63 protein-coding genes (2 of these 63 only partly in view) are annotated in these 56,023 nt (G+C 63.3%); 19 read left to right on the top strand and 44 right to left on the bottom strand.

Features of this window, described 5'->3' with window-relative positions; genetic code table 11:
- Window positions 1-73, bottom strand: partial view of a 2-succinyl-5-enolpyruvyl-6-hydroxy-3-cyclohexene-1-carboxylic-acid synthase gene (gene menD / locus M0639_RS08435; protein WP_058038142.1) — the 5' portion only. The gene continues 1,541 nt to the left of window position 1, outside the view; the window shows 73 of its 1,614 coding nt (coding positions 1-73); it begins with the start codon at window positions 71-73; the stop codon falls past the left edge of the window.
- A gap of 68 nt (window positions 74-141) precedes the next feature.
- On the opposite strand from menD, the gene M0639_RS08430 reads away from it, so the two are divergent.
- Both M0639_RS08430 and M0639_RS08425 read left to right on the top strand, forming a co-directional pair.
- Window positions 142-744 (top strand): flavin reductase family protein, encoded by a 603-nt coding sequence (locus M0639_RS08430; protein WP_039972961.1) that lies wholly within the window; start codon window positions 142-144, stop codon window positions 742-744.
- A 58-nt stretch (window positions 745-802) separates the two neighbouring features.
- Window positions 803-1,630 carry a siderophore-interacting protein gene (locus M0639_RS08425; protein ID WP_064074187.1) on the top strand — a complete coding sequence of 276 codons (828 nt, stop codon included), beginning with the start codon at window positions 803-805 and terminating at the stop codon, window positions 1,628-1,630.
- Window positions 1,631-1,696: 66 nt separating this feature from the next.
- On the opposite strand, the gene M0639_RS08420 is transcribed toward M0639_RS08425, so the two are convergent.
- The 3 genes from M0639_RS08420 to M0639_RS08410 are packed head-to-tail and all read right to left on the bottom strand — an operon-like array spanning window position 1,697 to window position 3,833.
- Window positions 1,697-2,143, bottom strand: coding sequence for a DUF6918 family protein (locus tag M0639_RS08420; protein WP_003941973.1), 447 nt, complete (start codon window positions 2,141-2,143; stop codon window positions 1,697-1,699).
- A gap of 48 nt (window positions 2,144-2,191) precedes the next feature.
- Window positions 2,192-3,187, bottom strand: a complete 996-nt coding sequence (locus tag M0639_RS08415) for an o-succinylbenzoate synthase (protein WP_063314757.1) — start codon at window positions 3,185-3,187, stop codon at window positions 2,192-2,194.
- Window position 3,188: 1 nt separating this feature from the next.
- Window positions 3,189-3,833, bottom strand: a complete 645-nt coding sequence (locus M0639_RS08410) for a PaaI family thioesterase (RefSeq protein WP_037129937.1) — start codon at window positions 3,831-3,833, stop codon at window positions 3,189-3,191.
- 83 nt (window positions 3,834-3,916) lie between these two features.
- Here M0639_RS08410 and M0639_RS08405 point away from each other — a divergent pair, with 83 nt between their 5' ends.
- Together M0639_RS08405 and M0639_RS08400 are read left to right on the top strand one after the other, a co-directional pair.
- A complete protein-coding gene (locus M0639_RS08405; RefSeq protein WP_024487301.1) occupies window positions 3,917-4,810 on the top strand; it encodes a 1,4-dihydroxy-2-naphthoyl-CoA synthase in 894 nt (297 codons plus the stop codon).
- Between the two features lie 28 nt (window positions 4,811-4,838).
- Complete coding sequence (locus tag M0639_RS08400; protein ID WP_003941917.1) at window positions 4,839-5,228, top strand: VOC family protein; 390 nt, start codon at window positions 4,839-4,841, stop codon at window positions 5,226-5,228.
- Window positions 5,229-5,325: 97 nt separating this feature from the next.
- On the opposite strand, the gene M0639_RS08395 is transcribed toward M0639_RS08400, so the two are convergent.
- From M0639_RS08395 to M0639_RS08375, 5 genes are read right to left on the bottom strand one after another with little or no spacing between them, the layout of a single operon-like run.
- A complete protein-coding gene (locus M0639_RS08395; protein ID WP_003942018.1) occupies window positions 5,326-5,685 on the bottom strand; it encodes a hypothetical protein in 360 nt (119 codons plus the stop codon).
- 2 nt (window positions 5,686-5,687) lie between these two features.
- Complete coding sequence (locus M0639_RS08390; protein ID WP_003941866.1) at window positions 5,688-6,446, bottom strand: ABC transporter ATP-binding protein; 759 nt, start codon at window positions 6,444-6,446, stop codon at window positions 5,688-5,690.
- Complete coding sequence (locus M0639_RS08385; protein ID WP_003942056.1) at window positions 6,443-7,186, bottom strand: ABC transporter ATP-binding protein; 744 nt, start codon at window positions 7,184-7,186, stop codon at window positions 6,443-6,445. Before M0639_RS08385 ends, M0639_RS08390 begins: the two co-directional genes overlap by 4 nt.
- Window positions 7,179-9,437, bottom strand: a complete 2,259-nt coding sequence (locus M0639_RS08380; protein WP_064074188.1) for an ABC transporter permease — start codon at window positions 9,435-9,437, stop codon at window positions 7,179-7,181. Before M0639_RS08380 ends, M0639_RS08385 begins: the two co-directional genes overlap by 8 nt.
- 60 nt (window positions 9,438-9,497) lie before the next feature.
- A complete protein-coding gene (locus tag M0639_RS08375) occupies window positions 9,498-10,922 on the bottom strand; it encodes an ABC transporter substrate-binding protein (RefSeq protein ID WP_063314760.1) in 1,425 nt (474 codons plus the stop codon).
- A 284-nt stretch (window positions 10,923-11,206) separates the two neighbouring features.
- On the opposite strand from M0639_RS08375, the gene M0639_RS08370 reads away from it, so the two are divergent.
- Genes M0639_RS08370 through menE form a run of 5 tightly spaced genes read left to right on the top strand, consistent with a single transcriptional unit; the run spans window position 11,207 to window position 14,518 of the window.
- Window positions 11,207-12,406, top strand: a complete 1,200-nt coding sequence (locus M0639_RS08370) for an inorganic phosphate transporter (protein WP_063314761.1) — start codon at window positions 11,207-11,209, stop codon at window positions 12,404-12,406.
- Window positions 12,407-12,421: 15 nt separating this feature from the next.
- A complete protein-coding gene (locus M0639_RS08365) occupies window positions 12,422-12,685 on the top strand; it encodes a hypothetical protein (protein ID WP_003942079.1) in 264 nt (87 codons plus the stop codon).
- Window positions 12,686-12,739: 54 nt separating this feature from the next.
- A complete protein-coding gene (locus M0639_RS08360) occupies window positions 12,740-13,075 on the top strand; it encodes a DUF3349 domain-containing protein (RefSeq protein ID WP_003941853.1) in 336 nt (111 codons plus the stop codon).
- A 4-nt stretch (window positions 13,076-13,079) separates the two neighbouring features.
- Window positions 13,080-13,382, top strand: a complete 303-nt coding sequence (locus M0639_RS08355) for a DUF3349 domain-containing protein (protein WP_003941976.1) — start codon at window positions 13,080-13,082, stop codon at window positions 13,380-13,382.
- Window positions 13,379-14,518, top strand: coding sequence for an o-succinylbenzoate--CoA ligase (gene menE, locus M0639_RS08350; protein ID WP_064074227.1), 1,140 nt, complete (start codon window positions 13,379-13,381; stop codon window positions 14,516-14,518). The genes M0639_RS08355 and menE overlap by 4 nt, the downstream gene beginning before the upstream one ends.
- Before the next feature lie 54 nt (window positions 14,519-14,572).
- Here the strand turns inward: menE and M0639_RS08345 are convergent, their stop codons facing one another.
- Window positions 14,573-15,466 (bottom strand): type IV toxin-antitoxin system AbiEi family antitoxin domain-containing protein, encoded by an 894-nt coding sequence (locus M0639_RS08345; protein ID WP_050768582.1) that lies wholly within the window; start codon window positions 15,464-15,466, stop codon window positions 14,573-14,575.
- Between the two features lie 154 nt (window positions 15,467-15,620).
- Here M0639_RS08345 and M0639_RS08340 point away from each other — a divergent pair, with 154 nt between their 5' ends.
- Window positions 15,621-16,628, top strand: coding sequence for a daunorubicin resistance protein DrrA family ABC transporter ATP-binding protein (locus tag M0639_RS08340; RefSeq protein WP_003941960.1), 1,008 nt, complete (start codon window positions 15,621-15,623; stop codon window positions 16,626-16,628).
- Entirely contained in the window at window positions 16,625-17,452 is an 828-nt protein-coding gene (locus tag M0639_RS08335; RefSeq protein WP_064074189.1) for an ABC transporter permease, read from the top strand. The genes M0639_RS08340 and M0639_RS08335 overlap by 4 nt, the downstream gene beginning before the upstream one ends.
- Window positions 17,453-17,473: 21 nt before the next feature.
- Here M0639_RS08335 and M0639_RS08330 read toward each other — a convergent pair whose 3' ends face one another.
- Window positions 17,474-20,722: an AfsR/SARP family transcriptional regulator gene (locus M0639_RS08330; protein WP_064074190.1), complete on the bottom strand. Its 3,249-nt coding sequence runs from the start codon at window positions 20,720-20,722 to the stop codon at window positions 17,474-17,476.
- Window positions 20,723-20,771: 49 nt separating this feature from the next.
- Between M0639_RS08330 and M0639_RS08325 the strand changes: the two genes are divergently transcribed.
- Window positions 20,772-21,641 carry a 1,4-dihydroxy-2-naphthoate polyprenyltransferase gene (locus M0639_RS08325; protein ID WP_007728497.1) on the top strand — a complete coding sequence of 290 codons (870 nt, stop codon included), beginning with the start codon at window positions 20,772-20,774 and terminating at the stop codon, window positions 21,639-21,641.
- A 12-nt stretch (window positions 21,642-21,653) separates the two neighbouring features.
- Here M0639_RS08325 and M0639_RS08320 read toward each other — a convergent pair whose 3' ends face one another.
- The 4 genes from M0639_RS08320 to M0639_RS08305 are packed head-to-tail and all read right to left on the bottom strand — an operon-like array spanning window position 21,654 to window position 23,696.
- Entirely contained in the window at window positions 21,654-22,034 is a 381-nt protein-coding gene (locus M0639_RS08320) for a phage holin family protein (protein ID WP_003941998.1), read from the bottom strand.
- A 49-nt stretch (window positions 22,035-22,083) separates the two neighbouring features.
- Window positions 22,084-22,647, bottom strand: a complete 564-nt coding sequence (locus M0639_RS08315; RefSeq protein WP_007728500.1) for a Clp protease N-terminal domain-containing protein — start codon at window positions 22,645-22,647, stop codon at window positions 22,084-22,086.
- 5 nt (window positions 22,648-22,652) lie between these two features.
- Window positions 22,653-22,904: a helix-turn-helix domain-containing protein gene (locus M0639_RS08310; protein WP_003941869.1), complete on the bottom strand. Its 252-nt coding sequence runs from the start codon at window positions 22,902-22,904 to the stop codon at window positions 22,653-22,655.
- Window positions 22,905-22,958: 54 nt separating this feature from the next.
- Window positions 22,959-23,696, bottom strand: a complete 738-nt coding sequence (locus M0639_RS08305) for a 1-acyl-sn-glycerol-3-phosphate acyltransferase (protein WP_064074191.1) — start codon at window positions 23,694-23,696, stop codon at window positions 22,959-22,961.
- Window positions 23,697-23,818: 122 nt separating this feature from the next.
- On the opposite strand from M0639_RS08305, the gene M0639_RS08300 reads away from it, so the two are divergent.
- A complete protein-coding gene (locus tag M0639_RS08300) occupies window positions 23,819-24,442 on the top strand; it encodes a GNAT family N-acetyltransferase (RefSeq protein ID WP_063314764.1) in 624 nt (207 codons plus the stop codon).
- Here M0639_RS08300 and cds1 read toward each other — a convergent pair.
- The gene (gene cds1, locus M0639_RS08295) at window positions 24,340-25,443 is read right to left on the bottom strand and encodes an L-cysteine desulfhydrase Cds1 (RefSeq protein ID WP_063314765.1); all 1,104 of its coding nucleotides are present in this window, start codon (window positions 25,441-25,443) and stop codon (window positions 24,340-24,342) included. The two genes, M0639_RS08300 and cds1, sit on opposite strands and share 103 nt — an antisense overlap.
- Window positions 25,440-25,826: a DUF4229 domain-containing protein gene (locus M0639_RS08290; protein ID WP_030535490.1), complete on the bottom strand. Its 387-nt coding sequence runs from the start codon at window positions 25,824-25,826 to the stop codon at window positions 25,440-25,442. The genes cds1 and M0639_RS08290 overlap by 4 nt, the downstream gene beginning before the upstream one ends.
- A 291-nt stretch (window positions 25,827-26,117) precedes the next feature.
- On the opposite strand from M0639_RS08290, the gene M0639_RS08285 reads away from it, so the two are divergent.
- Complete coding sequence (locus M0639_RS08285) at window positions 26,118-26,330, top strand: BldC family transcriptional regulator (protein ID WP_003942029.1); 213 nt, start codon at window positions 26,118-26,120, stop codon at window positions 26,328-26,330.
- Between the two features lie 165 nt (window positions 26,331-26,495).
- On the top strand, window positions 26,496-26,702 hold the full coding sequence (locus M0639_RS08280) for a hypothetical protein (RefSeq protein WP_003941996.1): 207 nt from the start codon (window positions 26,496-26,498) through the stop codon (window positions 26,700-26,702).
- A gap of 25 nt (window positions 26,703-26,727) precedes the next feature.
- Here M0639_RS08280 and M0639_RS08275 read toward each other — a convergent pair whose 3' ends face one another.
- The 7 genes from M0639_RS08275 to hemL form a co-directional block, all read right to left on the bottom strand.
- Window positions 26,728-28,368 (bottom strand): MinD/ParA family ATP-binding protein, encoded by a 1,641-nt coding sequence (locus tag M0639_RS08275; RefSeq protein ID WP_082893157.1) that lies wholly within the window; start codon window positions 28,366-28,368, stop codon window positions 26,728-26,730.
- 143 nt (window positions 28,369-28,511) lie between these two features.
- A complete protein-coding gene (gene ccsB, locus M0639_RS08270) occupies window positions 28,512-29,474 on the bottom strand; it encodes a c-type cytochrome biogenesis protein CcsB (RefSeq protein ID WP_003941951.1) in 963 nt (320 codons plus the stop codon).
- Complete coding sequence (resB, locus tag M0639_RS08265) at window positions 29,471-31,135, bottom strand: cytochrome c biogenesis protein ResB (RefSeq protein WP_003942064.1); 1,665 nt, start codon at window positions 31,133-31,135, stop codon at window positions 29,471-29,473. Before resB ends, ccsB begins: the two co-directional genes overlap by 4 nt.
- Window positions 31,132-31,980, bottom strand: coding sequence for a cytochrome c biogenesis CcdA family protein (locus tag M0639_RS08260; RefSeq protein ID WP_007735278.1), 849 nt, complete (start codon window positions 31,978-31,980; stop codon window positions 31,132-31,134). Before M0639_RS08260 ends, resB begins: the two co-directional genes overlap by 4 nt.
- Before the next feature lie 2 nt (window positions 31,981-31,982).
- Entirely contained in the window at window positions 31,983-32,588 is a 606-nt protein-coding gene (locus M0639_RS08255) for a TlpA disulfide reductase family protein (protein ID WP_007735280.1), read from the bottom strand.
- The gene (locus M0639_RS08250; RefSeq protein WP_003941868.1) at window positions 32,585-33,244 is read right to left on the bottom strand and encodes a histidine phosphatase family protein; all 660 of its coding nucleotides are present in this window, start codon (window positions 33,242-33,244) and stop codon (window positions 32,585-32,587) included. Before M0639_RS08250 ends, M0639_RS08255 begins: the two co-directional genes overlap by 4 nt.
- 66 nt (window positions 33,245-33,310) lie before the next feature.
- Window positions 33,311-34,636, bottom strand: a complete 1,326-nt coding sequence (gene hemL / locus M0639_RS08245) for a glutamate-1-semialdehyde 2,1-aminomutase (RefSeq protein ID WP_064074192.1) — start codon at window positions 34,634-34,636, stop codon at window positions 33,311-33,313.
- Between the two features lie 110 nt (window positions 34,637-34,746).
- On the opposite strand from hemL, the gene M0639_RS08240 reads away from it, so the two are divergent.
- Window positions 34,747-35,094 carry a hypothetical protein gene (locus M0639_RS08240; RefSeq protein ID WP_007735283.1) on the top strand — a complete coding sequence of 116 codons (348 nt, stop codon included), beginning with the start codon at window positions 34,747-34,749 and terminating at the stop codon, window positions 35,092-35,094.
- 59 nt (window positions 35,095-35,153) lie between these two features.
- The gene (locus tag M0639_RS08235) at window positions 35,154-37,085 is read left to right on the top strand and encodes an acyl-CoA dehydrogenase family protein (RefSeq protein ID WP_024487810.1); all 1,932 of its coding nucleotides are present in this window, start codon (window positions 35,154-35,156) and stop codon (window positions 37,083-37,085) included.
- A gap of 40 nt (window positions 37,086-37,125) precedes the next feature.
- Here M0639_RS08235 and M0639_RS08230 read toward each other — a convergent pair whose 3' ends face one another.
- Entirely contained in the window at window positions 37,126-38,142 is a 1,017-nt protein-coding gene (locus M0639_RS08230) for an ABC transporter permease (RefSeq protein ID WP_007735285.1), read from the bottom strand.
- A 131-nt stretch (window positions 38,143-38,273) separates the two neighbouring features.
- On the opposite strand from M0639_RS08230, the gene M0639_RS08225 reads away from it, so the two are divergent.
- Entirely contained in the window at window positions 38,274-38,834 is a 561-nt protein-coding gene (locus tag M0639_RS08225; protein ID WP_003941925.1) for a TetR/AcrR family transcriptional regulator, read from the top strand.
- Here the strand turns inward: M0639_RS08225 and M0639_RS08220 are convergent.
- The 9 genes from M0639_RS08220 to M0639_RS08180 all read right to left on the bottom strand — a co-directional run bounded on the left by M0639_RS08220 (window position 38,825) and on the right by M0639_RS08180 (window position 48,415).
- Window positions 38,825-39,700, bottom strand: coding sequence for a TIGR03619 family F420-dependent LLM class oxidoreductase (locus M0639_RS08220; protein WP_064074193.1), 876 nt, complete (start codon window positions 39,698-39,700; stop codon window positions 38,825-38,827). The two genes, M0639_RS08225 and M0639_RS08220, sit on opposite strands and share 10 nt — an antisense overlap.
- Complete coding sequence (locus M0639_RS08215) at window positions 39,697-41,355, bottom strand: ABC transporter substrate-binding protein (protein WP_064074194.1); 1,659 nt, start codon at window positions 41,353-41,355, stop codon at window positions 39,697-39,699. Before M0639_RS08215 ends, M0639_RS08220 begins: the two co-directional genes overlap by 4 nt.
- Before the next feature lie 24 nt (window positions 41,356-41,379).
- On the bottom strand, window positions 41,380-42,441 hold the full coding sequence (locus M0639_RS08210) for a DUF1214 domain-containing protein (RefSeq protein WP_003941882.1): 1,062 nt from the start codon (window positions 42,439-42,441) through the stop codon (window positions 41,380-41,382).
- 88 nt (window positions 42,442-42,529) lie between these two features.
- Entirely contained in the window at window positions 42,530-43,675 is a 1,146-nt protein-coding gene (locus M0639_RS08205) for a sulfotransferase family protein (RefSeq protein WP_047268892.1), read from the bottom strand.
- 22 nt (window positions 43,676-43,697) lie between these two features.
- Window positions 43,698-44,489, bottom strand: a complete 792-nt coding sequence (locus tag M0639_RS08200; RefSeq protein WP_064074195.1) for an SDR family oxidoreductase — start codon at window positions 44,487-44,489, stop codon at window positions 43,698-43,700.
- A complete protein-coding gene (locus M0639_RS08195) occupies window positions 44,483-44,794 on the bottom strand; it encodes a nuclear transport factor 2 family protein (RefSeq protein WP_231915031.1) in 312 nt (103 codons plus the stop codon). The genes M0639_RS08200 and M0639_RS08195 overlap by 7 nt, the downstream gene beginning before the upstream one ends.
- Before the next feature lie 71 nt (window positions 44,795-44,865).
- Window positions 44,866-46,767 (bottom strand): sulfate adenylyltransferase subunit CysN, encoded by a 1,902-nt coding sequence (gene cysN / locus M0639_RS08190; protein WP_064074196.1) that lies wholly within the window; start codon window positions 46,765-46,767, stop codon window positions 44,866-44,868.
- Window positions 46,767-47,672, bottom strand: a complete 906-nt coding sequence (gene cysD / locus M0639_RS08185; protein WP_019744365.1) for a sulfate adenylyltransferase subunit CysD — start codon at window positions 47,670-47,672, stop codon at window positions 46,767-46,769. Before cysD ends, cysN begins: the two co-directional genes overlap by 1 nt.
- Window positions 47,669-48,415: a 3'(2'),5'-bisphosphate nucleotidase CysQ gene (locus tag M0639_RS08180; protein WP_064074197.1), complete on the bottom strand. Its 747-nt coding sequence runs from the start codon at window positions 48,413-48,415 to the stop codon at window positions 47,669-47,671. Before M0639_RS08180 ends, cysD begins: the two co-directional genes overlap by 4 nt.
- 254 nt (window positions 48,416-48,669) lie before the next feature.
- Between M0639_RS08180 and M0639_RS08175 the strand changes: the two genes are divergently transcribed.
- Window positions 48,670-49,281 (top strand): TetR/AcrR family transcriptional regulator, encoded by a 612-nt coding sequence (locus M0639_RS08175; RefSeq protein WP_003942004.1) that lies wholly within the window; start codon window positions 48,670-48,672, stop codon window positions 49,279-49,281.
- A gap of 12 nt (window positions 49,282-49,293) precedes the next feature.
- Here the strand turns inward: M0639_RS08175 and M0639_RS08170 are convergent, their stop codons facing one another.
- From M0639_RS08170 to M0639_RS08125, 10 genes are all read right to left on the bottom strand, one after another.
- On the bottom strand, window positions 49,294-49,575 hold the full coding sequence (locus M0639_RS08170; RefSeq protein ID WP_003942012.1) for a metal-sensitive transcriptional regulator: 282 nt from the start codon (window positions 49,573-49,575) through the stop codon (window positions 49,294-49,296).
- A gap of 31 nt (window positions 49,576-49,606) precedes the next feature.
- Entirely contained in the window at window positions 49,607-49,879 is a 273-nt protein-coding gene (locus M0639_RS08165) for a hypothetical protein (protein ID WP_007735305.1), read from the bottom strand.
- A complete protein-coding gene (locus M0639_RS08160) occupies window positions 49,872-50,387 on the bottom strand; it encodes a hypothetical protein (RefSeq protein ID WP_003941872.1) in 516 nt (171 codons plus the stop codon). The genes M0639_RS08165 and M0639_RS08160 overlap by 8 nt, the downstream gene beginning before the upstream one ends.
- Window positions 50,380-50,817, bottom strand: coding sequence for a hypothetical protein (locus M0639_RS08155; protein WP_003942066.1), 438 nt, complete (start codon window positions 50,815-50,817; stop codon window positions 50,380-50,382). The genes M0639_RS08160 and M0639_RS08155 overlap by 8 nt, the downstream gene beginning before the upstream one ends.
- Window positions 50,818-50,832: 15 nt before the next feature.
- Window positions 50,833-50,988, bottom strand: coding sequence for a hypothetical protein (locus tag M0639_RS08150; RefSeq protein ID WP_003941930.1), 156 nt, complete (start codon window positions 50,986-50,988; stop codon window positions 50,833-50,835).
- A gap of 57 nt (window positions 50,989-51,045) precedes the next feature.
- Window positions 51,046-51,708, bottom strand: coding sequence for a hypothetical protein (locus tag M0639_RS08145; protein WP_003942024.1), 663 nt, complete (start codon window positions 51,706-51,708; stop codon window positions 51,046-51,048).
- A gap of 49 nt (window positions 51,709-51,757) precedes the next feature.
- Window positions 51,758-52,732 (bottom strand): porphobilinogen synthase, encoded by a 975-nt coding sequence (hemB, locus tag M0639_RS08140; protein WP_064074198.1) that lies wholly within the window; start codon window positions 52,730-52,732, stop codon window positions 51,758-51,760.
- Between the two features lie 75 nt (window positions 52,733-52,807).
- Window positions 52,808-54,370, bottom strand: coding sequence for a bifunctional uroporphyrinogen-III C-methyltransferase/uroporphyrinogen-III synthase (locus tag M0639_RS08135; protein ID WP_003941969.1), 1,563 nt, complete (start codon window positions 54,368-54,370; stop codon window positions 52,808-52,810).
- A 60-nt stretch (window positions 54,371-54,430) separates the two neighbouring features.
- Entirely contained in the window at window positions 54,431-55,405 is a 975-nt protein-coding gene (hemC, locus tag M0639_RS08130; RefSeq protein WP_019744374.1) for a hydroxymethylbilane synthase, read from the bottom strand.
- A protein-coding gene (locus M0639_RS08125) for a glutamyl-tRNA reductase (protein WP_003941867.1) crosses the window boundary here: on the bottom strand, window positions 55,402-56,023 show its end. 740 nt of this gene lie beyond the right edge of the window; only the last 622 of its 1,362 coding nucleotides appear in the window; its start codon lies off the right edge, out of view — the gene reads right to left on this strand; the stop codon is at window positions 55,402-55,404. Before M0639_RS08125 ends, hemC begins: the two co-directional genes overlap by 4 nt.

The raw sequence follows: 56,023 nt of genomic DNA, 5'->3' as shown, positions 1-56,023 counted from the left end.
GCACGACTTCACGCACGCCACCACGAACCAGTTCGTCGACGACGGCTGTGGCTTGTGCAGTGGACGGATTCACGCCTTCAAGAGTGTCAGATGTTCGGGCGCAAGCATGCCCAGGGGCGGGGACAGCGGCATTATGTGTGGGTGCGCACACTCTTCGATCCAGCCGAGCTCGAACCCCGCCGGTTCTATCAGTTACTCACCGCTTCGGTGGTCCCCCGGCCGATTGCCTGGGTGTCCACCCTGTCGGCGGACGGCGTCGGCAATCTGGCTCCGTACAGCTTTTTCACCGTGGCAAGTTCGGCGCCGCCGATCGTGCAGTTCACGTCGGTCGGACGCAAGGACAGTCTGCGCAACATCGAAGCGACCGGCGAATTCGTGATCAACCTGGCGACTGCCAGGCTTGCCGACGTGGTGAACCAGAGTTCCGCCTTCTACGACGCCGAGGCCGACGAGTTTCTCGAGTTGAACATCCGTAGCGAGCCGAGCGAGCGGGTTCGCCCCGTACGGGTCGCCGACTCCCCGATCGCCATCGAATGCACGCTCCACCAGGTCATCGAGGTCGGCAATTCATTTGTCGTGATGGGAAATGTGGTGGCGGTCGCAGTACGTCCCGAGGCTGTCGCCGACGACGGCCTACCGGACTTCGCGGCAATCGCACCGATGAGCCGACTTGGCCGAGCGCAGTGGGGTCTTCCTCCCGAAGTCGTCGAAAAGGACAGACCCACCACTCCACAGCGACCGTAAATCAGGTTAGGGTTACCTGATTAGGTACGAGGAACAGATAATCAGGGAGCAACCAGTCATGGCCAAGCGCGCCAAGTTCGTGAAACCGGCCTCACGCAGCATCGTGTCGGCGCAGGTCGTGGCGAACAAACGAATCAGCCCCAGCTTCATCCGGGTGACCATTGCCGGCGAAGAGCTGTCCACCATCGCTCCGATGGGTGCCGATCAGTGGTTCCGCATGTTCATCCCGCAGGTCAGCCAGAGTGAACTCCGGTTGCCGAGCGCGGCCAGCAATCTCTGGTATGCGCAGTACCTGTTGATGTCCAAGGACACGCGACCCGTCGTGCGCAACTACACGATTCGCGCCTACCGTGCTGCCGGATCCGGTCTCTTCGGCGAGACCACGGAGATCGACATCGACTTCGCTTATCACGGCGACATCGGCCCGGCATCCGCGTGGGCGGACACCGCGTCGGCCGGCGACGAGGTCGCCCTCTTGGACGAAGGCTGCATCTACAACCCCACACCCGAGGCCAAGTGGCAACTGCTCGTCGGCGACGAGAGTGCACTTCCCGCGATCATCGGCATTCTGGAATCCGCGCCCGCAGACCTGCGTGCCGAGGTCTTCGTCGAGATTCCGAACATCGAAGACAAGCAAGACATTCCGGAGTTGGCGAACGTCAACGTGCATTGGCTCGTTCGCGAGGACGAACACGCGACGCCGGGTGTTCTGACCCTCGAGACCGTCCGCGCCGCCGAACTGCCCGAGGGGCCGTCGTACACCTTTGTCGCCGGCGAACAGGCACTCACCACCGGGCTGCGTCGGCACCTCGTGAACGACCGGAAGTTCGCCAAAACCGACATCACCTTCACCGGCTTCTGGCGCCACGGACATTCGGCTCACTGACAAACGCACCGAAAACGACGAGTGGCCCGAGAGAAACTCCCGGGCCACTCGTCGTTTTACGTTCGCTTATGCAGCGTGCTTCTGGATCACATCGCCCAGACGCGGCAGAGCTGCAGTCACATGCTTCTTCGCCGAACCGCGCAGCTTCGAGTACATCGACTTGACGACGGCCTTGTCGCTGCCCTCGATACGCTCGTCCGTCACCTCGAGGAGGGAATCGGCAACCGCGTCACCGCGGGCGCTGATGAAATCGGCGAAGCTGCCTTCGCCGGAAGCCGAGAATTCCTGCCAGTACGGCTCGAGCTTTGCCACGAAAGCCGGCAGAAGCGCGGTGACGGCGTCCGGCACGATGGACGGGCTCACCTTCTTGACCGCGCCGTAGCCACCCTTGAGAGCCAGCCCTGAGGCCCCCGACTTATCCGAAACCTCTGCGTCGATCAAGGTCTGCACGTCCGCGACGACCGCGGGAACCCGTGATTCCTCGAGCAGGGTTTCGTTCAGAGCTGCAACCACTTTCGATCCCTTCATTCTTCACTGATGTTCATCAGGTCGCGCCCGAGACTATACGAAATTCGGCTGGTCCCTACTGCCGAGTATCCGATGGCAGCGCCGAGCCCTCTCCAACCACCAGTCGCGCCGGTCCGCGGGCGCGGCCAGCGTCTCGAGCAGAACCGGATCAGGCTCGACGGCACCCACCGACAAAGCACCGTCGACAGCTGCCCCGGTGACCGCGACATCCCGGACGAACAGGCCGCCGGTACCGAGTCCGCAGGCAAACGGAAGGGTGGGCAAGGCTGCCGCGGCCGCCAGTCCCGCGGACATCCCCACAGCCGTGTCCAGAGCGCTCGAGACCACCACCGGCACCCCGTAGTCCGCCAGCTGCGCCGACAGCGCCACCACAGCACGCATTCCGCCCAGCGGCGGCACCTTCACGACGGCGACGTCCGCTCCCCCCGCTCGTACGACGCGCAGCGGGTCCTCGGCACGGCGAATGCTCTCGTCGGCAGCGATCCGCACACCGGTCCCCGCGGCGCGGACCCTGACCAGTTCCTCGACGCTTGCACAAGGCTGCTCGGCGTATTCGAGTTCACCGTCATCGGTGATCGCTCGCAAGGCCGTGATCGCCTCGTCCACGCTCCACCCGCCGTTGGCGTCGACGCGCACGTTCGGGATGTGCCGACGCACCTCGTTCACCCGGGCGACGTCCTGCGCCAGCGACTGTCCCTTCTCGGCGACCTTGACCTTGGCGGTCCGGGCCCCGGGGAAGCGCTCCAGCAATTCCGGAACGGCAGACGCGTCGATCGCCGGCACGGTCGCGTTGACGGGAACTGCGTCACGAAGCGCAGGCGGCGGACCCAGCCACGCCGCTTCGATACCCGCGAGCAGCCACTGCGACGCCTCTTCGTCGTCGTACTCGACGAACGGGGCGAATTCTCCCCACCCGGCCGGGCCGCGAACGAGCAGGGCCTCACGAGTCGTGATGCCGCGAAAGCGAACTCGCATCGGCAGCGCGAGAACCACGGCGTCCGCGATCAGATCGTCGAACGAGGGGAACATGTCAGGGCTGTCCCGGAAGCAGTTCGATCATGAGCGCCTCACCGTCGGCGAGGAGCTTGCCGTCGAGATCGGTCAGGCGCGCGCTGACAAAAGTCTTGCGACCCTCGACCCGATCCACCTGCCCCTCGATCACCAGTTGTTGATTGAGCGGAGTGATCGCGCGGTAATTGATGTGGAGGTAGCCGGTGCGGGAGATCGGACGGCCACCCGCGTGGACCGTCATCCCGAAGACGTCGTCGAACAGCAAGGGCAGGACACCGCCGTGAGCGGCGCCGTTGCCGCCCAGGTGGTAGCGACGGAAGACGCCGGTACTGCGGACTCCTTCGGTGTCGAACTTCTCGACCATCCACGGGAGCATGAGGAGGCTGCCGCGTCCGGGCAGTTGGATGTTCGAGCCCGCGGGCGACTTGCCTTCCGGGACCTCGTACGGAGTCAACCGATCGGCAAGCTCCTCGGCTTGCGTAGCGATGTCTGCGAGTACGTCGTCGGGAACATTGGTCGAGACGGCAAGGTCCTGCAACCTGCGCATCGCTTCGACGAAGCGGCCGAAGTCCGGACCTGCGGGAGTGTGCCGGAACCGTGGAAATCCGCCCCGCTTCTCACCGTCTGTGACGATCTCCGTGCCGTCTGCGGTTTGTTCGCTCATGACCTGCACGTTAGCGCGCCCGGGAACGTGTTCTACCTCAGGTATCCGTTAGACGCGCGAGCCGTGCCTCTATCGTGGCTCAGGTGACCTTCAACCCGCAGCTCTGGCGCCCTGTCCCCGGATTCGAGAACCTCACCGACATCACCTACCACCGGCACGTCAGTCAAGGCACCGTTCGCGTCGCCTTCGACCGACCGGAAGTACGTAATGCGTTCCGCCCGCACACCGTCGACGAGTTGTACCGCGCGCTCGATCACGCCCGGATGACCTCCGACGTGGGAGCGGTGCTCCTGACCGGCAACGGACCCAGCGAGAAGGACGGCGGTTGGGCGTTCTGCTCCGGCGGAGACCAGCGCATCCGTGGTCGCAGCGGCTACCAGTACGCCGAAGGTGAAACGGCGGACACCGTCGACAAAGCACGCGCCGGGCGCCTGCACATCCTCGAGGTCCAGCGCTTGATCCGCTTCATGCCGAAGGTCGTGATCTGCCTGGTCAACGGCTGGGCTGCGGGCGGCGGCCACAGCCTGCACGTGGTGTGCGACCTGACGCTCGCCAGCCGCGAGCACGCACGGTTCAAGCAGACCGACGCCGACGTCGGAAGCTTCGACGGCGGCTACGGCAGCGCCTATCTGGCAAAGATGGTGGGCCAGAAGTTCGCTCGCGAGATCTTCTTCCTGGGTGAGACGTACACCGCCGAGGAAATGCATCAGATGGGCGCGGTCAACAAGGTTGTCGACCACGCGGAACTCGAAAACGTCGCGATCGACTGGGCCGGCAAGATCAACGGCAAGTCGCCGCAGGCACAGCGGATGCTCAAGTACGCGTTCAACCTGCAGGACGACGGGTTGGTCGGCCAGCAGCTGTTCGCCGGTGAGGCAACACGTTTGGCGTACATGACCGACGAGGCCGTCGAGGGTCGTGACTCGTTCCTCGAAAAGCGTGATCCCGACTGGTCACCATATCCCTGGTATTTCTGACACAGTAGGTGCGAGAGGGAGGTCGGACGTGGAGATTCTGAGCAGTCGGACGATTTTGCGCCCGAGCGAGTACGAACGAACGCTGAGCTTCTACCGAGACACCCTCGGTCTGGCGATCGCTCGTGAATATCCCGGCGGCACAGTCTTCTTCGCCGGCCAAGGGCTGATCGAAGTCGCTGCGCACGGCGGCACCGGCGAGGGCGGCTTTCGCGGCGCGATCTGGCTGCAGGTCCGGGACCTCACTGCCGTTCAGACCGAACTGGTTCTCGCCGGGGTCAAGATCGCGCGCGAGGCAAGACAGGAACCGTGGGGTCTACACGAGATGTGGATCGCCGACCCAGACGGGACACCGATCGTGATGGTGCAGATCCCGGAGGACCATCCGATCCGACGCGATTCCCGGCCACCGTCCGCGTAGTCGAGACACCGCTGTAGCCGAGACACAGCTGTAGCCGAGCAGTGACAGATGCCCGCCACGACTTTCGTGGCGGGCATCGTTCGGTTCTTCACAAAGATCAGTTGCGCGTGCTCAACGCCTGCGAGATCTGATCTGTCTGTGCCTGGCCCTCGAGCAGTTGGCGAACCAGCCACAGCCGCAGCACCTTTGCCACCGATGCGGCCAGGAAGAGAGCGGCACCGACCACTGTCAGGGCGAGGAAAACCACGGTGAGGATCTGGTACGACACCAGATCCCGCAGGTCCGAGAGCGTCAGCGAAGAGATGTAGACGACGAAGGCGCCGACCACTCCGACGACCATGAGCACCAGGCCCGCGATGCGCGTCGCCGCGTCGCCGCCTGCCTGCTTCTTGTCCAGCTTCAACTCTGCGATGTTCTTCTTGAATTCCTCACGGCGATCTTCGGCGAGAGTAGTCATCGTCATCCTCCTAGATAACTGGTAGAAAGTTCGTTTTCGATGTCGTGTGGATCGCCGGTCTTGACGACGCGTCCCTGCAACATCAATGCGGCCGAGGTCGCGATGGGCAGCACCGCTCGCGCGAACTGCTCGGCGACGAGAATGGAAATGCCTTCGGCTGCAAGCGAGCCGACGACGTCGTACATCTGCGAGACGATTCGAGGTGCGAGACCCATCGACAGCTCGTCGAGCAGGAGCACCGTCGGGTGAGTGCCGAGTGCCCGTGACAGCGCCAGCATCTGCTGCTCACCACCGGACATCGATCCGGCCAACTGTCCGCGCCGCTCCCCCAGGATCGGGAACCTGCCGTACGCAACCTCTTCGAGTTCGGCCAGCCCGACGCCCGTTCCGGTGGCGATCCACAGGTTTTCCCGCACAGTGAGGTTGGCGAAGATCCCGCGTCCTTCGGGGATGGAGCAGACCCCCAGCCGAGCCAACTCCGAAGGCTCGACTCCGTTCACGACCTGGCCCGCGAGCCGGAACTCGCCGCGGGTGACCGGAAGGACGCCCGAGCAGATCTTGAGCGTCGACGTCTTGCCGCCGCCGTTGGGTCCGAGCAGCGCCACCACGGCGCCCGGTTCCAGAATCAGGTCCACCCCGTGCAGAACTTCGATGGATCCGTAACCGGCGCGGACACCGGACAGTTCGAGCAACGGTTCGGCGCGGTCGGGGCTGCGTATACCCTCGTCGATTTTCGCCTCGCCAATTTTCGCTGAAGTCATACCGCCTCCTCCTCGGTCCCGATGTAGGCCGCGATCACTTCCGGATCCGTCCGGATCTTCTCCGGATCACCCGAGGCGAGGACTGCGCCGTAGTCGAGCACGTGGATGGTCGAGCACACTTTCATCACCAGCGGAATGTCGTGCTCCACCAGACAGATTCCGAGTCCACCCGCAGCAAGTTCGGTGAGCATCTCGGCAAAGACCTCGGTTTCCTGCTCGGTCTGACCCGAGGCCGGTTCGTCGAGCAGAAGCACTCGCGGGTCGGTCATGAGGGCTCGTGCAACTTCGACGACGCGAGCCCGTCCGGTGGGGATGTCCGCGACGTCCTTGTCCGCGACATCCGTGAGCCCGGTCAGCTCCAGCAGGCGATCGGTCTCGCCGTCCACGTCGATCTTGTTGCGGCCGTTCGCCTTGTGGATGTCTCCCGCGACGCGCAGGTTGTCTCGCACCGACAGCGAAACGAACAGTTCGAGCCGCTGGAAGGTACGTGCCAGCCCGCGCCCCGCCCGCTTGTGCGGCGGCAGCTTCGTCACGTCGACGCCACCGAGGAACACCTGACCGGAGGTGGGTTTCTGCAGCCCGGTGATGGTGTTGAAGAGCGTCGTCTTGCCGGCACCGTTCGGTCCGATGAGTCCTGTCACCGTTCCGGGTTGCACGGTGAGCGAAACGTCCTTGACCGCGACGTGTCCACCGAAACGAACGCTCACACCGCGCGTTTCGAGAAGTGGTGTATCAGACATGGACGGTCAACTCCTTCGGCGAGCCACCCTGGTACTGAGGAATCCCCAGTTCGCGGTCGATCTCGTCACGGATCTCGGGGCTGTAGGGGATATCGATCCCGATGTCCTCGGGAACGACTGTCGCTTTGGCGGCCAGTTCCTCCGGAGTGAGAACCGCGCTGGGCATGACCATCTCACCGATCACCGGCAGCATGAACACCACCGCGATCGTGATGGACGCGAACCACCAGTTGCCGAGTACACCGGTCAGAGCAAGGGCGTAGGTCAGCAGAACGACTGCGGCGCCGCCGATCAGAACAGGCTTGGCACCGGCGAGCCGTCGGTAGCCCTCGATCACGCTGTGGACCGTTCCGCTGGGGTTCGCGCCGACGCCGATGCCGATCAGTGCCGGGCTGACTGCCGCGATGTTGCCGAAGAGCAGCCACATTCCCTCCAACTCCGGTTGCGCCGAAGCCAGATTGGTGAACGAGACCATGATGACCGCAAACCCGATTCCGGCCATCAGTCCACCGAACAGGGCACCGGTGACGTATCCGATACCCGCGACGACGGTCAGCATGAGCAGCGAGAGGCTGACCATGATGGCAAAGCTCTCGCCCGAGACAGACCCCATGGCGCTCGACATCAGAATGCCGCCGAGACCGGCGATCCCCGAAGAGATCATGAAGACACTCAGCTTGAGCCGAACCAGGCTCTGTCCGAGCATGGCCGAACCGGCCGGGCTATCCTTCATCGCAGCGAGTCGGCGCCCGTAGCCGCTGTTACGCAACGCGATGACGCCGACGCCGAGTACCGAGAACAGCGCGGTCACGGTCATCAGGAACACCGTCTCGTTGCTCAGATCGAGCGGACCGATCTTCAGCGGAGGGAGGGCGATGTTCCCGTCCTTGAACAGCGAGTACTTCATGCCGAACATCTCGTGTTCGGTGGTGTCACGAAGAACCATGTTGGAGAGGAACACTCCGAAGGCCATGGTTGCCAGCGCGAGATACAGCCCTCTCAGCCGCAGCGCCGGTAGGGCGACGAGGCCACCGATGACTGCGGTGACGAGGACTCCGACGACGATGCCCCACAGGTTGAGGTGCGCAGCCAACCCGGAACCGGAGATCCCGAAATGGAAGGCCACGATGGTCGCGATAGCGCCGAAAGACACCGGCGCCAAGTTCAATTCACCCGCGTAGCCGGTGAGGAGTGTGAGCGAGAGCGCGATGATCGCGAACGTCATTCCGATGGTCAGTGTGGTGACGGCGGAGGTCACCATCAGCAGACGGATCAGGTAGACGATGACGATCAGTGCCACGCCCCAGACGACGGCCTTGCGCACGCTCGGCACGTGGTAACGCTCGCGAGTACGGGTGACCGCTCCACGCAACCGGTCCTGTGGGAGCACGATCAGCACCACGAACAGCGCGATCATCGGCAGGGAGACACGGAAATTCGACGTCCAACTCCAACTCGTCGGGAAGTACGCCAATACGTACGTACCGGCAAGCCCGAGGGCCACGGCGCCGACGAACGTGCGCGGAATGCTGCGCAACCGGCCGAACATGGCCGCGGCAAACGCGTCGATCACCAAGAGTGTCAACATGTTCGCCTCGAGTGTGCCGCCACTGATCGGGGTGATCAGGATGCCGGCCAGGACTGCGAGCGTCGAACCCATCGCCCAGGACAGGGCCGCAAGACGCTCCGGATTGTGGCCGTTGAGGCGCAACAGTTCCGGATCGTCGACGACGCCGCGCATCGCGACACCGGCGCGGGTGCGCGTGAACAGGATGCGCAGGCCGACGGCGATGGCGATCGCAACGAGGATGCAGATCAACTCGTGGTAGCGGATGCTCGCGCCGAACACCGTGATCTTGGACTGGTCGCCGAAGAACATCTGCATCGTCCGAGCGGTCTCGGGGTGCCAGAACCAGTGCGAGATCGAGAGCATTCCGAGCAGGATCGAGACCGTCACAACGATTTTGGTGACCTCGGCGGTATCGCGCAGACCCTTCATGATCAGGACGTAGAGGCCGAGGCCCATCAGTGGCCCGACCAGGACGAGTGAAATCAGCAAAGCGACGACGGTGGGAAGTTCCCAGCCGTAGCGCAACTGCCAGTAGATGAACGCACCGAGCATTGCCTGTGCACCGTGCGCGAAGTTGAAGATGCCTGACGTGTTGTACGTGAGTACCAGCCCGGAGGCGGCGATCGCGTACACCGACCCCAGGACCAGGCCCAGGATCGTGAAAGTGACAAAAGTGTTCATGGCTGAACCCTCGTTAGGGACTCGGGCGGCGGTTGGCGCTCGCCGCCCGAGTCGGAAGAATCAGGACTGCGGCTTGATGACGTTGGCGTTCTGGTACTTCGTCGACACGCGGTCAGCGCCGAGTTCGGTCCCCCAGGTGCTCTTGTCGGTCGCGACGAGGTACTTGGGGTCACACTTGAATTCGCCCGCGGTGGACGGGAACGCCTGCGCGTAGCTACTGCCCTTCAACGAGGTCATGAGTCCGCAGGTGGCCGGCATGTTCTTGCCGGGATCGGTGACGGCGTGCAATCCGCCGCCGTCCCACTCGTGAATGTTCGAGAGTTCGTTCACCATGCACTGACGCGTCAGATCGCTACCGCACTCGTCCGCGGCGGCCGCCCACAGCAGGAAGGACGACGCCGCCTGCATACCGAGGAGCGCGGTCTTGCCACCCTGCTCGGAGACCAGATCGACGTACTTCTTCACTGCGGGCACCTTGTCCGCGTTCTCGAGCATCTGGAAGGTCATGCCCGCGTTGAGGTTGTCGAGCAGTCCGGTGTCCTTGTTCCAATCGGAGACGGTCGCGCCGTACCAGGTGGCTTCACCGAAGAAGATGGGATCGATCCCGACCTGGTCGAGGGCCTTCACGAAGTTCAGCTCCGACGGGCTTGCCGATCGTGACGTCCAGATCCCCTTCGCGCCGCACTCCTTGTACTTCTCGGCGAACGGCACATAGCTCGATTCCCCCTCGTAGTTGAGTGTGACGCCGCAATCCTTGAGCTTGAAGCCCGCAGCCTCGGCGATCGAGCGAATCTTCGTGGTGGAGCTGATGATCGTGGGCATCGTGCTGTTGACGACGTCGAAGTCGTTCACCAGATCGGGGTGCATCTCGGCCATCTGGAACCACTGCGAACCGTTCGCGTAGTCGACCGGGAACGGGACACCCTGGAATGTCATCGGTCCGTTGGCTGCGTCGGGTGACACGGTGAAGCCTGGCACGGACACCAGGTTGCACGCGACACGCGTCTGCTCGGCGGTCTGATCCATCGCGAAGCCGTAGCCGACCATCATGAACTGGCTCGCGCACGCTTCCTGCATGACCGAGTTGGCCTGCGTCATCGCGGCGTCGTAGTCGGTACCGACAACCTTGCGGCCGTTGATGCCGCCCTGATCGTTGCACCAAGAGATGAGCGCGTTCACCGCATCGCTCATTTCCTTGTTCAGCCCAGGAGACTTCACATAACCGCGGTCGTCACCGAACCCGATCTTGATCTCGGTGTCGCTGACGCCTTGATCGGTTGCGCCGGTGGCGTCGCCTTCACCACAGGGCGAATCGAGGGTGCCGAACTTCGCGTCGGATGTGCTCGACGCAAGGTCGGCGCTGACGCCGGGTCCGCCGACAGCGACGGCGTAGGGATCGTCACCACGATTCGATGCGCAGGCTGACGCCAGAACGGCGGTCGCGGCGAGTGCCACGATCAGCTTCGTGGACTTGTTGGGCTTCACGGTCGGAGCTCTCCTTCTCACTGACAGACACCGAGAAACAGGGGTGAAACCCCTGTTCCGGTGCGCTCGGTGCCCGTAGGTAATCAGCGTTTAAAACGGTCCGAATGTGCCTTCCCGGTGAGTGAGACCAAAAAGTGAGGTCCCACACAGGGTTCCGATTTCGTGGCGCTGAACACATCGCGAACGGCAGCGCCGCAGCCCACGCGCGGGGACGTACTCCGCGGAGCCCCTGTTCGCATCCCGTTCGCTGTACTTTTACGCGTTCGATACGCACAATTCACGTTGTGACCGCAGAGCTCGTAATCCTCCTGGTGGTAGTTGTCACCGCCCTCGCGTTCGATTTCACGAATGGTTTTCACGACACCGGTAACGCAATGGCCACCTCCATCGCGACCGGAGCACTCAAGCCCAAAGTTGCGGTCACACTTTCCGCGATCCTGAACCTGGTCGGTGCGTTCCTGTCCGTCGAGGTCGCTGCGACCGTGGCCAAAGGCGTCGTCAACCTCGGCGCGGTCAGTGGGCAGGATCTGCTGCTGATCGTCTTCGCCGGTCTCGTCGGCGGAATCATCTGGAATCTGGCGACCTGGCTGCTCGGATTGCCGTCGAGCTCCTCACACGCACTGTTCGGCGGATTGATCGGCGCCGCAATCGCCTCCATCGGTATGGGCGGCGTCGAGTGGGGTGGAGTTCTGACCAAGGTCGTCGTCCCCGCGATCCTCGCGCCGGTCGTCGCGGCCCTGGTCGCAGGCGTCGGTACCAAGCTCGTGTACCGAATCACCGCATCCGTCAAGGAAGACGAGCGTGAGCGCGGTTTCCGTTTCGGCCAGATCGGCACCGCCTCATTGATCTCACTTGCGCACGGCACCAATGACGCCCAGAAGACTATGGGCGTCATCTTTTTGGCCCTGGTCGCTCACGGCACCATCACCGCCGAGACCGAGATGCCGTTCTGGGTGAAGTTCACCTGTGCCGTCGCGATCGCTCTCGGCACCTACCTGGGCGGTTGGCGCATCATCCGCACCCTGGGCAAGGGCCTTGTCGAGATCGCCGCGCCGCAGGGTCTGGCAGCCGAAGCGTCGTCCGCCGCCATCATTCTCACGTCGAGCCACCTCGGACTCCCCCTCTCGACCACCCACGTCGCCACCGGATCGATCCTCGGTACCGGCATCGGGCGCAAGGGCGCCGAGGTCCGCTGGGGCGTCGCAGGCCGGATGGCCGCCGCCTGGTTGATCACCTTGCCGTCGGCCGCAGTGGTCGGCGCCATCTGCTGGGCACTCGCGCATCTGATCGGCGGCCTGGCCGGCGTTCTCGTCGTCTTCGCTGCCCTCATCGCGTTCGCGATCTTCATGTACCTGCGTTCGCGTAAGGAACCCGTAGACGCCGCCAACGTGACCGCCGAATGGGACGACAATCCGGATGCGACGGCTCGCGAGATTCCGACTGCTGATCCCACTCCGTCCACCGAACCCACTCGCAACTCCTGAAAGGGGCGCAAGAGAATGCATCTACTCACCGATACCCTCGATTCGCTCTGGCAGGTAGTGGCAGTGGGACTGCTCTTCGGAGCCGGACTGCCGGCGATCTTCGCCTTCGGCCTCAAGTCGCTGAGTCTGCCGAACGCCGACGGCACCGAAGGACCGTCCACCCTGGGTAAAATGGGTGCGTACCTCTGTTTTGCGGTCGTGCTCGTCACGATCTTCGCCGGAATACTGTTGTTGATGAAGAACTTCTTGGCCAGCACGTTCGGAATCCACGTCTTCTGAGTGGTCGTCGCGGCACACCACTGAAACCACCGAAACGAAAATGAGGCCGAGGATTTGAGCAAGTATTCATTGCGCAGCGTGCTCGACTGGCTGCGTGCCGGGTATCCCGAGGGCATCCCGGACAAGGATCATTTTGCGCTGCTCGCCGTTCTCCGTCGTCGTCTGACCGACGAGGAGATCGAGCAGGTCGTTTCGATGTCCATCGAGTCGGCACACGAAGTGCCGGACCGCCACGTCGACTACGACACCATCCGCGCCATCATCGAGGGAATCCTCAACGAGGAGCCGTCCGAGGACGACGTCGATCGTGTCACCGAAAGGCTGCGCGCAGGTGGGTGGCCGGTCATCGAAGACGTGGACACCGACAACGAAGTTCGAGACGTGAGCTGACGTCATGGCCCTTCCGCCCTTCCTCACGTCGATAGTCGGCTGGTTGCGGGCCGGCTATCCCAATGGCGTCCCCGAGCAGGACTACATCCCACTTTTCGCGCTCCTCACTCGCAGACTCTCCGAAACCGAGGTCGACGCCGTCGCCGACGCGTTGATCGAGGACGGCGATCTGCCCATCGAGAAGACCGACATCCAGGTCCTCATCACGAAGATCACCAACGAGATGCCACTCGAAACCGACGTCGACCGAGTACGAAGCCATCTGGCTGCCGGTGGTTGGCCGCTGGCCGGGCCGGACGTCCGGTGAACGTTCTTCGCACACTGGCCGTTCCACAGGGTGAGGCGGTCTTCGAGGTACTGCCTGCCATCGCGCAGATCCTGGACGGCGTGCACGACGCCGTGCTTCCCGTCCCGGCGGCCGACGCACGCGAGACGGCCCGACTGAGCGACGCTCTGCACCCCGATCAGCCCATCGACGACGGCATCTCGCTGGTGGTCGCCACGTCGGGGACCACCGGAACCCCGAAGGGCGCGATGCTCGCCGCGAGCGCACTGCGAGCCAGCGGCGACGCGACCCATGAACGCCTCGGCGGCACCGGATCCTGGTTGCTGGTTCTCCCCCCGCACCACATCGCCGGGATGCAAGTTCTGTTGCGCAGTGTCCTCGCCGGAACACAACCGGTGATCGTCGACGTCAGTGCGGGTTTCGACCCTGCAGCATTGCCGGGCGCTGTCGCCGCGATGAGCGGACCGCGCCGCTACACCTCGTTGGTGCCGACGCAGTTGGTCAAGGCACTCGGTGATCGCGCCGCGGTCGAGGCTCTGGCTTCGCTCGACGCGGTTCTGCTCGGCGGCGCTGCTACTCCCGCACCGGTACTCGCGCAGGCCACCGAAGCGGGCATCACCGTCGTCCGCACCTACGGGATGAGCGAAACGTCCGGCGGTTGCGTCTACGACGGAATCCCGTTGTCCGGAGCACAGATTCGTATCGACGACGGGCGAGTACTGCTGGGCGGTCCGATGCTCGCGTCCGGGTACCGCGGGCTTCCCGACCACCCTGCCTTCGCCGAACCCGGATGGTTCCGGACCGACGACGCCGGATCAGTGGTCGGCGGGGTCCTTCGCATCAGCGGCCGGTTGGACGAGGCAATCTCCACCGGCGGGCTGACCGTCGTACCGCAGGTGGTCGAGGCCGCGCTGGCCGATCACCCCGCCGTTCGCGAGTGCGCGGTGATCGGCATCGAGGACCCGCGGCTGGGGCAGCGGGTGGTGGCCGTGGTCGTACCCGAGGGCGAAGCTCCGACGCTCGACGAACTGCGCGCACATGCTCAGCGGACACTCGACGTCACCGCGGCGCCGCGGGAACTCTTCGTCCTGGACGCGCTCCCCCTGCGCGGACCGGGCAAGCTCGACCGCGCCGCCCTGGTGGCTCGGTTCAGCTAGCAGCCGCAGCCCGATTGTTCAGCCGCAGGCCTGATCAGCGCCGCGGCTGCACAATCAGCGCGCGGCTCCGCGGAGGCAAGCCCGCTCGAACCTTTCGCGGACACGTTCGAAGTCGCGAAGATCCGCCCATACCCACCGGAACACCTCGAACCCCGCGTCCCGGATCGCGTCCTCCCGCAGTTTCTCGCGCTCTACCGCCCTCCCCGGATTGTCGCCGCGATACTTGACCATCCCGTCGAACTCGCCCACCACACCGTGCTCTTTCCAGAAGAAATCGACTCTCCCGATGAACCGGCCACCGTGACGGATCTCGTGCTGCAGGGTCGGCATCGGCCAACCGTCGTCGCGCATGCGTACCCGGCTGATGGACTCCCCCGGACTCTCGGCACCTGGTTCGATGAACGTCGCCGCCACTCGAGCGCGACTCATTCCCAGCCGTCCGCGCGCATGATCGAGCGAAGCGTCGACGTTCTCACGCCTCATCCCACGTCGCAGGGCGCAATCACCGATCACCACGGCGGTCTCGAACGGCGTCGTCCGTGCGAGGTCGACGAACGTTCGCGCAAGCGACGTGGTTGCGACGCCGTCGATCAGCACGACCTCCTCGGCCGGGACCACTGCCGGATGAAGATGCAAGGTTTGACTCTTCCGCCCACCCGAGCACCGGTTACGCGTCATGTGCACGGTGTCCAATCGCAATCCGCCGCAATCCAATCCGTGCATGACCGCTGCCGAAGCGTGGCTCACGATTGCGCCTGGTCCACAGCTTTCGGTGGCTACCATGACAGCGCAGCGGTGGCGTGCTCTCGCATCGAGTTCGCGGAAGTGATCGGCGCGCATGTAGATCCCCGCTGCGATTCGGTGCAGCTCGCCGCGCCTGACCGCTCGCTGCAACTGCGCGTCGCTGGTGCCGTCCCGGTGAGCCTGTGCCCGCGTAAGAATCTCCATGCAGCGAGCGTGATGCCGCCGCGCCCGCACACCGACAAGCAAGATCCGTCTGGGGATTGTTTGCCGGTTGTGGAGCACCGACCTCGCGCGCTGTGCAAGTAACCGCAAGTTCCACGCAAGGTCCATGCAAGATCGGTCTGCCAAGCTTCATCCCATGAACCACACAGCTTCGCCTCTTGCCATCGAGGCCGACGGACTCGTCAAGAAGTTCGGCGAGCACCGCGCGGTCGACGGCGTCAGCCTCACCGTCCCCACCGGCTCGGTGTTCGGCGTCCTCGGGCCGAACGGCGCCGGCAAGACCACCACCGTCCGCATGCTCGCCACTCTCCTTCGCCCCGACGGCGGTGAGGCGCGCATCTTCGGCCACGACGTCAGCCGTGAACCCACCGCGGTCCGATCCCTGATCGGCGTCACCGGTCAGTACGCCTCCGTCGACGAGGATCTGACGGCGACCGAGAACCTCGTGATCTTCTCGCGGCTGCTCGGCCTGAGCCGCCGCGATGCGCGCACCAAGTCCCTCGAACTCCTCGAGGAGTTCGATCTGGTCGAGGCCGCGACCAAACCGCTGAAGAACTTCTCCGGTGGCATGCGTCGACGCCTGGATCTGGCGGCAAGCCTGATCGCGCGCCCGCCGCTGCTGTTTCTCGACGAGCCCACCACCGGCCTCGATCCGCGCACCCGCGCCCAGATGTGGGTGACCATCCGGCGACTCGTCGCCGAGGGTTCGACGGTGTTGCTCACCACGCAGTACCTCGACGAAGCCGATCAACTGGCCGATCGCATCGCGGTGATCGACCGCGGCCGCGTGATCGCCAACGGCACCGCCGACGAACTCAAGGCTTCGGTCGGGATCTCCTCGCTCCAACTCAAGCTGGTCGATCGTGATCGCACCGAGGAGGCTCGCTCGCTCATCGCCGCTGCGCTGAGCGTCGAGGTGGGTGTCACTCCCGAGGTCGGGCGGATCACCGCCCCGCTGAGCGACCCGTCGATCACGGCGGACCTGTTGATCCGTCTGCGTGAGCAAGGTATCGCCGTCGACGAAATCAACGTACAGAAACCCAGCCTGGACGAAGTGTTCCTGACCATCACCGGGCACCAGCCCGAAGACGGTGGTCGCAACGACGCCCAGTCCGACAACGACTCCGATCGGAGCGTCGCATGACAACCACTCTCACCAAACCCCGGTCGCCGATAGCCCAGCCGGATGCCGCACCCCGCCGCATCAGCCTGCAGCAGAGCTTCGCGAACACGTTCACGATGGCGTACCGCGGAATTCTCAAGATCAAGCACAACCCCGAGCAACTGTTCGACGTCGTCATCCAGCCGATCATCTTCACGTTGATGTTCACCTACATCTTCGGCGGCGCGATCGCCGGTGACGTGACGGCATATCTGCCGACGATCATCCCCGGCATCCTCGTCCAGACCGTCATCACCGGTTCCATCGTCACGGGCACTCAGCTTCGTGAGGACATGGACAAGGGCGTGTTCGACCGCTTCAAGTCCCTTCCCATCGCTCGTATCGCCCCGCTGTCCGGTGCATTGCTCGCCGACGTCGTGCGCTACGGCATCGCCACGACCATCACGTTCATCGTCGGTTTCGCGATGGGTTACCGCCCCGCAGGCGGCGTGGTCGGCATTCTGTCTGCCGCGATCCTGGTCATGGTGTGCGCGTTCTCCATCAGCTGGATCTTCGCTCTCATGGGCGTGCTGATGAACAAAGCGTCCACGGTGCAGGGTGTTTCGATGCTCGTGCTGTTCCCGCTGACGTTCCTGTCGAATGCGTTCGTCGATCCTGCCACCATGCCGAGTTGGCTTCAGAAGTTCGTGAACGGCAATCCGGTCTCACACCTGGTGACCGCGGTTCGCGAGCTGGCCAACGACGGCCACTTCGGTATCCACGTCGTGTGGTCGCTGGTGGGCGCCGCGGTGATCGTTGCCGTCATGGCACCTTTGACCGTGCGGATGTACATGCGCAAGACATAAGTCCCGCACCATCGTCCAGACCTAGTCCAGCACCGGTCCGCGAAGCGCAGCCAACACTGCTTCGCGGACCGCTCTGCGTGAGTAACCCGATACCTTCTCGGTTTCCACAGACCACCTGTCGGCTCCGACCAGACCAACCGCGAAGTCGGAGAGGCGCGCGTGATGGAGCGAGACGAAGTCTTGTCTCCCCGGCATTTTCAACGACAAAGCCATCAGTTCGACTCCGCGTTCGATGTTGCCCGTGACAAGATCGAACGACCCGATCGCCGACGCCAACGAACCCGCGAGCGGCAGGTCCGCGTAACCGTTGGGATCGAGCTTGAGAGCACTCGACTCCTTCATCTGCAGAACGCGGCCCGCCACCAGTTCGTGCCGGCCGTGAACTGCGTGAGCGCACACAGCCGCGGCACCGAGCAGAACGACGAAGGGATCACCGAAGATGTTCTCGATCGCAGAACCCAACAGCTCCAGCGCTTCTCGATACCGAGTCAAGCCCTCGTCGATACGGCCGTCCGCGAGATCCGCCTCGGCGATACTCGCTATGAGCGCCGCGCGCCGTTGATCGGTTTCGATGGCCCCGGTCCCACCCGAATGCGCCAATGCCGGACGTGCACGATCGAGAAGCACCCGACCACCAGCGGTGTCACCGGCCGCGATCATTGCTCCGGCTTGAAAGCAGATGAGCTGCATCGCCTCGTCACGCGCACCGAGGCGTTCCATCGACGCCGCCGCGATCGCGTAGAACTCGATGGCCTCGCCATAGCGGGCGGATTGGCTGTGAACCGACCCGACATGTTGGGCCGCCATCGCCAGACCCCACTCGTCACCGATGCTGGTGGCGTAGTCGAACAGAGTCTCCCCGTCCAGCAACGCACCGCGCAGATCTCCGATGTTCTCCCGCATGTTCGAACGCGCGGACAGCGCCGCCATTCGGGTCTCGGGATCGGAACTGCGAACGCCTTCGGCCACCAACCGCGCAAGTTTGTGGTTGGCGATCCCACTCGTGGTCAGCTTGATCAGAAATGCGAACAACGGACCGAGATCATCGCGCTCACGCAACAGCTTTCGAAGTCGGATCCGCGCACGGGCATGGTTTCGATCGGCCTCTCCGAAGAAGAGATGCATCGCCACCAGGATGAACGTAGCGCCCACCAGTTCTGCATTCACGTCGCGCAGATCGTTGTCCGCGGTCGCCCCGACGATCTTCGACGCCCAGTTCGAGATTTCCGAGTTCGATCCTCGTACGGCCCACAGAATCGCAAGGACGGGGAAGACGTTGGCTACGGTCACCGCGTCGCCGCGTTCCACGGCCCAGCGAAGTACAGCCAGAAGGTTGTCGTGCTCGGCGTCGAGGTCGGCAATCAGACGGAGCTGATCCGTCCGTGCACGCACGACGGCATCCTCGGCGATCGCAATCGCCCAGTCGTCGAGGCGCCGAATCACTTCCGGTCCCTCCCCGGACGCGGCGAGTTGCTCCTCGCCGTATTCACGGACAGTCTCGAGCATGTAGTACCGAAGATCTCCCTGCCCGTCGCTGACGGAAAGAAGTGACTGATTCACCAGCGCTTCGACGGCACTTGCCACATCGGTCAACTCGCCCCACCCGGCAACGGCCTGCGCCGAAGAAAGGGTGAAGCCGGCCGGGAATCGGCACAATCGACGCAACGCAATCTGATCCCCGCTGCCCAACAGATTCCAGCTCCAGTCGATCACCGCGTGCAGGGTGCGATGCCGATCCGGAGACGTCGGATCATCGGAGCGCAACAACGCGAACCTGTCTCGCAGTCTCGAACCGATTTCGTCGACGCTCATGGTGCGGACCCGCGCGGCAGCGAGCTCGATCGCCAGCGGGAGTCCGTCGAGCGTCGTACACAGCTTGACTACCGCGTCGACGTCCAGATGAACAGACGGCCGCACCGCACGGGCTCTCGCCGAGAAGAGTTCGACTGCCGAGCCGCTTCCGTCGTCGATCGCCAACGGCGGCAACGGGTACACCGCCTCGGCACTGATCATGAGCGGAGAACGACTGGTGGTCAGAACCGTCAGCTGACGACCGGCCGCGATCATCTCGGCCACGATCTCCGAACACGCGCCGATCACGTGCTCACAATTGTCGAGGATGAGCAACATCGGACCGGCAGACAGCGCCTCTTTGAGTCGCTCTCTCGCCGAATGCGTTCGGCCGACGGTCAATTTGCCTGGCGCCAGATCGGATTCGCTGATTCCGAGGGTGCCTCCGATGGCCGCGATGACATCTTCGCTGCTGCGCAACGACGCCAACTCCACGAGGACCACCGAGACGCCCGGCTGGTTCACGGATCCGCGCAGGCCCAATTCGTGTGCAAGACGGGTCTTTCCGGCGCCACCAGGTCCGAGAATGGTGACGACGCGGGAGCGGGCGAGCAAGGATTCGATCTGGTCGATGTCGTTGTCGCGACCGAGCAAGGTGTTGGGGGCAGCGCGCAGACCGATCGCACGGGCGGCCCGCGGTGTAGCCGCAGGTGCCCCGAGAAGTTCCGCGTTGAGAGTCACCAGTGCGGGCGACGGATCAGCGCCCAGGCGATTGGCGAGGTGGTTGCGGAACTCCGCGAACACTTCGAGTGCCTCGTTGACTCGGCCTGCTCCGGCGAGCGCACGCATCAACGCCTCGGCCGCTGTGTCGTCGAATGGGCTCGCCAGATGGCGTCCGCGCACCAGGGGAATGGCTGCCGCGTACTCCCCCAATGTGAGCAGCGCGTCGATCTGCGCCGTCTCCAGTTCGTCGTACACCCGGCCTGCGTCGAGCGCCAGACGATCTGCAACGTCGCCGACGACGTCACTCCCGGGGGTACCGCGCCACAGGCGCAATGACGCGGTCGTGACGGCGAGCGCTTCGGACGCGTCGGCGCCGACGGTGCGCAGACCACGGGCGGCGTCCGCTGCCCTGGCCAGGTCGACACGCTCCCGAGCGAGAGTGAGCCGGTATCCGGCCGCCGTGACTTCGAGGGCTCCGTCCGGGAGTGCAGATCGCAGGCGCGAGACCTGAGTGTGGAGGGCGTTCATCGGTGAGCGCGGCGGCTCCAGCCCCCAAACGTCGTCGATCAGGCTCTGCGCGGTACGTGGCTCACCCGGATTGCGAGCCAGCGCAACCAGCAGAGTTCGAGCTCGCGGACCCGGCAACGGAACCAGACGATCGCCCACTTTGGTCGAAACGGGTCCGAGCAAGGCAATGTCTGCCAGGTCTTCGCCCGACTGCGCGTACCTGGCGCGCTCACTCACGTCTCGAGTCATGTGCTGATCCACCGCGTTCGATCGTATTGCACAGTGCAAAGATCGTTGTATGGCAACAGCTGCTCAATGGATCGAAGGCGCGAGGCCGCGCACACTCCCGAACGCGATTGCGCCCGTGCTGGTCGGCACCGGAGCCGCGGCGTCCCTGGACCTCGCAGTGTGGTGGAAGGCGCTCCTGGCACTGATCGTCTCCTTGGCCTTGATCGTCGGGGTGAATTTCGCGAACGACTACTCCGACGGAATCCGCGGAACGGACGACGACCGCGTCGGGCCACTGCGCTTGGTCGGATCGAAGTTGGTCAGTCCCGGAGCTGTGAAGGCCGCGGCGATCAGCTGCTTCACCGTTGCCGCGGTAGCCGGGTTCGTTCTGGCGGCGACCACAGCCTGGTGGCTGGTTGCGGTCGGCGTGTTCTGCATCATCGGTGCCTGGTTCTACACCGGCGGCAAGAAGCCTTACGGATACAGCGGGTTCGGCGAGATCGCCGTGTTCATCTTCTTCGGACTGATTGCAGTGCTGGGAACTCAGTTCGTACAGGCCGAGCGGGTGGATCTGGCCGGGCTGGCCGGCGCGATTGCCATCGGTTCGTTCTCGAGCGCGGTGCTCGTTGCCAACAATCTTCGAGACATCCCGACCGACACCGAGTCCGGAAAGATCACTCTCGCAGTCCGGCTCGGCGACGCCAGGACCCGCACGCTGCACGTGATCCTGCTGGCCGTCCCGTTCGTCGCGACCCTGCTGCTGATCCTGCGTACTCCGTGGGCATTGCTCGGATTGCTGGCGTTGCCACTGGCAATCCGAGCCAACGCCCCACTGCGTTCGGGCGGGCAGGGTATGGCCCTGATCCCCGCGTTGCGCGACACCGGACTCGCCATGCTCGTCTGGGGTGCGGCGACCGCAGTTGCGCTCAGTCTCGCCTGAAAGTCGACGGACTCAACGGTTGTCCGGGACGAACGCGCTGAGCAGGAAGTTCACGATCGAGATGATCAGCGCGCCCCAGACTGCCGTCCAGAAGCCGTCGACCGTCAAGCCGTAGGACGTTCCAGACGAGATCCACGCCGTCAGCATCAGCATGAGGGCGTTGATCACGAGCGTGAACAATCCGAGAGTCAGGATGAGCAGCGGTAGCGAGAGAAGCTGCACTACCGGCTTGATGAACGCGTTGACCACCGTGAAGATCAAAGCGATCACCGCGATCACGAGAACCGTGCCCCAGGTGCCGTTGTCGTGGTTGGCGATCGTGATGCCGGTGACCCACGCCGACGCCAGCCAGATGGCTATGCCGTTGATGATGAGACGTGCCAGAAATGTCATGTCTGAATGCTGGCACATCCCGCCCCGTGCATGCGGAGCCGTGCCGAATCTAGGCGGCGCGATTCATCTTCGCTTCCAAGCGCTCACGGATCACCGACATCGTGACCTGCGTTTCGAGGGCCTGACGGGTAGGCCCGTCGGCGACACGCAGGATGCCGAGCAGGATGTGTTCGGCGCCGATGCGATTGTCCTTGTGCGCGAGCGCTTCACGGAGCGAGAGTTCCAACACCTTCTTGGAGTCCTTCTCGAATCGTGAACGAGGGAACCTGAATCGGCTCTTGCGAGAAGTGTCGACGCCGTCCGGCACAGGAGTCTCGTCCAGCACACCTTCGCCGAAGGACTGCTCGAGACTCTCCCGAACCGCATCGAGATCGATGCCGATCGACTTGAGTATCTCGGCGTCGTCGAAATTGTTGGAGCTACCTTCGTTCGATCCGGCGCCGGCGTGGCGGATCACGTCGAGCGTGACACCAGACTCGGTGAGCACCTCGGTGGCGATGCCCCGATCAGAGGTGAGCAGCGCGGTCAGAAGTTCCATCGGCGTGACAGGACCGGAGCCGGCGACAGCATCGACAACGACGCCTCGAGCCTGTGCGGAGAACCTTTCGAACATGGCAATTACCTGCCCTTCTCGCGCAGTGAACGCAGCATCGATTCCGACTGCGCGGACGCGTATTTCTTGTGGACGGCTTGACGGCTGACCTCGAGAGCTTCCGCGATCGCCTGCCAGGACCATCCGTGACGGCGCGCATTGGCGACCTGAATGGCCTCGAGTTTTTCGAGAAGACGACGCAGCGCTCGAACAGCACGCAATCCCTCGGTGGGATCCGGGCTACCGGCGGCAGCAGCGAGAGAGGTTGCTTCGGTCATGATGTCAATTTAGGTTGACAACCGGAATCTGTCAACCAAAATTGACAGGCGCGCCTAGTATCCGGCGACGGCCCCGTTCACTGCCACCTGCAAATCCGCCTGCACAGTTCGGGCGATATCCATCGGCTTGTCCGGAAGTTCGGTCACCGGCATTCCGACAAAGACACTCGCAGCCTTGACGTCGCCGGCCACCGGACCGTAGTTGATGCCGATCGACACCAGAGCCGGTGAGCATCCCAATTTCTCGGCGCGCGCGATGATGTGGCCGATTCCACTGTTGACGTGCTGCAACCGCGTCGAATCTTCGGTGTTGCACGTCCCTTCCGGGAAAATCGCCAGACAATCCCCGTTGCCCAGACGCTCGGCCGCGACGTCCATCATCACTCGGCCGGCATCCGAAACAGCCCGGAGGCCGTAGTTCTTGCTGCGAAAAACCGGGATGCTGCCCATCATGTCGACCTTCTTGCGCTGTGAAGGATCAACGAAGAGTTCGTCTTTGGCGAGGACCCGGGTCCGTCCGATCACTCGACGCAACGGAGTACGCCACGCGGTCGCGGCGAGCGTGAACTGGTCGCTCTCGGTCAGATGATTGACCGCCACGACCAACTGCGTCTTACGTTCCAGCAGAGTCTTCAGCGCAGCTTCCGCACCCGGCGCGTACCTCACTCGCGGGAGGTACTTCAGCGCCAATGCGGCATAAGCGAGCTTCGCCACGAATCGGTTCTGCTGATGACTGCGGTAGTACTCGTACACAGCCTCGTAATTGTCGAGTGAAACTTCAGGATTGCCCATGGTCCGCCCTCGCTGGAGAAGTGCCCCTTGACCAAACGATACACAACCTACGGTTGCGTAGGTTTGCGTTACAGAAGGCGTAGCGCTGGGAGAAACTCCACTCTCGAGGTAAAACGGTTTCTGTGATCCGCTCGGCCATATCCACCGACCTACCCGCACTGCAACAGATCGAGATCGCCGCGGGCGAACCGTTCCGAGACATCGGGATGGACGCCATCGCAGACGATCCACCGCCGACGCTCGACGAGTTGAACGATTTTCTCGCAGCCGAGCACATCTGGGTTCAGACCGACGCAAACGACGTACCCGTTGCGTACGCGCTCGTCGAGATCGTGGACGGCGGTGCGCATATCGAACAGGTCTCCGTTCACCCCGATCATGCCCGCAAAGGCCTCGGAGCTCAGCTGATCGACGCCGTCACCGAATGGGCGGCGGACCATCACCACGATCTCGTGACTCTGACGACGTTCGTCGACGTTCCGTGGAACGCGCCGTACTACGAGCGACTCGGGTTCGTGCGTCTGGCCGAGAACACGCTCTCTCCCGGCCTGATACGCATCAGAACGGACGAGCAGTCGTCCGGGCTGGACGCCTGGCCGCGGGTGACGATGAGCCGCCCGTCACACGGTCCGGCGCCGGCGATTCAGGAACTGGCCGTCCACGCACCCGAACGGACGAACTCGTCCAGCACTGCCGTCGGACCGAGCAGGTCGATCCCTTCCGACGCCACCCATTCGTCGTTGTAGTACGTCCCCGAGTAACGCTCTCCGCCGTCGCACAGGAGGGTGACGACGCTGCCGCTGCGCCCGGCCGCCATCATTTCGGCAATCAACGCAAAAGCTCCCCACAGGTTCGTCCCCGTCGAGCCGCCCACTTTGCGCCCCAGGGCCGCGCTGGCGTGCCGTGCGGCCGCGATCGAGCCTGCGTCCGGCACCTTGATCATTCGGTCGACCACCTGACCGACAAACGACGGTTCGACGCGCGGACGGCCGATGCCCTCGATCCGGGAACCTCGAGTACCGACGATCGACGGATCGCTCGCTCGCCACGCGTCGAAAAACACGGAGTGCTCCGGGTCCACCACGCACAGCCCCGTGTCGAATTTCCGGTAACGAAGAAAGCGGCCGATCGTGGCACCGGTTCCGCCCGTCCCGGCTCCGACGACCACCCAGTCGGGAATCGGATGTTCCTCGTGTTCGAGCTGAGTGAAGATCGATTCGGCGATGTTGTTGTTTCCGCGCCAATCCGTCGCGCGCTCGGCGTGGGTGAACTGGTCCATGTAGTGACCGTTCAACTCACTCGCGAGCCGATGCGATTCCGAGTAGATCGACGAAGGATCGCTCACGAAATGACAACGTCCCCCCTGCGCCTCGATCAACGCGATCTTGGCGGGACTCGTGCTCGCGGGCATCACCGCGACAAAATCCAGGCCCAGCAACTTCGCGAAATACGCCTCGCTGACAGCCGTCGATCCGGACGACGCTTCGATGACAGTGGTCTCTTCGGTAACCCAGCCGTTGCAGATCGCGTAGAGGAAAAGCGACCGTGCGAGTCGATGCTTGAGACTCCCCGTGATGTGGGTCGACTCGTCCTTCAGATAAAGCTGGACGGTCCAGTTACTCGGCAGCGGATAGCGCAGCAGGTGAGTGTCCGCGCTGCGTTGCGCGTCGGCTTCGATCAACCGCACCGCGTTGTCGACCCACTGGCGTGAGGTCCGACGGTCGACGTCGAGCGACCCCGTGGTCACCGCCCGTCTCCGCGCAGCTTGGAGCGAAGATCGTCACGATCGGACCGACGCTGGGCGTCGACCGCCGCAATGCCCGCATTAACACGCTTGCGCAGTTTCGCGAAGAGCAGCAACGACAGCGGCAGCGCGATCAGAACTGCGAACAGCGCCGCGACGATCAAGGGAACGTCCGTGCCGGCGAGCTTTCCGCCACCGATGATGACGGCACCGATCACGACGACAAGCAGCAGCCGAGCGACCGAGTACAGCACCACGTCGCGGGCTAGTTGACCCTTGGTCACCGGCCCGGAAGCCGACTTTGCTTGCCCAGAGTTTGCGGAAGGTTTACTGGCCTTGACCGGCTCAGAAGGAACATTTTCGGGGTTTTCAGACAACTGACTCACCCTCTCAGGTTACCCATTCCGAATACGGGTGGGACCGAGCCCGCTATATCCATTTTGTCCTTTACTTAAACATTACATTTTCTTGAAAGATCGACTACCCGGCTATATCTGTGCAAACATTGCGCTACCACTCAGAAAACGGTCGAATGTGAGCGAAGGACTTCGAAACAAACTCGACGCAGGTTTTTGGCAACTGGTCGACACACCGGTTCGGAACCAAAGTTCGGAATCACTGCTCGGTTCGGAATCACTGTTCGTCAAACGTTCGACATCAACATGGAGGACCTCACAATGAGCGCACCAACCTTCAATACCGCCGCAGACGCACTCATGACGCCCGGACAGGTAGCGGCATTGTTTCATGTCGATCCCAAGACCGTGACCCGCTGGGCACACGCAGGACGACTGGGCTCGCTTCGCACGCCAGGAGGACATCGTCGATTCCGTGAGACCGAGGTCATGCAGCTTCTGCGCTCGCTGACCACCGAAGCAGACAACAACTGAGCAAACTCGGCTCACTTCGAAGCACTTTGCGGTACCCGACAGATCTTGCAGTACCCGACAGATACAGCACTAGCGCACTGAGCCGAAACGCTTGTCCGCACCACTTCTGGTGAAGCGGGGCGGAGACTGAGTAGGCTCGACTTCAGTTCCCTGAGGAGGTGCGCCGTGTTGTATCTGTTGGCGTTGGTGGGTTTGGTGACATTGATCGTTCTGATGTGGAAGGCATTCGGGCCCGATCCGTCGACGCGCACCCCGGTGAGCGGTGTACGCGGGCCGGATGACGATCCCGAATTCCTGTGGAATGTGAACCAGCAAACACGACGCAAGCGCACGGAAGGTCCGGACGTACCGCCGACTGACGCGTCGACGTAGCGTCCGGGCTCGCCCGGCTATCCGATTACCGCCCCGTCAACGCGAACGGGGAGGCCGGAAAGTCCTGCGCAACCACCGCAGCCAACTCCAGCACCGCTTCCCGAGTACCTGGACGCAGCCGGTCCAGATCGATTTCGGCGCCCTCTTCCAAATGCGGATCGAACGGAATCAGTTTCACCGCTCGACAGCGCTGCTCGAAGTGCTCGACGACCCGCGGCAGATCAACCTTGCCCGAGCGAGGCCGTACCGCGTTGATGACAGCTACGGACGTGGCGACCAGCCTGCTGTAACCGTGAGCGTCGAGCCAATCAAGTGTTGCGGAGGCGCTACGTGCACCGTCGACGGAACCGGAACTGACGACGATCAACGAATCTGCACCTTCGAGAATGGCCTGCATCGCCGAGTGCATCAATCCGGTGCCGCAGTCGGTCAGAACTATGCTGTAGAACTTCTCGAGCATGTCGACCGTGCGCGTGTAGTCCCCACCGCTGAAGGCCTCTGAAACTGCTGGATCGCTGTCGGAGGCAAGCACTTCGAGCCGGTGTCGATTTTGCGATGTGTAGCCACGGACGTCGCTGTACTTCTCGATGCTGTTCTCGTCGCGCAGCAGGTTTCGCACTGTTGCCGGAGTTTCGAGCGGGATCTTCTGGCTCAGCGTTCCCCGGTCGGGGTTTGCATCGACAGCGACGACGCGATCGCCGCGGATCGAGCCGAACATCGACCCCAGTGTCGCTGTGGTCGTGGTCTTTCCGACGCCGCCTTTGAGACTGAGCACCGCAACCTTGTAGCAGCCCTGCAGCGGCTGGTTGATCTGGCGCGTCAACTCGACGAGGTGCTGCTCTTTTGCACCGTTTCCGAGGTTCACCGATCGGCCGGACAACGTGTACAGCGCCTTGCGCCAGCCGCCCACCGGGGCAGGCCGGACAGGCCGCTTGACGAGGAGCGCAGCCGAGAGATCTTGCGCAGTCATCGGGAGAGCGGACTCGAAGCGACTGTCCGGAGCCGAGGTGAGTCCGGTCTGCGGCATCGGAGCGCGAGTAGGTGGCGCCGTCGGCGGGGCCATCGGCACGGCCTGACCATTCTGGAGGGCGTGGCCGTTCTGCACCGGCGCAGCGCCGGGATGACCGAACTGCCGAATCGCGGGATTGGGCGGATGGACGCCGGGCGAAAAAGGTGCCTGCGGTTGCTGGAGCGGTCTCGCGGATGAATGCGCCGTCGGGCCGGGCTGCGAATTCTGGACAGGCTGCAGGTTCCGAACAGGCTGCGAATTCTGAACAGGCTGCGGAACGCCAGTTCGTGAATCCGGAAGCGACCCTCCACGATTCGTAGGTTCGTAGGTCTGCATCGGCATCGCAGGCGAGGTCGAGAACTGACCGTTGATCGGGCCTGGCTGCGCTGCCGGATACTGGATGACCGGAGTCTTGGGACCTGGTAGCGGAGCCGCTGGGGTCGTCGTCGGCGGAGCGGCGGGTGCACCGGGCGCCTGGCCGGCGACTTGCTGGAGCGGCCCGGAGTCGACCGGGGCCACGAAGAGACTACGAACGTCGCTGGGAACCGAGTCCGATGACGGCTCGGGCGCGGATGCGCGCGGCTCGGGCCGCGTCGGCTCGGCAGGGCGCACCGGCTCCCACAATCCTGCTCCGGCGTCTTCAATCTTGTCGGCCATCTCGCCGCTCCCCCTCGTCGATCCCACAGCTACCAGACAGCTAGTAATTCGCCAAGCTGCATCGTAACTGTTGCCCGCCCCTGACGTACCTACCGGTAATACCTACAGACCGGTCGGCAGCCACCCACGGTACCTCGAGAGGATCAGGTGAGTCCCGCGTAGGAGTGCAAGCCGGAGACGACCATGTTGATGATGAAGAGATTGAACAGCATCGCAACAAAACCGGCGATGTTGATCCAGGCGGCCTTCGTCTCGCGCCACCCGGACGTTGCCCTCGCATGCAGGTAGGCCGCGTAGATCACCCAGGCGATGAAGGACATCGTCTCCTTCGGATCCCAACCCCAGAAGCGTCCCCACGCAGCTTCCGCCCAGATGGCACCGAGGATGACGCCGGCGCCGAACAGCGGAAACGCGATGATCGTGCTCTTGTACGCCAAGCGGTCGAGAGTCTGGGCATCCGGCAGTCGCTCTGCGATCCGGCCACCGATGCTCGTGCCTTCGTCACCGGGCGGGAACTTCAGTCGCAGCAGGAACAGAAGGCTCGCGATACCGCCGATCATGAAGATTCCGGAACCGACGCTGACGATCGTCACGTGAATCGGAAGCCAGTACGAGCGCAGCGCCGGAACCACGGGAGCCGCGTCGGCGTAAAGGACCGTGCCGGCGAGGAACATCAAGATCAGAACCGGCACCAGCAAGAAGACCCACATCGGACGGTACGCCGGCTTGATCAACAGGACGTGCCCGACCAGCAACGACGCCGCACACGCCATCGCCACGAATTCGTACATGTTGCCGAGCGGGAATCGTTCCGTCGCAAATCCGCGGAGCACGATCGACGCGATGATCAGCACCGTTCCGACGACCAGGACAGCTCGGCCCATTCCGCCGAATCGTTCCGAGAGCGACTTGCTCGGAGTCTCCGCGACCCTGCCAGGCACGGATGCGTCGACACCGCCGGCGGAGACCAGTTCCTTGTCCTGAACCGCCTTTGCTCTGGCCGACGCGTACTGCACGATGAGCAGCACAAACGCCAGCACGAGCACGGTGAAGGCGGACTTGAAGGCCCAGTCGCTGTACTGCGCGAGTGTCTCGTTCGTTGTCATCGGGCGTTCTCCTGCGCGTGCGGTTGGTTCACCGCGGTGGTCGGATTGCTTTTCAGCAAGCGGTCGGCGAGGCGGTCGAACTCGTCGCCCCAGCCTGCGTGGTCGGTGCGGGCAAGCCCACCAAGTTCTACTACAGTACGTCGTTCGTCATCTGGATAGATACGTGCCCAGACGCGGCGACGCTTGATCACGAGCGAGACGAGTAGGCCCGCCATCATGGTCAACGCCGAAACCAACACCCACACCTGAGCGGGATCGTGGGAGACCTGCAGGTTCACGAAGTCGACGGCACCATCGAATCGCACCTGGGTTCCGTCGGCAAGCGTCGCGCTCTCCCCCGGAAACAGATTGACTCGATCCTGCTTGACCAGTCGGCCCTGATTGATCAGTTCGGTGTTGAGTTCGAACAGCGATTGCGGGTTACCGGTATCGAGTCCGGTGTCGCCCTTGTAGATGTCGATGGCGACTGCCGGATCGTTCATCGCCGGGTAACTCGACGACAGCAGGTTGCCGTGGAACAGCGCGGTGGGCGCGAACAATCCTTCGATGGCAATCTGATTCTTCCGACGCTCGTCCGCATCGGGATACATGCCGCCCGGCGGGTCGAAGCGCATCGCGCCACTGCTCAGGAACGTCGTGGCGTCGTCCGGACGCCACTGGAGCGTCTCGGTGCGGGTCTCACCGTTCGGGAACGTGACGGTGAACGTCGGCGCATATCCGTGTCCCTGCAGGTACACACGATCGCCGGCGATCCGCAGCGGGTGGTTCACCTGGATGGTCGTGTCCCGCCAGGTATCGGACTCGAGGTCGTCGCCTGCCTGGTACGAGATGTCCGAGGTGAACATCTCGGCCTGACCGGTCTCGAGGTAGTCGGCCTGGAAATTCTTCACACGTACACACAGCGGGGTCATGCCGGTGCCGTCGAGGCTCAGACCGGCGACGAAGGAGTCGAACACTGCCGGCGAGGTCGTGCAGAACCCGGGGCCGTCGTTGGCGATGACGATGCGATTGCCCTCGTAGCCGAACAACTTGCCCGCGGCGATCGCGATCAACAATCCGACCAGCGAGAGGTGGAACACGAGGTTGCCGAACTCGCGGAGGTATCCCTTCTCCGCCGAGATGGTGATCTCGCCTTCGCGTCGTGATTTCGAATCGCCGCGACGCGTTTCGACGCGCCACCCGCGCAGTTCTTTCGACACCCGGGCAGCAAGTTCGTCGGGAGTCTCGCCGTCCACGACGCTCTTGGTGTGGTGCGGCAGGCGAGCAAGATTGCGCGGCGCATTCACCGGACGGGTGCGCAGCGCCTTCGCGTGCTCCACGCAACGCGGCAGGATGCAGCCGACCAGCGAGATGAAGAGCAGTGCGTAGATCGCGGTGAACCAGAAACTGCTGAACACGTCGAACAATTCGAGGCGGTCCATCCACGGACCGAGCGTCGGACGCGCGGCGATGTAGTCGGTGACCTTGCCCTCGTTGAGGGTTCGCTGTGGCAGCAGGGCGCCGGGGATCGCAGCGAGCGCGAGGAGGAACAGCAGTACCAGCGCGGTCCGCATCGAGGTGAGCCCGCGCCAGGTGTTGCGCCCGAGTGCAACGACTCGACCGATCACCGACTGCTTCGGCAGCACGGGTTTCGGGTGGTCGTTATTGTCGTCAGCTGTCATATCGGCAGCGTCACCTCCGAGATAAATGCGTCGCGAACCCAGCCGACGAACTGGTCCCACGCGCCGGTGACGAGGGCGATTCCCACTGCCACCAACATGATTCCGCCGAAAATTTGAATGGTGCGTGCATTACGACGCAACCAGCCGACGCCGGTCAGCGCGCGCGCCGATCCCAGCGCCAAGATGATGAACGGCAGGCCGAGTCCGATGCAGTACGCGACGATCAACGTGACACCACGCGCGGCGGTCATCCCGTCGGTTCCCGCCGCTACGGACATCACGCCTGCCAATGTCGGACCGAGGCACGGCGTCCAGCCCAGAGCGAACACTCCCCCGAGCAGCGGCGCACCCACCAGTGACGACACGCGACGCGGTTCGAAACGAACGTCCTTCTGCAGCGCCGGAATCAGCCCGATGAAGACGAGACCCATTGCGATGGTGACGACACCGCCCACTCGCATCAGGACCTCGCGGTTGACGAGCAGCGTGGAGATCACGCCGAATACCGACGCGGTCGCGAGGACGAACACAACGGTGAAGCCCGCGACGAACAGTCCGGCCGCACCGGCCACCCTCAGTCGACTGCTCCGGGTGATCGTCCGCGTCTTCGCCTCTTCGGCGGTGATCGCGGGAGCGTCGGCACCGACGACGCCGGCCAGGTAGGACAGGTAGCCGGGAACGAGCGGCACGACGCACGGTGAAGCGAACGACACCAGACCGGCGAGCACACAGGCGCCGAGGGCGAGCAGAAGCGGACCGGACGACGCCGCGTTCTGAAACGCTTCGCCCACACCGGCACTCAATGTGTCGCTGCCGGCCAGCAGCGTAGTGGTCGTGGTTGTCATCTTTACTGCGCGTCTTCCTGAGCTACTCGCTGGACGACGGGCAGCAAATCCTCGGCGAGAAGTTCTTGGAGGAACACCGCGGCGACGCGATGCTGGCGGTCCAGGACGATCGTCGTCGGAATGACCGACGTGGGGTAGCCGTCACCGAGGGCGATCAGCGAACGCATCGACGGGTCGTAGATCGACGGGTACGAGACCTTGTTGTCGACCACGAAGTCCTGCGCTTTGTTCTTGGTGTCGTCGCGGACGTTGATGCCGAGGAACTGCACGCCCGAATCCTTGGTCTGCTCGTAGACCTGTTCCAGGTCGTCGGCTTCGGCGCGGCACGGTCCGCACCACTGACCCCAGACGTTGAGGACGACGACCTTGCCCTCGAAGTCCTCGACACCGACCTTCTGACCTTCGTTCATCAGATCGGGCCCGGAGAGCTTGCCGATGGTGCCTCGGTCGGACGGCGGATCGTAGAAGATCTTGGTTTGTCCGCCCGGTGAGACGAAGTCGAAAGTTCCGCCCTGTGCGACGGCGTCGTCGCCGGTCGCGCAGGACGAGAGAAGAAGCATCGCCGACGCAGCGGCTGCGAATGCTGCGGCGATGCGGCGCGAAATCATGCTCCTGTCACTCTCGGGTCGGAGGCGCCGGCAGGTTCGGAGTAGACGATGTCGACCAGGGTGTCGCCTTCGTAGACCAGTGACGTCAACGACGCCAGTCCACACTGACGGTGACGGGGATCGTGCCACAGACGCTCACCCTGCAGGAATCGACGCAGAGTCCAGACCGGAAGCTGATGGCTGACGACGACGGCTTCGTGTCCGACTGCCGCGACGCGTGCGGCATTGACGGCTGCGAGCATGCGATGCGCGATCTGCAGGTAGGGCTCGCCCCAGGACGGGGTGAACGGGTCACGCAGTTTCCACCAGTGACGCGGACGCGAGAGCGCACCGTCCCCGACGGCAACCTTGAGACCCTCGAACTCGTTGCCTGCCTCGATCAGGTTTTCGTCCGTGACGATGTCGAGCTTGTGTGCCTCGGCGATCGGAGTCGCGGTCTCTTGCGCCCGCTGCAGCGGCGACGCGACCACGTGGGTGATGTCGTGATCGGCGAGCACCGACGCGACCGCACGAGCCTGAGCTTCGCCCGCCACCGACAACCGGAAGCCCGGGAGCCGTCCGTAGAGGATCCCGCGCGGGTTGTGTACTTCGCCGTGGCGCAGGACGTGGACGATGGTGCGGGTGGACGTGTGGTCGGGGTGATCGGCGTCGGTCACAGTCGAGGGTCCTCGCTGAAGATGATGGATGTCGGAAGCGTGCGGGTGTTCTGGAATGGGAACTGGTCAGGGCTTGACGGCAGCAGCTGCGGCCTTGGCTGCGTGAGGCATGGCGTCGGCGATGATCGAGAAGGCTCGATCGTCGAGTGCTGCGGAGACGAACCACGCTTCGAACGCGCTCGGCGGCGGGTACACGCCGCGGGAGAGCAGTGCGTGGAAGAAGGCGGGGAATCGCCAGGTCTGCGCGGCTTTGGCTTCGTCGTAGTTGGTCACCGTGTTCTCGGTGAAGAACACGCTCACCAAGGTGCCTGCGTACTGCACTCGGTGTTCGACGCCTTCGGCGGTGAGTGCTTGGGTCATGAGGTCGCCGAGGGCGGTCGCGTTCCGGCCGAGCTTGGCGTACACCTCGGCGTCGGCGGCGCGCAGGCTCGCGAGTCCGGCGGCGACGGCTACGGGGTTACCCGAGAGGGTGCCTGCCTGGTAGACGGGACCGTCCGGTGCGAGGTGGCCCATGATGTCGGCGCGGCCGCCGAATGCTGCGGCGGGCAGGCCGCCGCTCATGACCTTGCCGAAGGTGTAGAGGTCGCCTGCGACGTTGTCGATGCCGTACCAACCCGAGGCACTGACGCGGAATCCGGTCATCACCTCGTCCATGATCAGGAGTGCGCCGTGCTCACGGGTGAGACGACGCAGACCCTCGTTGAAACCGGGAAGCGGTGCGACGGCGCCCATGTTTCCGGCGGCAGCTTCGGTGATGACACACGCGATGGCCCCGGGATTGGCCTCGAACGCCGCGGCCACCGCGTCGAGATCGTTGTAGCGCACGACGATGGTGTCTTCTGCTTGAGCGCCGGTCACGCCGGGAGAGGTCGGCAGCCCGAACGTCGCGAGGCCGGATCCGGCGTCGGCGAGAAGGGCGTCGACGTGGCCGTGGTAGCAACCGGAGAACTTGACGATCTTGGTCCGCCCGGTGAATCCGCGGGCGAGGCGGACTGCGCTCATCGTGGCTTCGGTTCCGGAGTTGACCAGGCGAACCTTTTCCACGGGCGCGACGCGGGCGACGATTTCCTCGGCGAGGGCAACTTCGCCTTCGGTCGGCGCACCGAAGGAGAGACCTCCGAGGGCTGCTTCGCGAACGGCTTCGACGACTGCCGGGTGAGCGTGCCCGAGAATCATCGGACCCCAGGACGACACCAGGTCGACGTAGTTGTTTCCGTCGACATCGGTGAGGGTGTAGCCGGATGCTTCGCGAATGAATCGCGGTGTTCCGCCGACCGAACCGAACGCGCGGACGGGCGAGTTGACGCCACCCGGAATCACGTTGCCGGCACGTTCGAAGAGCCGAGCGGAGTTCGTTGCATGCACGTCGGGATCACCGGAAGACACAGTCACGGCTTCCAGTGTCCCAGTTCTGTCGAATCTGACAACGACAGGGTGTAGGACTTCGGTGCTCGAGGCGAGTTTTCCGGTCGAACCGGGCCCCGCGTGAGACGATTCCGGGCATGAAGCGACTGTTGACGACGCTGATGGTCTCGGCTGCGATTCTTCTCACATCGTGTGGTTCGGACGCTTCGAACGACGACAAGGCGACAGTTTCGTCGCCGCCGAGTGCCACCGACTCGGCTCGAACCACCGCGGCGACGAGCACCGACCCCGCGTTTCTCGGCGGGTGTTCGGCGGTGTCCGTCTACGTTCAGCAGCGTGTTCAGAGCGGCGACACGTCGACCCAGACGGCGGGCGCCGACTTCCTGAAGATCGTCGAGAACGACCCTTCGTACCAGGCTATGTCCGAGAGCGAGAAGGAACTCTTCCGCCAAGGAATCGAAGCGGGTGCCGCGGGCTCCTGCTGAATGTGAGGTTGGGATCGAACCGGGTTGCCCGCGGTGCGCTACGCGCTATCGTCGGTTCCATGGCCACCACAGCGGACCACCTCAGGACAACACTCGACGGACGCTGGCGGGAGGTGCGTGAGCGCGTTCGCGGCGAATTGAACGACGAACGTTTTGCTCCGCACTACACACCCAACACCGCCATTGCGCGCTCCAAGGCTCTCGAACAGATGCGGGTCCTCGCCGATCTCGGGTACGCCGCAAACGGTTTCGCGGTCTCTCACGGCGGAACGGGCGACGCGGGTGGCGCCGTCACCAGCATCGAGATGCTCGCGATGTCCGACCTCTCACTGATGGTCAAGGCCGGCGTCCAGTGGGGTCTGTTCGGCGGCGCCATCGAAAACCTCGGCACCGAGCGTCACCACCAGGCGTACGTCAAGCCGCTGATCGATCTGGACCTGCTCGGTTGCTTTGCGATGACCGAGACCGGTCACGGCAGCGACGTCCAGGAACTCGAAACCACGGCGACCTACGACGTCGAAACGGGCGAGTTCGTCGTCAACTCCCCCACTCCGTCCTCTCGCAAGGACTACATCGGCGGCGCTGCCCAGCACGCCACCGTCGCAGCGGTGTTCGCACAGCTGATCACCGGAGGCGAAAGTCAGGGCGTCCACTGCTTTGTCGTGCCGATTCGTGACGACGCCGGCAACGACCTCCCCGGCGTCACGACGTCCGACTGCGGGCTCAAGGGTGGACTGCCCGGAGTCGACAACGGCCGCATCGTCTTCGACCAGGTCCGCATCCCGCGTGAGAATCTACTCAACCGTTACGCCGACGTCGCCGAGGACGGCACGTACAGCTCGGCGATCGAGAACCCGAACCGTCGTTTCTTCACGATGGTCGGCACACTGGTTCGTGGACGTGTCACCGTCGGTGGTTCCGCGGCAGCGGCCGCCCGCGTCGGATTGGCCATCGCCGGTCGATACGCCCTGCAGCGCAGGCAGTTCAGTGCTCCGAAGAGTGACGACGAAGTCCTGATCATGGACTACCTCGTCCACCAGAAGCGCCTGCTGCCGTTGATCGCCCGCTCGTACGCTCTGCAGTTCGCACAGAACGAACTCGTCGCCGCGATGCACGACATCCAGAGCAGCGACGACCCGGATCCGCAGGAGCAGCGCGAACTCGAAGGTCGCGCCGCCGGACTCAAGGCCGCCAACACCTGGCATGCCACTCGGGCCATCCAGGAGGCACGCGAAGCCTGCGGCGGCGCAGGCTATCTCGCCGAGAACCGCCTCACCGCACTCAAGGCGGACACCGACGTCTTCACCACGTTCGAGGGTGACAACCACGTTCTGACGCAGTTGGTCGCAAAAGAACTCCTCACCTCCTACGCCGACGAAGTCCGCGGCATGAGCCCTGTCGACTGGATGCGCTTCGCCGCTACGACGGTCTCCGACGTGGTCAAGAAACGCACGGCAGCGCAGCAGATCCTGCAGACGATCGTCGACACTCGCCAGGACAACGAAGAGGACGGCAGCCTCTTCAATCGCGGCACCCAGATGAAGATGTTCGAAGACCGCGAAGAGTACCTACTCGCCACTGCGGCAAGGCGATTGCAGGCAGCGCAGAAGCGCGAGGAGAACCCGTTCGACGCGTTCAACTTCGTGCAGGACCACGTACTCAAAGCCGCTCAGGCGCACATCGAGCGCGTCATCTTGGAAGCATTCGTCGCCGGCATCGACTCGTGTGAGGACGAGACCGCGAAGGAACTCTTCGGCGAGGTGTGCGATCTCTACGCACTGTCCGTGATCGAAGAGGACAAGGCCTGGTTCATGGAGCACCGGCATCTGTCGGTGGAGCGTTCGAAGGCCGTGACGCGCGGAATCAACGAGCGTTGCCGCACCCTGCGCCCCCACGTCGAGACACTGATCGACGGGTTCGGCATTCCGGACATCCTGCTAGGGTCCGCGATGCTCGACGGACCGGGCACCGACGCGGTACGGCTGAAGTAAAGGGTTCGGGTGGGGTCGGCAATCGCCGGCCCCACCACACTCAGTGCGCTGCTGCCTTTTTCGACTGGCGAGAGGCGAGCAGTCCGGTCAGGCCGAGTGCCGCGACCAGCCAGATCCCCAGAACGAGCAGGTGCGGTCCGGCGCCGTTGCCACTGAAGTAGATGACGGAGCGGATGGGCTCCATGGCTGCCGATCCGAGCCAGAACGAATGGATGTGCTGCCAAAATCCCGGCAGGAACGACACCGGAATGGCACCACCCGAACTCGGGAAGTTGATGAAAACGAGCACCGTCAGCACCGCGAAGATCGCGGCTTGGCCGAGCAGTCGATTGAGCAGAATGCTCACCGCACCGACGGTGAACGTGTAAACCATCGAGATTCCCAGCAGTTGCAGGATCTGGCCGAATGACGCCCCGAAGGCGTGCATGAAGATGCTGGTGATGCCGAAGGCTATGAGCGGGGTGAGTATCGCCGCACCGGCCAGGATCGAATACTGCTCTCGCAACCGCATTCTCGGCGCAACCTGACTGAGCACCGTGATGGTCAGGTAGCCACCGAGGGTGCAGACGATCAGGAAGTAGAAGAGTCCGACAGTCGAGGAGTCGCGCGCCGTGACAGGCGCCGAGTCGATCACCGTGACCTGCTGCCCCGTCTGCTCCGCAACCGAATGCGCCAAGCTGCTCACCACGGAAACCGTCGAGGCGCCCGCGCCGGTGGCGATATGTGCGGTCACGGCGTCACCGATCTCGATGGCGCCGATCGCATCGCGGTTGTCGATCCGAGAGAGTGCGTCGGCGGCGTTGGCTGTGGCAACGATGTCGAACTTGTCACCCGACGAAGCCTGGATTCCGTCGATCAGCGGGGCCGTGACGGACGGCGACCCGACCACCACGATCGGTGCCTGATTCGGCGTCGGCGAATGGAAGGCGCTGACGTAGCACAGGCAGAACATGATGACGAAGAACAACGGAAATGCGAGTCCACTGCCCACCATCTTCCAATTGGTCGGCGGATCGACAACTTCTTCGCTGGGTACTCGGACGTCGGTATCTGTCATATTCCACGCTCTCTTCACTAACCGCATCTAGCTGTCAACACCGTTGACAGACTCAACAGTCAACACCGTTGACACGTTATAGTCAACGCCGTTGACAACGCGGTCGGCGAGCGAGCACAGAGGTCGATGTCGTGACACCCACGAGGCACACGCCAGAGCAGGAGCAACCCTCGACATCCGAGGCGATTCGCGCGGCGGCGTTCCAACTGTTCGGCGAGCACGGGTTCGGCGGCACGTCAGTTCGCGCCATCGCCAAAGTTGCCGGAATCGATCCGGCCCTGGTCATCCGGCATTTCGGGTCCAAAGAAGCACTGTTCCTGGAAACCACGCCGGTTGCGGACTACTTCGAAGGCCAGTTCGACGGCCCACTCGACACCCTCGGTGAGCGAATCGCCGCCTTCGTCCTGGGCAAGGCCGACGCCCGGATGCTGTCGGTGTACACAGCGCTCATGCGAGCATCGGACAGTCCACGCATCCGGGAGCGACTCCGAGACATGACCGGAGTATTCGCCACCAATCTCGCCGCTCGTCTAGACGGCGAAGACGCGTACACCCGCGCACTCCTGGTCTCCGCCCAGGTGTCCGGGCTGTTGAGCGTCCTCAGCGACGAAAGTATCCCCCAGTCCGCAGATCGCGACGAGTTGGCAAAACTCTACGGCCGGGCGATGCAGACGCTGATCGATCAGTACTGAGCGATGACCTCCTCGGCAAACCGCCGAACGGAGTCGAGTCGTCCCTGACGATCACCGGCGTCAACTCCGTAGTGATACCAGGGCAAAACTCTGATTTCCGTGACTCCGAGAGTCTCGAGTTCGCGATATCCGTCCAGATCACGAACATCCGTCGGCGAGACGTTGACGCCGAAAGGAACATCGGCACGACCGTACTCGACCCGCAATTCCGTGAGACGATCGATGGCGCAGGCTAATTCGGCTTTGGTCGTGTTCACCGACATCCAACCGTCAGCCAGCCTGGCTGCACGACGCAACCCCGGTTCGCTGTGCCCACCGATGTAGATCGGAACCGGAATCTCCGGAGCAGGACTGATCATCAGAGCGTCGAAATCGTAGTGCTTGCCGTGGTATTCGACCCATTCCGGCCCACGTCCCGCACACACCGCCTTGATGATCTCGATGGCTTCGTCGGTACGCGCGCCGCGGGTGCGCATCTCGGTACCGGTGAAGGTGAATTCCTCGGGAATCCAGGACAAACCGACGCCGAGAGCGACGCGGTTTCGCGACATCACGGCCATGGTCGCGACCTGCTTGGCTACCAACAGCGGATCGCGCAGTGGAAGTTTGAACACGTTGGTGTAGAACTGAATTCGCGATGTGACGGCCGCCATCGCCGCCATGGCAATGAACGGATCAGGCATCGGCGTCTCGGGCGCCCACATCCGCTTCCCGTCAGCAGTGTACGGGTACGGCGCCGACACCTGCTCCGGATAGAACACGGAATCCGGCATCGCGATTCCGTCGAACCCCACCTCTTCGGCGACCTGCGCCAACTCGCACAGTTCCAGGGCGTCGATCATCGCACCGGCCAAGGACCACTTCATCGTTCCACCGTTTCGCCGTTGGGCGAGATCCAAGCGCCGCCCAAGAACATGATGTCGGTGATGTTGCGTACGACGCCGTGAACATTGCCGTCCCATGCGGTCAACACCGACGCCGGCCCCCAGATCACGTAAGGCACAGTCGCGTTGGCGTACTCCTGCACCTTGCTGATCGCCTCACGGACAGCATCGTCCGTCGATGCCGTCTGCACAGCTGTGATCATCGCGTCCATCTCCGGGTCCGCGAAGCCGGACGGGTTGTTCTTCGAATCACTGGCCATACTGTTGTACAAATTGAGGTACGGCGCTTCTTCTCCGACCGGAGCGCCACCTCTGGTCATGTCGAAATCGTGGTCCTTGTATACCCGTCGAACCAGATCGGTCACATCGGTCGCGTAGTCGATGGTGACGTCGAAACCGATCGCGTTCAGCGACGCCTGAACCGTCAGTGCCGTCGCCTGTTGGCTCGGCTCCGAGGTGGTGAGGTAGCGGAGTTTCCCGTCGTACCCGTCGGACTTCGCTTGATCGAGCAGCGCCTTTGCCTTCACCTGATCGAACGGAATGCCTGCTGTGTTGTTGTACCAACGTGACGTCTGCGGGACCAGTTCGGAACTGGCGGTGCCCAATCCGTTGTTCGCCCGGGTATTGACCGCCGCCGGATCCACCCCGTAGGCGATCGCCTGACGGACGCGAACATCGGCCCCGGGCTTGCCCTCACGGTTGTTGATCGTGCCAATCCCGTTCTGTCCGGTCGGACTGAGGTAACCCGAGTATCCGTCGTCGAGAGCTTGTTCGATCACGGCCTCGTCGCGGAGGATGTACGTCATGTCGATCTGGCCGCTCTTCAACGATTCGTACTGAGACTGCGCACCCGACGTGGGAACAAACCGCACTGTGTCCAGTGGAGGTTTACCGCCCTGATAATCCGTGCGTGCGGCGAGTACCAGTTCTTCGTGCGGGGCGAACTTGGCCAAGGTGAACGGACCCGCCCCGATCGGTGTGAACGCTCTCTCCCCGGTTCCTGAAACCGACCCTGCCTCTCCCCCTGAACTTCGCGCAACGATCATTCCGGGCCCGAGCGACAACAGCGCCGGGAATTGACGCCAGGGCCGCTCGAGCACGAATTCGACTGTGGTGGCGTCGGGCGTCTCGATCCGATCCACGATGTTGAGCCAGGTCTGCGATACATCACCCTTGCCTGCCACGAATCGATCGATACTCCACTTCACCGCTTCCGCGTCGAGCGGACTTCCGTCGCTGAAGGTGAGGCCGTCAGCCAAAGTGACGGTGTACGAGGTGAAGTCGCTGTTGTTCGACAGTGTCTTCGCGAGTTGTGGCACGAAGCTCCCGTTTGTGGAGTCGCTGCGTACCAGCGTGTCGTAAATCGCGGCCATTTCGGTTCCGCCGGTCGAACCGGCGGCTTGCGTTCTCGTGGGGTCCAACGAGGAAGGGAACGAATAGGACCCGAAGGTGAGAACACCGCCGTCGATCCGCTCCCCCACATCTGGGGCGCCCACAAAACCAGCTGCGCCACTACTGCTCGGTGAAGCCGATCCCGAGTTGTCCCCACTGCTCGACGCGCAGCCGGCCAACATCAATGCACCGGCAAGCCCGAGCGCGACAAAGCGAGGGCCGAACCTAATCTTCCTGGTGTACATACGTTCCCAATCTCCGTCAGCGTGTCAGATCTTGACTACCTTCGACGTCGGGATCGGGTGCGAGTCCGCCTTGATCCAGCGCAGCGCCCATGTCCCCTCGGCATGCGAATCGGTGTCGATCCAGTTGCCATAACCCGGATCCTTCGCCGCCACGACGATTGTCATGGTGCCGTCGTCGTTGAGCTTCGCGGTGTGATTGTTGATGTAGATGTTCGTGCGGTTGTAGTCGAGGGACTCGACCCAGAAGTTCTGCAGCACGAAGTTGAAGTACTCGCAGTTCGGAACCTCGGTCTCGATGACCCACGCCTCGTCTTCGGCGAGCTTCCAGTAACCGTGGAAGTAGAAGATCGTCGGATCGCCGCCGGCGTCCTGGAAGTAGTCCTGTCCCCAGTCGAAGATCTCGTTGGTGTGCGGCTGGAATTTGCGCGACCATTCCAGGAAGGTCTCCGCCATCCCCTTCACGATCCCGACGGACTTGGTGAGGCGCTCGCCGATCTCTTCCGGAGTCAACGGGACGAACTCCCCGTCCGGGTTCAGGCATTCGATGGTCAGATCACCGATGACCTCGTTGCGCCGATCCTGGTGAGTTTGCCGAACGGAGATGAGGTTGCTGTCGGGCGCCAAAGGCAGCCAAGCGCCCTCATCGGGCTTGTCGACGCTCGCGATGAACTCGAAACGGCCGTTCTCGTCGACCTCGAGGTCGTGGATATGCAGATCGCCGGTCTGCAGCATGGTGCCGTCGATGTGGTACCGATTTACGCGCGAGCCGAAGGTGATCAGCGGGACGGTGCCTCGGGTGCCGATGATCCGGTAGTTGTACTTACCGGAGATGTTGGCGCGCATGTAGACGTTGTCCGGGTTGTCGGCACCGATCTTCGTCATCATGTTCGGGTTCGGAGCCGACGAGAACTGCGGCCACCGCGGATCGGTGTACTCGACACAGTTGATCGTGCCGTACCGAAGCAACCGACTCAGGTAGCGGACGCCCTCGGCTTGAGTCAGCGGATCCTGAGGGACGATCTCGTCTTCCAGGACCTTTCCGACCTCGAGCAGATCTGCGCAGAACTTTTCCCAAACAGCATTCATGTGAATCTCCTTGTTTCGGTTAGGGCTTCGCCCTGTGCGCCTTTTTGGTAGTCGGCACTACCAAAAAGGCGCACAGGGCCGGAGGGCTTCAGGGTGTGGTGGCGAACTTCGCTTCGACGTCGGCAGCGCTCACGCCGAAATCCTCGAGCGAATAGCGATGCGACGGACGACGGTGCTCGGCAAGGCTGGCCTGATGCGACGCCTCCACCGCGGCGCGGGCGTCGTCTGTGAAGGGCAGGGCGAACTGTGCATAGATCTTCTCGACGGTGCCGACCGCATCGGCGATGAAGTCCTTGTAGTCGACGTCGATGAACTGATCGGGGTTGTAACGGCTACGGGCATTGTTGAAGTTCGCATTCCCTCGCGCCCACAACTCCAGTTGCGTGCGCCCGATGGCCGGACGATCGAAGGCCCTCGACATGTCGTGTCCGCCCTGCTCTACGAGGCTGAAGGTGGACGCCATCGATGTCAACGGGTCCCGGAAGGTCCGAACGAACAGTGCATCCGGATAGACCGACATGATCTCGTCGATCGCGAAGACATGGCTCGGGCTTTTGAGCACCCACCGTCTGTCCTGGTCGTGCAGCCCGATCAACTGCAGGTTCTTCTTGTGCCGCGCATATGTTTCGGTCCAGTCCTGCTCCGCCAGCCACCGGGTGTAACTCGGCACGTACGCCACCGTCTCGAACGCGGTCGAGAGCATCGTCTGCTGCAGCAGCCGCCAGCATTCCTCGACCTCCTCCGCCCCCATGAAATGAACCTTCATCAGGTCTGCCTCGTTACGCTGGCGAGCACGGTAGAAGGCGTCGGAGCGAACGTAATCTTCGTTCTCCGACCACGTGTCGCGCTCGGGGCGCGGCTGCGGCGTCTCGGCGAGCCACATCTCGGCGCCCTGATGCGCTGGGTCGGCACCGAGCAAGCGGTGCAGCGCGGTGCTGCCGGTGCGGGTCAACCCGACCACGAAGATCGGGCGTTCGATCGGAACATCTACGTGCTCTGGATATTTCGCGAATCCGGCCTCACTGGTCAGGCGACCCGCGAGCGCTCCGACGATCATCTTGCGAGCGATCACCTTGCCGTGAGGAGTGAGGTCGGCCTCGTTCTGGAACGACTCGAGGAGAACTCGAAGTCCTTCGAGATAGCTTTCGCTGCCGAAGTTTTCGTACCCGGCCGCCTCGCGCGCAGCCTGGTGCAGGTCATCGATGGAACCGATGCCGTCGTAATCCTGTGTCATGGCTAGTCCTTGTATGAGTTGATCAGTGGTGCGTGTGACCGCAGTTGACGTCGAGACATTGCCCTGTGATGGCCCTCGCTGAATCGGACAGGAGGAAGACGACAGCGTTTGCGATGTCATCTGGCTCCGGCAATCGGCGCAGATCGGCGCCCGCTGCGATCTCGTCGTAGATCACCTTGGGGTCGACTCCTGCCGCCGCCGCCTTCTTCTCGAACATGTTCTTGACCGAGTCCGCCCAGATATAGCCGGGAGCAACCGAATTGACTCGAACGCCCTTGGGACCGAGATCGATCGACAAACTGCGTGCCATTGCCAGGAGCCCGGATTTCATGATGCGGTAGGCCCCGAACCCGGGAAGCTGGTTGCGCAACACCATGGACGTGACCATCACGACGGACCCGTGCGACTCGATCAATGCCGGAGCAAATTCTCTGGTGACGTTCAACGCCGCGAGCAAGTTGATGTCGATGCCCGACTGGATGGACACCACGTCGGCGTCCAGGAGCGGGACCTGCGCGGGTTGAACAAATGCGTTGTTCACCAAGCAATGCACCGCACCGAACTCAGCGACAGTTGTCTCCGCCAACGAAGCGATCGAATCGACGTCGGTGAGGTTTGTCGGTACGGCCAACGCGATTCCGCCGCGGTCTCGAATCTCCCTTGCCACCGATTCCAAGCGCTCGGGTGTGCGGGCAGCCAGAACAACCTTCGCTCCGGCCGCCGCACTCTGCAGCGCAATCGAACGACCCAGCGCCGGGCCCACTCCCGAGACGACGACAACCTTGCCTGCCAGCAGGCCCTGATGGGTCAGCACAGCGCCTGCGGATCGAGAACAACACTCAGGGAGATGATCTTGCCGTTCTCGTCGAACTCGAACACATCGGTGGCAGCGAAGTCAGGGATACCGGCGCGCTGCACCCGAAGCTGCATGGCTGCGTACTTTCCCGTCACCGAAATCGGACCGAGCAGGCTGACTGTGAAATCGACCTGCGCGTTCGCGGTATCGAATTCGCGAATCTCGTCGATTCCGCGGTAGGTCTGGACCCCAGCGGTTCGTGTTGAACTGCGTCGAGCGCAAACAGCGCAACCAGTCCGTCGACGTCGTGACGTCCGAGACACTTGACGTAATCTTCTACGGCAGAAACTATTTCAGCCCTGTCAGGCATGGATGCTCCTCGTGTTCAGGCGGATCAAGAAATGGTTCCGCGGGCGCGGAGATGGTCGACGATCGCGATCGCAGCGTCCTCGGTCGTCGTGACACTGGTGTCGACGTGAATGTCAGGGTTCTGCGGCGGTTCGTACGGCGAATCGATTCCGGTGAAGTTCACCAACTCGCCCCGTCGAGCCTTCTTGTACAGACCCTTGGGATCTCGCTCCTCTGCGACGGCAAGAGCGGTGTCGACGAAGATTTCGACGAACTGTTCGTCGCCGATCAATTCACGGGCGGCATGACGCTCGGCCTCGAACGGTGAAATGAAGGACGCGAGCACGATCAGACCGGCGTCCGCCATCAGTCGGGTGACCTCGGTGACGCGACGGATGTTCTCGACGCGGTCGGCTTCGGTGAATCCGAGGTCTCGATTCAGCCCGTGACGGACGTTGTCTCCGTCGAGGAGGTAGGTGTGCGCGCCGAGTGCGTGCAGTTGACGCTCGACATCGTTCGCGATGGTCGACTTTCCCGAACCGGAGAGACCGGTGAACCACAGAACTGCGGGTTGGTGTCCCTTGAGCCTGGTGTGCGCGGCCTCGTCGACGTCGACGGATTGCCAGTGAATGTTGTCCGATCGACGCAGCGAGTGCGTGATCATGCCCGCACCGACAGTGCCGTTGGTAAGGCGGTCGATGAGGATGAAGCTACCGGTGTCACGGTTGCCGACGTACGGGTCGAACGGGACCGGTCGATCGAAACTGAGGTTGCACACACCGATTTCGTTGAGCGCGAGAGTAGTCGTTGCGGTCTTCTCGAGAGTGTTGACGTTGATCTTGTGTTTCGGTTTGGTGATGCGCGCATTGACTGTGACGGTACCGATCTGGCACAGGAACGGCCGTTCGGGCAGCATGGGAGCCTCACCCATCCAGACGATGCAGGCCTCGAACTGATCGGCTACGGCCGGCGGATTGTCGCCGATGGACAGCACATCACCGCGACTGATGTCGATCTCGTCGGCGAGCGTGATGGTGACCGAGCGGCCCGCACCGGCAACGTCGAGGTCGCCACCCATGGTCACGATGCGCTCGACTGTGGACGTCTTTCCACTGGGGAGCACGCGGATGGGATCTCCGGGAGATACGGTGCCTGAAACGATCTGGCCGGAGAATCCGCGGAAGTCGAGGTCCGGCCGGTTGACCCACTGCACCGGCATCCGGAACGGAGCCGCGGCGGCAGCATCGTCGATGTCCACGCTTTCGAGATGCTCGATCAGGCTTGGTCCGGAGTACCACGGGGTATTCGCACTGCGCTCGGTGAGATTGTCACCCATGTATGCCGACATCGGGATGGCGACGAACCCGTCCAGACCGATCTCGTGAGCGAACTCTGCGTAATCCGCGGTAATGGCATCGAAGACCTCTTGCGAGTAGTCGACGAGGTCGAGTTTGTTCACGGCAAGCACCACGTGCTTGATCCCCAGCAACGACACCAGATACGAGTGCCGGCGGGTCTGAGTCAGTATCCCCTTGCGGGAATCGACAAGGATCACAGCAAGATCGGCGGTCGACGCGCCCGTCACCATGTTTCGGGTGTACTGCTCGTGCCCCGGAGTATCGGCGACGACGAACTTGCGTCGCTCGGTCGTGAAGTAGCGGTAGGCGACGTCGATCGTGATGCCCTGCTCACGTTCGGCGGCGAGGCCGTCGACCAGGAGCGCGAAATCGAGCCCCTCCCCCTGGGTTCCGCTCTTGCGCGAATCGGCTTCGAGCGCCGTCAACTGGTCGTCGAAGACGAGTTTCGATTCGTAGAGCAGACGGCCGATCAAGGTGCTCTTGCCGTCGTCGACGCTGCCGCAGGTGATGAATCGCAGCATGCTCTTGTTCGCATGACGTTCGAGGTACGCCTCGATGTCGTCAGCGATCAGATCCGAGGAAACAGTCATCAGAAGTACCCCTCTTGCTTCTTCTTCTCCATCGACGCGCTGGAGTCGTGGTCGATGACCCGTCCCTGGCGTTCGGAAGTGGTGGTGAGCAACATTTCCGAGATGATCTCGGTCAGGCTCGTTGCGGTCGATTCGACGGCTCCGGTCAGCGGGTAGCAGCCGAGGGTGCGGAAACGAACGCTCTTGAGTTCCGGAGTCTCTCCCGGCAGCAACGGCATCCGGTCGTCGTCGACCATGATCAGCGCACCGTCCCGCTCGACGACGGGCCGCTTGTCGGCAAAATACAGCGGAACGATCGGAATCTCTTCCTGGCGTATGTATTCCCACACATCCAGCTCGGTCCAGTTCGAGAGAGGGAAGACGCGCAGGCTCTCGCCCGGCGCTTTGCGGACGTTGTACATCCGCCACAGTTCCGGTCGCTGCTGCTTGGGATCCCAACGGTGCGCAGCTGATCGGATCGAGAAGATGCGTTCCTTGGCGCGGGATTTTTCTTCGTCACGTCGGGCGCCGCCGAATGCAGCGTCGAACTTGTAGTGATCGAGGGCTTGTTTGAGGCCTTCGGTCTTCCACATATCGGTATGGACAGCGCTGCCGTGAGTGAACGGGTTGATCCCCTGCTTCACGCAGTCCGGGTTGGTGTGGACGATCAGATCGAGATCGCCTGCAGCAGCGGTACTGTCACGAAGTTTGTACATTTCACGGAACTTCCACGTGGTATCGACGTGCAGAAGCGGAAACGGCAGCTTCGACGGATAGAAGGCCTTGCGCGCCAGATGCAGCATCACGGCGGAGTCCTTGCCCACCGAGTACAACATCACCGGGTTCTCGCTCTGGGCAACAGCTTCACGCATGATGTGAATGCTCTCGGCTTCGAGTCGTTCGAGGTGCGTCAGTGTCGCGGTCATCGGCCCAGTTCCTCCAGTGCTTTCGGGGCGAGTTCGGGTCGGCAGATCAGCAGATCCGGCAACCACGGGTTTTCCTGGTTGTAGCGCAGTTCGCTGCCATCGATACGCGAAACATGCAGTCCCGCAGCACGTGCGACAGCAACGGGCGCCGCCGAATCCCACTCGTACTGTCCGCCCGCATGTGCATAGATGTCTGCCTCACCCGAGACGACCGCCATTGCTTTGGCTCCGGCGGATCCCATTTCGATCAACTCCGCGCCCATCGAGTCGGCCATGCGCATGACCGGTTCCGGACGACGCGTCCGCGATACGACGACTCGAACCGGCGTCGCGGCATCCCGTTCGGTTCGATCATCGCTGCTCGAATAGGTGACGCCAAGGGCAGGCATTGCGACCGCACCGGTTGTGAGGACACCGTTTTCGGTCAGTGCAACATGAACGGCCCAGTCCGGTCGTCCGGCCTCGCCGTACTCACGGGTGCCGTCGAGAGGGTCGACGATCCACACCCGATCCGCAGCCAGCCTCGCGAGGTCGTCAGCCCCTTCCTCCGACAGCACTGCATCCGCAGGAAAGCGTCGGGCAAGTTCGGCGACGATGAATTCGTGACTGAGCCGATCGGCCGCGTTCTTGAAAGTCGCGACATCACCGTCGTTTTCGCCGAGGGATTTCCGATGGTCGAGCAGAAGTTCTCCAGCCGCAGCGGCGATGTCGATCGCCGCGCGTTCATCGTTAGTGCGTGTCATAGGTACTCCACAACTGTGTAGATCTCCCGATCGATACGGGAAGAAAGGTCAGGCCGACCGCAGAGTGTCCAGCACTTTGCACTGGCCTCGATGTGGTCTGCGCCATACCGTAACACCAGAATGAACGATGTTCATTCTATTTCGAACAATGTTCATTCTATGATCTGAGTCACATCGAATTCTGGACGGCGCTCGACAACGAACAGTGTTCGATGTGAATTGAGGATGCCGACCACCGCGACTACGGTGATCAAATGAGCAGTACCAGCAGCAAGTCGATCTACGGCGACGCCGAAGTGCGTCGACGCCGAACTCTCGACGCGGCGATCTCGCTTCTGGACGAAGGAGGCTACTCCGCGCTCACGATCCGCGCTGTCGCCAAACGAGCCGGCACCAGCACTGGCCTGATCTACCAGTACTTCGTCGACAAGCAGGACATCTTCGCCGCCCTCCTCAGCGAAAGTCAGCTGGAAATGGCGGACTTCGTGAACTCGCTCCCCCGCGAGCAGGGACTGAGCGCCTTACTCGAGTCCATGATTTCCGAGTTTGCTCGGCACTGGGCACGGGTGGGTCGACTCACCACGACTTGGCGCGACATCGAAGGCATGGCCGGGTCCGACCGAGAAAGCATGCGGGAACTTCACGCATCCGTAGCGGTCTACAACTCGGCATTGATTCGAGCGCTCACCGAATCTGCTGCAGCCGAAGGGAGCCGGTTGATCGACGACCCCGCGTTGATCCATCTCGTGCTCTCCGGACTCAAAGGCCTGTCGGACACCATCGTCATCAACATCGCCAAAGAAGTCACACCCGAGTACTTCGTGAGCTTCTCCGCCCGGGCGCTCGCGCGGTCCATCACGGAGTGACGGACCGACACCTTACGAACGAACGAGGCGAGCGATGGCCGCCTGAGCTTCCTTGATCTTGACGTCCGCTTCCGGACCACCCTGCTTGGCAGCTTCGACGACGCAACCCGCAAGGTGGGCGTCGAGAAGCTTCAGGGACACGGACTGCAACGCGCTCGTCGCGGCGGATACCTGGGTGAGCACGTCGATGCAGTACCGGTCGTCTGCGACCATGCGTGAAATTCCGGCTACCTGACCTTCGATACGACGAAGGCGCTTGAGCAGATCGTCCTGCTCGGGGCTGTAACTACTCATACCGCAACTATACCCCCTACCCGTATGAGGGCTACTGCGATGCGACGAAGCCCACCCGGACGCGGCGCACGACATCGATGGCCATCAGCCCCGCAACCAGAATCGACAACCCGGCGCCCGAGATCCAGAGACCGTCGTAGTGCGTGCTCTCGAACGGTGGAGCGCCCTCCAGTATCGGTCCGAAGTCGGACGTCGTCGTACCCGCTCGCCAGCACACGACCGCCAGAATCGTTGCGGCGACGATACCGAGTACACCGATCCACGTCTTCACGTCGACACGCGGGGATGGCTGTGGCTCAGTCATCGGCAGACCCGTCCGGTTCGACACCAACCACAACGACCTGACTCAACGCCTCGCGCAGTGCCTGATCGTCCTTTGCCCACGCCCGCACCAATCCCCCGGTGGTCAAACGTAAGCCGATACCGTGCCGACGCCTGGGCACTCCGGACAGCTCACCGAGCGCGCGTGCCGTTTCCCACGGTTCCATTTCGTCCTCGTAGGCAGCGTCGTCGGACTCCGGGAACACCTCGGCGATCTCGGTGATCGGCACCTCTTCGGTTCCCTGACGCAACGTGGTCGCGGTCAGAAGTACGCTCGCGTGCCGCCGTGCTGCGATCACCTGCACGTAGACCAATCCGGTGAGGATCACGGCGAACATCGCCAGACCGAACCAATGCACCACCGGGCCCGTGAACAGTTCGATGACCAAGGCGATCAGGCAGAAGATCGGACCGAACGCGATGGCCCACCACCGAGAACCCGGTTCGTAGTACAGAACGTCCGGGCCGATTTCCGGCGCGCGATCAGCCACGGGCAAACCAACTTCGGGTGGTGTCGCGGTAGATCGCGACGCAGGCACAGATCAGCATGACGGGAACAACCAGCGCGAGCACGGTACTGATCCCGGCCACGACCAGCGCGATCTGCAGCACCGCGAACACTCCGGACACGATGACCAGGATCCGTCGGCACAGCGCCCGTCCGGCGCGAGTGGGACCGGCGAGGCCGCCGATCGCGAGGCCGGTCAACAGCAGAACCAGCCCTGACACCCGCACGAAGGTGACGTAGATGTCGATGTTTCCGGCAGAAACGCCTTGATCGGTGAACTGCTCACGCAACGAATACGAAGCGCTGGTGACATTGATCAGGCCGAAGAGTATGAGCAGGAACGCGCTGGCGATCCACAGCCAGAATGCTGCCTCGACAGCCGTCGGGCGCCTGACCTTCGTAGAGATACTCACGGGTTCAAGTGTGCGCTATCCGCTGACGATGCCCGGAATCATGAGCATCAGGAGTGTCACCAGAACAGAGGCTCCGAGGATCGCGAACAAGATCACTTCGGTGCGTGAACCACGTTGGCGCAGTGGCGCGTCGTGGGTGCTTTCCGTACGCAGGGCTTCCTGAGAACTCATCGCGTCCGACCTCTCCCCTACTACTTCAGTGACCCGTTTCACAGTACCCCGAGCTACCTACCGGTTCCCCGCCGGGGGGAAACGAAGAAAGTACGGATTGGACTCTTTTCGGTGCATCATCACGATCGCCCCGACAGCAGCAACTGCCTGCAGGATTTCCGCTCCGCCGAACAGCAGAGTGGCCGCGCCGCCGTCGCCGCCGAGCCCGAAGATCACCGGGATCGCGGAGACCAGCATGAAGACGCCACAGAACGTCAGCAACATTCGAGCCCAGTTCTTGCCGCGACTCATCGCGCGCACGAACAGAAGGAACACCGCGGTGACGATCACGACCAAAACCGCAGAGAACACGATGACCAGTGGGAACATGCCCTCCACGTCGGAACGCGTCAGACCGGCGTCGACAGCTGCCTGATTTCTGAGCATCTCGTCGACGAACATCGACTTCTGCCCGAGCAGCATCCAGATCATCGCGCCGCCCTGGACCAACCCCAGCGCCGTCACAGCCCACCACAACTGAATCGCAGTCACGACGTCCGTCGGCGGCTCGGGTTTCGGCGCAGGTCCCGGGTATCCGTTGTAACCGGGGCCGTATCCCGGGATCTGACCCGTCGGCATCGGTCCGAGTTCGCGGTACGGCTGATTCTCGAACGGCTGGTTCTCGTAGGGAGGTTCCCGGCGGGGCGGTTCCTGGCGCGACGGCGGCCACTGCTCGGTCATGACACCAGCGTATCGGTCGATACCGGCGCAGCCACCATGCGTGACTCCGTCACAGCCATCCGGCAACTTCCGACGCCCAGTACGTGAGGACCACGTCGGCACCGGCGCGGCGAATGCCGATGAGCGATTCGAGAATCGCCGCGTCCCGATCGATCCACCCGTTCTGCGCGGCCGCGGTGATCATCGAGTACTCCCCCGAGATCTGGTACGCAGCGACCGGAACCGGGGACCGGTCGGCGGTCTCACGCAGAATGTCCAGGTATGACATTGCAGGCTTGACCATCACCATGTCGGCGCCCTCGGCGACGTCGAGGTCTACCTCGCGCATCGACTCGCGGCGATTGGCGCCGTCCTGCTGATACGTACGACGGTCGCCTTGCAGTGAGGATCCGACGGCTTCACGGAACGGCCCGTAGAACGCTGACGCATATTTCGCGGCATAGGCGAGCTGGCCGACATCGACATACCCCGAAGCATCGAGTGCACCACGGATCGCAGCCACCTGACCGTCCATCATGCCGCTGGGTCCGAGCAGGTGCGCACCCGATTCAGCTTGCGCGAGAGCCATTTCGACGTATCGGATCAAGGTCGCGTCGTTGTCGACAGCGCCGCCGGCAGTCAACACGCCGCAGTGGCCGTGATCGGTGAACTCGTCGAGGCAGGTATCTGCCATGATGACCGTCGAATCGCCGAGTTCGTCTGCCAGAGCGCGCAATCCGACATTGAGGATTCCGTCGGGATCGGAGGCACCGGACCCCTGGGGATCCTTGTCCTCCGCCTTCGGAACACCGAAGAGCATCAGGCCACCGACGCCGGCTTCCACCGCTTCCACTGCTGCGGACCGCAGCGAATCGAGGGTGTGCTGGAAAACGCCTGGCATGGAACTGATCTCACGCGGTGCGTCGATGCCGTCGGCGACGAACATCGGCAAAACGAGGTGCCGGGGTTCGAGCGAGGTCTCTGCCACGAGTCGCCGGAGCGCAGGAGTGCGCCGGAGCCGGCGAGGGCGATGAGTGGGAAACACGAGAAGTAGCCCTCCTTCGTCGGAACCTGTGAGCGGTTGAGGAGTCCACAGACTCCTCAACCCCTCACGGATGCGCTAGCGCCTTCGAGACTTCTTGCGCGGGGGCGGCAAAGCACCTTCGGCGCGCAGACGAGCAGCATGCTCGGCGAGAGCCTCCACCAGCGGTCCCACCTGCGAGGTCTCGGGCTGCACGTCGACGCGCAGACCGAACTCGATAGCGGTTTCGGCCGTCTTCGGGCCGATGCACGCGACCAACGTGCGGGCGTGCGGCTTGCCGGCGATGCCGACGAGGTTGCGCACGGTCGAGGACGAGGTGAAGCAGACGGCGTCGAATCCACCGGTCTTGATCATCTCGCGGGTCTCGGCCGGCGGCGGCGCTGCCCGGACGGTGCGGTAGGCGGTGACGTCGTCGATCTCCCAACCGCGTTCGCGCAGGCCCTCTGCGAGGGTTTCGGTCGCAATGTCCGCCCGCGGCAACAGAACCCGGTTGACCGGATCGAAAACGTCGTCGTACGGGGCGAATTCGGCCAACAGGCCTTCGCTGGACTGCTCACCGGTCGGGATCAGCTCGGGGTTGATGCCGAACGAGCGCACCTTGGCTGCGGTTGCTTCACCGATGCAGGCGATCTTCACACCGGAGAAGGCGCGAGCGTCGAGGCCGAACTCTTCGAACTTCTCCCACACTGCGCGAACAGCATTGGTGGAAGTGAAGACGACCCACTGGTAGCGACCGTCGACGAGTCCCTTGACCGAACGCTCCATCTGAGCCGGGCTGCGAGGCGGCTCGACGGCGATGGTCGGAACCTCGATCGGGATCGCTCCGTGAGTGACCAGACGGTCGCTCATCTCGCCGGCCTGATCCTTGGTGCGCGGCACGAGGACGGTCCAGCCGTACAGAGCGCGCGATTCCCACCACGACATCTTGTTGCGCTGCGCGACAACCTTGCCGACGGTGACGATGAGCGAGCCCACCAGTTCGGATCCGGCTTCGTTGAGCGTCGCGAGAGTTGCCTCGACGGTTCGCTGCTGACGAGTGGTACCGCGGACGGTGATCGCAGCAGGCGTCTGCGGGGCCAAGCCGTTCTCGACCAGCGCGCTGGCGGTCTCGGCGAGATGTCCGGACGTCGCGTGCAGGACAAGCGGTCCCGGTGCAGCGGCCAGAGCAGCCCAGTCGACTTCACCGCGAACGTCGGCCTCGGTGTGACCCGAGCCGAGCGCCATGCCGGCGTAGCTCGGCACAGCCGAACCGGAAGGCAGACCCGGGAGAACCTCGAACTGAACCTGCGTGCGGGCGACTGCGGTGACCTCTGCGATCACGGAATCCGTGGTCAGCGGGTCGCCGGAGACCAAACGCACGACGTCGTGACCGTTCTTGGCCTCGTGCACCAATGTCTTTGCAACCTCGGCAGGCTCGCCGAGTGCCGGACGCACGTCCGCGATCAGCTCGCCGGTCTCCTCGTCGCGGCCCATGTCGATCCCGACGAGTGCGACGACGCCCTTGTCGACATCCGGATCGGTGAATGCCATTGCGGCGCCGGTGAGGACGTCACGTGCGCGAACGGTGAGCAGGGCGGGGTCGCCCGGTCCCGATCCCACGAACAGGATCCGTCCGGGAGTGTTCTTTCGGACTCGGGTCATCGGTGATTCTCCAGTGCGCTGTATCGAAATGGGAACTTGGTGCAAGTGCAAAGTGGGGCGTCAAACATCGGCTGCCTCGCCTGTAGTCACGTTCATCAACTCGCGGGCGCCGAGTTCGAGTAACTCGCGCGCTACCGCTCGGCCGAGTTCCTCGGCCTTGTCCGGCGCACCCACGGCGCCGGTACGGATGACGTCCGAACCGTCGATGGCGGCTGCGCAGCCGCGTACCGACAGTTCGTCGAAGATTCTGCCGTCGTCGTCGAGGGATTCGACGATCTCCGCGATCGCTCCCACCGGAGCGGTGCAGCCGGCTTCCAACTCGGCGAGCAGGGCGCGCTCGGCCGTAACTGCCGCCCGGGTACCCGCGTCGTCGTGCTCGGCGAGGATCGCCGCCAATTCCGCATTGGCAGAAAGGCATTCGACGGCCAGAGCACCCTGCGCCGGAGCGGGGAGCATCTGCACGGGCTCGATGTTCTCGGTGATGAGATCGAGCAGACCGATACGAGACAGGCCGGCGCGAGCGAGGATCACGGCGTCGAGTTCACCGGATTCGACTTTGCCGAGACGGCGCTGCAGGTTGCCCCGCAACGGCACGATGTCGAGGCCGAGACCGAGTGCCTTCAGCTGCGAAACACGGCGCGGCGCGGAGGTTCCCACCTTGGAACCGGCCGGAAGCTCCCCGAGGACCAGACCGTCACGGGCGACCAGCGCGTCACGCGGATCTTCGCGTGGCGGAATCGCCGCGATGACGAAACGCGGGTCCTGCGCGGTCGGTAAGTCCTTGTAGGAATGCACCGCAACGTCGACGCGGTTGTCCAGCAAGGCTTCTCGAAGCTCTGCCGTGAACACTCCGACGCCGATCTTCTGGACGGGATCGGTGGACTGGTCGCCCTTGGTCTTGATGATGACCAACTCGGCGGGATGTCCGGCCGCAATGAGGGCATCGCGCACGGTACCGGCTTGCGTGGTCGCGAGAAGACTTCCGCGAGTGCCGATCCGCAGCGGGCTCCCCGATCGAGGGGTGGTGACGCTCATGCCTGCAGGTCCCTTCCAGTGCGGTCGCCGTCCACCAGATCGGTGGGTGTGGCCACGGCCGCGGGAGATCCGGGGCTGAGTTCGAAGAGTTCGCGCAGCGCTGCTGCGTAGGAGTCGCCGCCGGGGGCCGACGCCAGTTGCTTGACGCGCACGGTCGGGGCGTGGAGCAGCTTGTCCACGACGCGTCGCACGGTGCGTGCAACCTCGTCGCGCTGCGGATCGTCCAGGCCGGGCAGACGCGAATCGAGTCGCATCAGTTCGGCTTCGACGACGTCGGCGGCGCGCTGACGCAAAGCCGTCACGGTCGGAGTGACCTCGGCGAGGCGCTGTCCGGCAAGGTAGGTCGCAAGCTCGCCGGCGACGATGGTGCGTGCGGCATCTGCGTCGGAGGCGGCTGCGCCCGCCGCTGGATCACGCTGCAGCGTCTCCATGTCGAGAACGGTCACACCCGGCAGGCCGGCGACGGCGGGATCGATGTCGCGCGGCAGCCCGAGGTCGCAGATGACGAGGTGCTTGGTGTTGTCGCGATCGGGCTCGGCGAGTGCGCGGTGCACATCCGCCAGGGTGACCACTGCCCCGACCGCGCCGGTACAGGTGACCATGACATCTGCCTGCGCC

Source organism: Rhodococcus qingshengii JCM 15477 (genome assembly GCF_023221595.1).
Classification (GTDB): Bacteria; Actinomycetota; Actinomycetes; order Mycobacteriales; family Mycobacteriaceae; genus Rhodococcus_F; species Rhodococcus_F qingshengii.
The sequence above is the reverse complement of the archived record's forward strand: the minus strand, read 5'-3'. Positions and strand labels throughout refer to the sequence as shown.

Bases quoted from the DNA above. Each gene is read 5' to 3' on its own strand.
- M0639_RS08425 (WP_064074187.1), top strand. From the start codon at position 803: ATGGCCAAGCGCGCCAAGTTCGTGAAACCGGCCTCACGCAGCATCGTG.
- M0639_RS08415 (WP_063314757.1), bottom strand. From the start codon at position 3,187: ATGTTCCCCTCGTTCGACGATCTGATCGCGGACGCCGTGGTTCTCGCG.
- M0639_RS08410 (WP_037129937.1), bottom strand. From the start codon at position 3,833: ATGAGCGAACAAACCGCAGACGGCACGGAGATCGTCACAGACGGTGAG.
- M0639_RS08395 (WP_003942018.1), bottom strand. From the start codon at position 5,685: ATGACTACTCTCGCCGAAGATCGCCGTGAGGAATTCAAGAAGAACATC.
- M0639_RS08390 (WP_003941866.1), bottom strand. From the start codon at position 6,446: ATGACTTCAGCGAAAATTGGCGAGGCGAAAATCGACGAGGGTATACGC.
- M0639_RS08385 (WP_003942056.1), bottom strand. From the start codon at position 7,186: ATGTCTGATACACCACTTCTCGAAACGCGCGGTGTGAGCGTTCGTTTC.
- M0639_RS08380 (WP_064074188.1), bottom strand. From the start codon at position 9,437: ATGAACACTTTTGTCACTTTCACGATCCTGGGCCTGGTCCTGGGGTCG.
- M0639_RS08365 (WP_003942079.1), top strand. From the start codon at position 12,422: ATGCATCTACTCACCGATACCCTCGATTCGCTCTGGCAGGTAGTGGCA.
- M0639_RS08355 (WP_003941976.1), top strand. From the start codon at position 13,080: ATGGCCCTTCCGCCCTTCCTCACGTCGATAGTCGGCTGGTTGCGGGCC.
- M0639_RS08345 (WP_050768582.1), bottom strand. From the start codon at position 15,466: ATGGAGATTCTTACGCGGGCACAGGCTCACCGGGACGGCACCAGCGAC.
- M0639_RS08340 (WP_003941960.1), top strand. From the start codon at position 15,621: ATGAACCACACAGCTTCGCCTCTTGCCATCGAGGCCGACGGACTCGTC.
- M0639_RS08335 (WP_064074189.1), top strand. From the start codon at position 16,625: ATGACAACCACTCTCACCAAACCCCGGTCGCCGATAGCCCAGCCGGAT.
- M0639_RS08330 (WP_064074190.1), bottom strand. From the start codon at position 20,722: ATGACTCGAGACGTGAGTGAGCGCGCCAGGTACGCGCAGTCGGGCGAA.
- M0639_RS08325 (WP_007728497.1), top strand. From the start codon at position 20,772: ATGGCAACAGCTGCTCAATGGATCGAAGGCGCGAGGCCGCGCACACTC.
- M0639_RS08320 (WP_003941998.1), bottom strand. From the start codon at position 22,034: ATGACATTTCTGGCACGTCTCATCATCAACGGCATAGCCATCTGGCTG.
- M0639_RS08315 (WP_007728500.1), bottom strand. From the start codon at position 22,647: ATGTTCGAAAGGTTCTCCGCACAGGCTCGAGGCGTCGTTGTCGATGCT.
- M0639_RS08310 (WP_003941869.1), bottom strand. From the start codon at position 22,904: ATGACCGAAGCAACCTCTCTCGCTGCTGCCGCCGGTAGCCCGGATCCC.
- M0639_RS08305 (WP_064074191.1), bottom strand. From the start codon at position 23,696: ATGGGCAATCCTGAAGTTTCACTCGACAATTACGAGGCTGTGTACGAG.
- M0639_RS08285 (WP_003942029.1), top strand. From the start codon at position 26,118: ATGAGCGCACCAACCTTCAATACCGCCGCAGACGCACTCATGACGCCC.
- M0639_RS08275 (WP_082893157.1), bottom strand. From the start codon at position 28,368: ATGGCCGACAAGATTGAAGACGCCGGAGCAGGATTGTGGGAGCCGGTG.
- ccsB (WP_003941951.1), bottom strand. From the start codon at position 29,474: ATGACAACGAACGAGACACTCGCGCAGTACAGCGACTGGGCCTTCAAG.
- resB (WP_003942064.1), bottom strand. From the start codon at position 31,135: ATGACAGCTGACGACAATAACGACCACCCGAAACCCGTGCTGCCGAAG.
- M0639_RS08260 (WP_007735278.1), bottom strand. From the start codon at position 31,980: ATGACAACCACGACCACTACGCTGCTGGCCGGCAGCGACACATTGAGT.
- M0639_RS08255 (WP_007735280.1), bottom strand. From the start codon at position 32,588: ATGATTTCGCGCCGCATCGCCGCAGCATTCGCAGCCGCTGCGTCGGCG.
- M0639_RS08240 (WP_007735283.1), top strand. From the start codon at position 34,747: ATGAAGCGACTGTTGACGACGCTGATGGTCTCGGCTGCGATTCTTCTC.
- M0639_RS08235 (WP_024487810.1), top strand. From the start codon at position 35,154: ATGGCCACCACAGCGGACCACCTCAGGACAACACTCGACGGACGCTGG.
- M0639_RS08230 (WP_007735285.1), bottom strand. From the start codon at position 38,142: ATGACAGATACCGACGTCCGAGTACCCAGCGAAGAAGTTGTCGATCCG.
- M0639_RS08220 (WP_064074193.1), bottom strand. From the start codon at position 39,700: ATGAAGTGGTCCTTGGCCGGTGCGATGATCGACGCCCTGGAACTGTGC.
- M0639_RS08215 (WP_064074194.1), bottom strand. From the start codon at position 41,355: ATGTACACCAGGAAGATTAGGTTCGGCCCTCGCTTTGTCGCGCTCGGG.
- M0639_RS08210 (WP_003941882.1), bottom strand. From the start codon at position 42,441: ATGAATGCTGTTTGGGAAAAGTTCTGCGCAGATCTGCTCGAGGTCGGA.
- M0639_RS08205 (WP_047268892.1), bottom strand. From the start codon at position 43,675: ATGACACAGGATTACGACGGCATCGGTTCCATCGATGACCTGCACCAG.
- cysN (WP_064074196.1), bottom strand. From the start codon at position 46,767: ATGACTGTTTCCTCGGATCTGATCGCTGACGACATCGAGGCGTACCTC.
- cysD (WP_019744365.1), bottom strand. From the start codon at position 47,672: ATGACCGCGACACTGACGCACCTCGAACGACTCGAAGCCGAGAGCATT.
- M0639_RS08180 (WP_064074197.1), bottom strand. From the start codon at position 48,415: ATGACACGCACTAACGATGAACGCGCGGCGATCGACATCGCCGCTGCG.
- M0639_RS08175 (WP_003942004.1), top strand. From the start codon at position 48,670: ATGAGCAGTACCAGCAGCAAGTCGATCTACGGCGACGCCGAAGTGCGT.
- M0639_RS08170 (WP_003942012.1), bottom strand. From the start codon at position 49,575: ATGAGTAGTTACAGCCCCGAGCAGGACGATCTGCTCAAGCGCCTTCGT.
- M0639_RS08165 (WP_007735305.1), bottom strand. From the start codon at position 49,879: ATGACTGAGCCACAGCCATCCCCGCGTGTCGACGTGAAGACGTGGATC.
- M0639_RS08150 (WP_003941930.1), bottom strand. From the start codon at position 50,988: ATGAGTTCTCAGGAAGCCCTGCGTACGGAAAGCACCCACGACGCGCCA.
- M0639_RS08145 (WP_003942024.1), bottom strand. From the start codon at position 51,708: ATGACCGAGCAGTGGCCGCCGTCGCGCCAGGAACCGCCCCGCCGGGAA.
- M0639_RS08135 (WP_003941969.1), bottom strand. From the start codon at position 54,370: ATGACCCGAGTCCGAAAGAACACTCCCGGACGGATCCTGTTCGTGGGA.
- hemC (WP_019744374.1), bottom strand. From the start codon at position 55,405: ATGAGCGTCACCACCCCTCGATCGGGGAGCCCGCTGCGGATCGGCACT.